At 52.1% G+C, this 57,671-nt stretch carries 54 protein-coding genes, 1 pseudogene and 1 riboswitch (1 of these 56 running past the window's edge); of the genes and pseudogenes, 35 read left to right on the top strand and 20 right to left on the bottom strand.

Annotation, left to right across the window (positions count from 1 at the left end):
• From BG55_RS05155 to BG55_RS05140, 4 genes are all read left to right on the top strand, one after another.
• Positions 1-794, top strand: the 3' portion of a protein-coding gene (locus BG55_RS05155; RefSeq protein ID WP_034935059.1) for an ABC transporter permease. The gene continues 46 nt to the left of window position 1, outside the view; 794 of the gene's 840 nt are visible here — the last part of the coding sequence; its start codon lies off the left edge, out of view; it ends in the stop codon at positions 792-794.
• 12 nt (positions 795-806) lie between these two features.
• Positions 807-1,592, top strand: coding sequence for an ABC transporter permease (locus BG55_RS05150; protein ID WP_034935056.1), 786 nt, complete (start codon positions 807-809; stop codon positions 1,590-1,592).
• A gap of 2 nt (positions 1,593-1,594) precedes the next feature.
• The gene (locus tag BG55_RS05145; RefSeq protein WP_034935054.1) at positions 1,595-2,590 is read left to right on the top strand and encodes an ABC transporter ATP-binding protein; all 996 of its coding nucleotides are present in this window, start codon (positions 1,595-1,597) and stop codon (positions 2,588-2,590) included.
• A 124-nt stretch (positions 2,591-2,714) separates the two neighbouring features.
• Positions 2,715-4,340 (top strand): Na/Pi cotransporter family protein, encoded by a 1,626-nt coding sequence (locus tag BG55_RS05140; protein ID WP_034935051.1) that lies wholly within the window; start codon positions 2,715-2,717, stop codon positions 4,338-4,340.
• Positions 4,341-4,371: 31 nt separating this feature from the next.
• Here BG55_RS05140 and panS read toward each other — a convergent pair whose 3' ends face one another.
• The 4 genes from panS to BG55_RS05120 form a co-directional block, all read right to left on the bottom strand.
• The gene (gene panS / locus BG55_RS05135; RefSeq protein ID WP_034935048.1) at positions 4,372-5,289 is read right to left on the bottom strand and encodes a ketopantoate/pantoate/pantothenate transporter PanS; all 918 of its coding nucleotides are present in this window, start codon (positions 5,287-5,289) and stop codon (positions 4,372-4,374) included.
• 139 nt (positions 5,290-5,428) lie between these two features.
• Positions 5,429-6,121, bottom strand: a complete 693-nt coding sequence (aqpZ, locus tag BG55_RS05130; RefSeq protein ID WP_034935046.1) for an aquaporin Z — start codon at positions 6,119-6,121, stop codon at positions 5,429-5,431.
• A gap of 249 nt (positions 6,122-6,370) precedes the next feature.
• Positions 6,371-7,726 (bottom strand): lysine-sensitive aspartokinase 3, encoded by a 1,356-nt coding sequence (gene lysC / locus BG55_RS05125; protein WP_034935045.1) that lies wholly within the window; start codon positions 7,724-7,726, stop codon positions 6,371-6,373.
• Between the two features lie 95 nt (positions 7,727-7,821).
• A riboswitch (Lysine riboswitch) is annotated at positions 7,822-8,070 on the bottom strand.
• A 54-nt stretch (positions 8,071-8,124) separates the two neighbouring features.
• Entirely contained in the window at positions 8,125-9,927 is a 1,803-nt protein-coding gene (locus BG55_RS05120; protein ID WP_034935043.1) for a cation:proton antiporter, read from the bottom strand.
• 217 nt (positions 9,928-10,144) lie between these two features.
• On the opposite strand from BG55_RS05120, the gene pgi reads away from it, so the two are divergent.
• The 9 genes from pgi (at position 10,145) to ubiA (ending at position 19,145) form a co-directional block, all read left to right on the top strand.
• Complete coding sequence (gene pgi, locus BG55_RS05115; RefSeq protein WP_034935040.1) at positions 10,145-11,794, top strand: glucose-6-phosphate isomerase; 1,650 nt, start codon at positions 10,145-10,147, stop codon at positions 11,792-11,794.
• Between the two features lie 541 nt (positions 11,795-12,335).
• A complete protein-coding gene (gene yjbE / locus BG55_RS05105; RefSeq protein WP_034935035.1) occupies positions 12,336-12,584 on the top strand; it encodes an exopolysaccharide production protein YjbE in 249 nt (82 codons plus the stop codon).
• Between the two features lie 79 nt (positions 12,585-12,663).
• Positions 12,664-13,311 carry a YjbF family lipoprotein gene (locus BG55_RS05100; protein WP_034935033.1) on the top strand — a complete coding sequence of 216 codons (648 nt, stop codon included), beginning with the start codon at positions 12,664-12,666 and terminating at the stop codon, positions 13,309-13,311.
• A complete protein-coding gene (locus tag BG55_RS05095) occupies positions 13,308-14,063 on the top strand; it encodes a capsule biosynthesis GfcC D2 domain-containing protein (RefSeq protein WP_034935031.1) in 756 nt (251 codons plus the stop codon). Before BG55_RS05100 ends, BG55_RS05095 begins: the two co-directional genes overlap by 4 nt.
• Positions 14,063-16,159, top strand: a complete 2,097-nt coding sequence (locus BG55_RS05090; protein ID WP_034935030.1) for a YjbH domain-containing protein — start codon at positions 14,063-14,065, stop codon at positions 16,157-16,159. The genes BG55_RS05095 and BG55_RS05090 overlap by 1 nt, the downstream gene beginning before the upstream one ends.
• A gap of 241 nt (positions 16,160-16,400) precedes the next feature.
• On the top strand, positions 16,401-16,799 hold the full coding sequence (psiE, locus tag BG55_RS05085) for a phosphate-starvation-inducible protein PsiE (protein WP_034935027.1): 399 nt from the start codon (positions 16,401-16,403) through the stop codon (positions 16,797-16,799).
• Positions 16,800-16,954: 155 nt separating this feature from the next.
• A complete protein-coding gene (locus BG55_RS05080; RefSeq protein ID WP_084276204.1) occupies positions 16,955-17,542 on the top strand; it encodes a nucleoside deaminase in 588 nt (195 codons plus the stop codon).
• 189 nt (positions 17,543-17,731) lie between these two features.
• Positions 17,732-18,259, top strand: a complete 528-nt coding sequence (ubiC, locus tag BG55_RS05075) for a chorismate lyase (protein ID WP_034935024.1) — start codon at positions 17,732-17,734, stop codon at positions 18,257-18,259.
• Position 18,260: 1 nt separating this feature from the next.
• A complete protein-coding gene (gene ubiA / locus BG55_RS05070; RefSeq protein WP_034935021.1) occupies positions 18,261-19,145 on the top strand; it encodes a 4-hydroxybenzoate octaprenyltransferase in 885 nt (294 codons plus the stop codon).
• Positions 19,146-19,267: 122 nt separating this feature from the next.
• On the opposite strand, the gene plsB is transcribed toward ubiA, so the two are convergent.
• Entirely contained in the window at positions 19,268-21,691 is a 2,424-nt protein-coding gene (plsB, locus tag BG55_RS05065) for a glycerol-3-phosphate 1-O-acyltransferase PlsB (RefSeq protein ID WP_034935019.1), read from the bottom strand.
• A 128-nt stretch (positions 21,692-21,819) separates the two neighbouring features.
• Here plsB and BG55_RS05060 point away from each other — a divergent pair, with 128 nt between their 5' ends.
• The 4 genes from BG55_RS05060 (at position 21,820) to BG55_RS05045 (ending at position 24,759) form a co-directional block, all read left to right on the top strand.
• Positions 21,820-22,188: a diacylglycerol kinase gene (locus BG55_RS05060; RefSeq protein WP_034935017.1), complete on the top strand. Its 369-nt coding sequence runs from the start codon at positions 21,820-21,822 to the stop codon at positions 22,186-22,188.
• Between the two features lie 108 nt (positions 22,189-22,296).
• Positions 22,297-22,905, top strand: coding sequence for a transcriptional repressor LexA (lexA, locus tag BG55_RS05055; protein WP_034935016.1), 609 nt, complete (start codon positions 22,297-22,299; stop codon positions 22,903-22,905).
• Between the two features lie 92 nt (positions 22,906-22,997).
• On the top strand, positions 22,998-24,317 hold the full coding sequence (gene dinF / locus BG55_RS05050; RefSeq protein ID WP_034935079.1) for an MATE family efflux transporter DinF: 1,320 nt from the start codon (positions 22,998-23,000) through the stop codon (positions 24,315-24,317).
• Positions 24,318-24,549: 232 nt separating this feature from the next.
• The gene (locus BG55_RS05045) at positions 24,550-24,759 is read left to right on the top strand and encodes a CsbD family protein (protein WP_034935013.1); all 210 of its coding nucleotides are present in this window, start codon (positions 24,550-24,552) and stop codon (positions 24,757-24,759) included.
• A 102-nt stretch (positions 24,760-24,861) separates the two neighbouring features.
• Here BG55_RS05045 and zur read toward each other — a convergent pair whose 3' ends face one another.
• Positions 24,862-25,380 carry a zinc uptake transcriptional repressor Zur gene (gene zur / locus BG55_RS05040; RefSeq protein WP_034935011.1) on the bottom strand — a complete coding sequence of 173 codons (519 nt, stop codon included), beginning with the start codon at positions 25,378-25,380 and terminating at the stop codon, positions 24,862-24,864.
• Between the two features lie 475 nt (positions 25,381-25,855).
• Here zur and BG55_RS05035 point away from each other — a divergent pair, with 475 nt between their 5' ends.
• A complete protein-coding gene (locus BG55_RS05035; protein ID WP_034935009.1) occupies positions 25,856-27,130 on the top strand; it encodes a conjugal transfer protein TraF in 1,275 nt (424 codons plus the stop codon).
• Between the two features lie 138 nt (positions 27,131-27,268).
• Here BG55_RS05035 and BG55_RS22425 read toward each other — a convergent pair whose 3' ends face one another.
• The gene (locus BG55_RS22425; RefSeq protein ID WP_034935008.1) at positions 27,269-27,847 is read right to left on the bottom strand and encodes a hypothetical protein; all 579 of its coding nucleotides are present in this window, start codon (positions 27,845-27,847) and stop codon (positions 27,269-27,271) included.
• Between the two features lie 107 nt (positions 27,848-27,954).
• Positions 27,955-28,290: a hypothetical protein gene (locus BG55_RS05025; protein ID WP_235192719.1), complete on the bottom strand. Its 336-nt coding sequence runs from the start codon at positions 28,288-28,290 to the stop codon at positions 27,955-27,957.
• A gap of 356 nt (positions 28,291-28,646) precedes the next feature.
• On the opposite strand from BG55_RS05025, the gene dusA reads away from it, so the two are divergent.
• The gene (gene dusA, locus BG55_RS05020; protein ID WP_420889606.1) at positions 28,647-29,684 is read left to right on the top strand and encodes a tRNA dihydrouridine(20/20a) synthase DusA; all 1,038 of its coding nucleotides are present in this window, start codon (positions 28,647-28,649) and stop codon (positions 29,682-29,684) included.
• A gap of 172 nt (positions 29,685-29,856) precedes the next feature.
• Positions 29,857-30,087: an envelope stress response protein PspG gene (pspG, locus tag BG55_RS05015; protein ID WP_034935005.1), complete on the top strand. Its 231-nt coding sequence runs from the start codon at positions 29,857-29,859 to the stop codon at positions 30,085-30,087.
• 224 nt (positions 30,088-30,311) lie between these two features.
• On the opposite strand, the gene BG55_RS05010 is transcribed toward pspG, so the two are convergent.
• Positions 30,312-31,292 (bottom strand): quinone oxidoreductase, encoded by a 981-nt coding sequence (locus BG55_RS05010; protein WP_034935003.1) that lies wholly within the window; start codon positions 31,290-31,292, stop codon positions 30,312-30,314.
• A 101-nt stretch (positions 31,293-31,393) separates the two neighbouring features.
• Here BG55_RS05010 and dnaB point away from each other — a divergent pair, with 101 nt between their 5' ends.
• From dnaB to BG55_RS04965, 9 genes are all read left to right on the top strand, one after another.
• Entirely contained in the window at positions 31,394-32,809 is a 1,416-nt protein-coding gene (gene dnaB, locus BG55_RS05005) for a replicative DNA helicase (protein ID WP_034935001.1), read from the top strand.
• Positions 32,810-33,269: 460 nt separating this feature from the next.
• On the top strand, positions 33,270-33,782 hold the full coding sequence (locus BG55_RS05000; protein WP_160170833.1) for a carbohydrate-binding protein: 513 nt from the start codon (positions 33,270-33,272) through the stop codon (positions 33,780-33,782).
• 172 nt (positions 33,783-33,954) lie between these two features.
• Positions 33,955-36,117, top strand: a complete 2,163-nt coding sequence (locus BG55_RS04995) for a S8 family peptidase (protein ID WP_052018699.1) — start codon at positions 33,955-33,957, stop codon at positions 36,115-36,117.
• 196 nt (positions 36,118-36,313) lie between these two features.
• Positions 36,314-36,787 carry an Lrp/AsnC family transcriptional regulator gene (locus tag BG55_RS04990; RefSeq protein ID WP_034934998.1) on the top strand — a complete coding sequence of 158 codons (474 nt, stop codon included), beginning with the start codon at positions 36,314-36,316 and terminating at the stop codon, positions 36,785-36,787.
• Positions 36,788-37,036: 249 nt separating this feature from the next.
• Positions 37,037-37,648, top strand: a complete 612-nt coding sequence (locus tag BG55_RS04985) for a YitT family protein (RefSeq protein WP_034934996.1) — start codon at positions 37,037-37,039, stop codon at positions 37,646-37,648.
• A 76-nt stretch (positions 37,649-37,724) separates the two neighbouring features.
• Positions 37,725-38,918, top strand: a complete 1,194-nt coding sequence (locus tag BG55_RS04980; protein ID WP_152542634.1) for an amino acid aminotransferase — start codon at positions 37,725-37,727, stop codon at positions 38,916-38,918.
• A 397-nt stretch (positions 38,919-39,315) separates the two neighbouring features.
• A complete protein-coding gene (locus tag BG55_RS04975; RefSeq protein ID WP_034934992.1) occupies positions 39,316-39,636 on the top strand; it encodes a hypothetical protein in 321 nt (106 codons plus the stop codon).
• A gap of 96 nt (positions 39,637-39,732) precedes the next feature.
• Positions 39,733-39,873: a type VI secretion system tube protein Hcp gene (locus BG55_RS23440; RefSeq protein WP_084276200.1), complete on the top strand. Its 141-nt coding sequence runs from the start codon at positions 39,733-39,735 to the stop codon at positions 39,871-39,873.
• A 222-nt stretch (positions 39,874-40,095) separates the two neighbouring features.
• Positions 40,096-40,410, top strand: coding sequence for a hypothetical protein (locus tag BG55_RS04965; protein WP_034934988.1), 315 nt, complete (start codon positions 40,096-40,098; stop codon positions 40,408-40,410).
• Here the strand turns inward: BG55_RS04965 and BG55_RS23390 are convergent.
• Both BG55_RS23390 and BG55_RS23385 read right to left on the bottom strand, forming a co-directional pair.
• A complete protein-coding gene (locus tag BG55_RS23390; protein WP_052018698.1) occupies positions 40,407-40,673 on the bottom strand; it encodes a DUF4225 domain-containing protein in 267 nt (88 codons plus the stop codon). The two genes, BG55_RS04965 and BG55_RS23390, sit on opposite strands and share 4 nt — an antisense overlap.
• Before the next feature lie 29 nt (positions 40,674-40,702).
• Positions 40,703-41,155: a DUF4225 domain-containing protein gene (locus tag BG55_RS23385; RefSeq protein WP_268745051.1), complete on the bottom strand. Its 453-nt coding sequence runs from the start codon at positions 41,153-41,155 to the stop codon at positions 40,703-40,705.
• A gap of 122 nt (positions 41,156-41,277) precedes the next feature.
• Here BG55_RS23385 and BG55_RS04955 point away from each other — a divergent pair, with 122 nt between their 5' ends.
• The 3 genes from BG55_RS04955 (at position 41,278) to BG55_RS04945 (ending at position 42,825) form a co-directional block, all read left to right on the top strand.
• Positions 41,278-41,760 carry an Hcp family type VI secretion system effector gene (locus BG55_RS04955; RefSeq protein ID WP_034934985.1) on the top strand — a complete coding sequence of 161 codons (483 nt, stop codon included), beginning with the start codon at positions 41,278-41,280 and terminating at the stop codon, positions 41,758-41,760.
• A 316-nt stretch (positions 41,761-42,076) separates the two neighbouring features.
• Complete coding sequence (locus BG55_RS04950) at positions 42,077-42,493, top strand: secondary thiamine-phosphate synthase enzyme YjbQ (RefSeq protein WP_034934983.1); 417 nt, start codon at positions 42,077-42,079, stop codon at positions 42,491-42,493.
• 5 nt (positions 42,494-42,498) lie between these two features.
• Positions 42,499-42,825 (top strand): MmcQ/YjbR family DNA-binding protein, encoded by a 327-nt coding sequence (locus BG55_RS04945; RefSeq protein WP_034934979.1) that lies wholly within the window; start codon positions 42,499-42,501, stop codon positions 42,823-42,825.
• A gap of 39 nt (positions 42,826-42,864) precedes the next feature.
• Here the strand turns inward: BG55_RS04945 and BG55_RS04940 are convergent, their stop codons facing one another.
• The 6 genes from BG55_RS04940 to BG55_RS04915 form a co-directional block, all read right to left on the bottom strand.
• The gene (locus tag BG55_RS04940; RefSeq protein WP_034934978.1) at positions 42,865-43,983 is read right to left on the bottom strand and encodes a M20 family metallopeptidase; all 1,119 of its coding nucleotides are present in this window, start codon (positions 43,981-43,983) and stop codon (positions 42,865-42,867) included.
• 39 nt (positions 43,984-44,022) lie between these two features.
• Complete coding sequence (locus tag BG55_RS04935; RefSeq protein ID WP_034934976.1) at positions 44,023-44,778, bottom strand: glutamine amidotransferase; 756 nt, start codon at positions 44,776-44,778, stop codon at positions 44,023-44,025.
• 12 nt (positions 44,779-44,790) lie between these two features.
• Positions 44,791-45,870: a phosphotriesterase family protein gene (locus BG55_RS04930; protein WP_034934974.1), complete on the bottom strand. Its 1,080-nt coding sequence runs from the start codon at positions 45,868-45,870 to the stop codon at positions 44,791-44,793.
• A 3-nt stretch (positions 45,871-45,873) separates the two neighbouring features.
• On the bottom strand, positions 45,874-46,875 hold the full coding sequence (locus tag BG55_RS04925; protein ID WP_200871594.1) for an ABC transporter permease: 1,002 nt from the start codon (positions 46,873-46,875) through the stop codon (positions 45,874-45,876).
• A 19-nt stretch (positions 46,876-46,894) separates the two neighbouring features.
• Positions 46,895-47,641 (bottom strand): ATP-binding cassette domain-containing protein, encoded by a 747-nt coding sequence (locus BG55_RS04920; protein WP_200871593.1) that lies wholly within the window; start codon positions 47,639-47,641, stop codon positions 46,895-46,897.
• Positions 47,642-48,006: 365 nt separating this feature from the next.
• Positions 48,007-49,023 (bottom strand): LacI family DNA-binding transcriptional regulator, encoded by a 1,017-nt coding sequence (locus tag BG55_RS04915; protein WP_034934967.1) that lies wholly within the window; start codon positions 49,021-49,023, stop codon positions 48,007-48,009.
• A gap of 485 nt (positions 49,024-49,508) precedes the next feature.
• On the opposite strand from BG55_RS04915, the gene BG55_RS04910 reads away from it, so the two are divergent.
• Positions 49,509-50,480, top strand: a complete 972-nt coding sequence (locus BG55_RS04910; protein ID WP_034935073.1) for an ABC transporter substrate-binding protein — start codon at positions 49,509-49,511, stop codon at positions 50,478-50,480.
• Between the two features lie 109 nt (positions 50,481-50,589).
• On the opposite strand, the gene BG55_RS04905 is transcribed toward BG55_RS04910, so the two are convergent.
• From BG55_RS04905 to uvrA, 3 genes are all read right to left on the bottom strand, one after another.
• Positions 50,590-51,642: an NAD(P)-dependent alcohol dehydrogenase gene (locus BG55_RS04905; RefSeq protein WP_034934965.1), complete on the bottom strand. Its 1,053-nt coding sequence runs from the start codon at positions 51,640-51,642 to the stop codon at positions 50,590-50,592.
• A gap of 334 nt (positions 51,643-51,976) precedes the next feature.
• Complete coding sequence (locus BG55_RS04900; protein ID WP_034934963.1) at positions 51,977-52,930, bottom strand: hypothetical protein; 954 nt, start codon at positions 52,928-52,930, stop codon at positions 51,977-51,979.
• 211 nt (positions 52,931-53,141) lie between these two features.
• The gene (gene uvrA / locus BG55_RS04895) at positions 53,142-55,964 is read right to left on the bottom strand and encodes an excinuclease ABC subunit UvrA (RefSeq protein WP_034934961.1); all 2,823 of its coding nucleotides are present in this window, start codon (positions 55,962-55,964) and stop codon (positions 53,142-53,144) included.
• A gap of 304 nt (positions 55,965-56,268) precedes the next feature.
• On the opposite strand from uvrA, the gene ssb1 reads away from it, so the two are divergent.
• Both ssb1 and BG55_RS04880 read left to right on the top strand, forming a co-directional pair.
• Positions 56,269-56,799, top strand: a complete 531-nt coding sequence (ssb1, locus tag BG55_RS04885) for a single-stranded DNA-binding protein SSB1 (RefSeq protein ID WP_034934957.1) — start codon at positions 56,269-56,271, stop codon at positions 56,797-56,799.
• A 163-nt stretch (positions 56,800-56,962) separates the two neighbouring features.
• Positions 56,963-57,671: pseudogene (locus tag BG55_RS04880) on the top strand (tyrosine-type recombinase/integrase); the annotation flags it as partial.

The following is a 57,671-nucleotide window of genomic DNA, read 5'->3' as shown; positions in this document are numbered from 1 at the left end:
TGTTTTATCTTGCTTTTCAGGTCGCTCCGCTGGTGTGGATTGCCATCAACAGTTTCTACAGCGAAATGAACGAAGCCTGGGGTTGGGGAAATTACATTGATATTCTCACCTCCGGTTTCTATCAGCAGGCCATCCGTTTCTCGCTGGAGATCTCTTTCTGGTCGAGCCTCTACGGACTGATTATTGCGTTGCTGGGGGGATACTCACTGCATCAGCTGGGGGGAGGTAAATTGCACCGTTTTTTCATCTCCTTCACCAACATGACCAGTAACTTCGCGGGTGTACCGCTGGCATTTGCCTTTGTGATCCTGCTGGGACTGAATGGCTGCCTGACGTTGCTGATGCGCAGCCACGGGCTGATGGAAAGTTTTAAGCTTTACTCTGGCAGTGGATTGATTGTGGTTTACACCTGGTTCCAGATTCCCCTGGGTCTTCTCCTTCTCTATCCCGCCTTCGACGGGCTGAAAAAAGACTGGCAGGAGTCAGCGGCACTCCTTGGTGCCAGCCGCTGGCGCTACTGGTGGCACATCGGGCTGCCAATCCTCACGCCAGCGCTACTCGGTACTTTCGTTATTTTGCTGGCTAACGCCCTGGGCGCTTACGCCACCATTTATGCCCTGACCACCGGAAACTTCAATGTGGTGCCGGTACGAATTGCGGCGCTGGTTTCGGGAGATATTTCCCTCGACCCCAATATGGGCAGCGCGTTGGCGATGTTGCTGGTGGTGCTGATGTCGGCAATCACCGTGGTTCATCAGTGGCTGGTTCGTCGCAGCTACCAGAATGCACGCTGACAGGAGAGGACAATGTCGAGAAGTGAATATATTTATCATCGGGTGATTATCTGGCTGGTCTTGCTGATTCTGGCGCTGCCGCTGGTGGCGACTCTGCTCTACGCGCTGGCAACGGAATGGGGGGCCACCATCCTGCCGGATGGTTTCACCCTCAAATGGATGGCGCAACTGTGGCAGGATCCGCGCTTTTTGCTGGCCCTGTGGCACTCACTGCTGATTTGCTTTGGTGCGTTGCTGTTTTCCCTGGTGCTGGTGCTACCCGTAATGTTTGTGATCGCTTACTACTTTCCTAAACTCGATGTGGTAATGAATGTATTGATCCTGCTGCCCTTTGCTATCCCGCCTGTGGTGTCATCGGTCGGGTTGTTACAGCTCTATTCAGCCCCTCCGCTGATGCTGACCGGTTCACCGTGGATCCTGATTGGCTGCTATTTCACTATCGCACTGCCGTTTATCTGGCGTGCCATCAGCAACAATATGCAGGCGATTAATATAAGAGAGTTGATCGATGCGGCTCATCTGCTGGGTGCCACCACCTGGCAGGCGGCGTTGATGGTGGTGCTGCCCAATCTGCGCAAAGGGGCATTGATTGCGGTGTTGCTTTCTTTCTCTTTCCTGATTGGTGAGTTTGTATTCGCTAACCTGCTGGTTGGCACCAACTATGAAACCTTACAGGTTTATCTCTATAACGTGCGCAATGCCAGTGGGCATTTCAGTAGCGCACTGGTTATCTCCTATTTCTTTGTTGTGTTGCTGGTCACCTGGCTGGCAAATGCCCTGAACCGCGAGAGAGGCTGAAGATGAATTCATGGCTGAATGTGACCCAACTGAATAAAAGCTACGGCCCGACCGCGATATTTGAAGATATTAATTTCAGTGCGGGTGAAGGGGAATTTGTCACCCTGCTGGGGCCGAGCGGCTGCGGAAAATCGACCCTGTTACGCTGTCTTGCCGGACTGACCCCGGTCGACAGCGGGCAAATTCTGTTGCAGGGACAGGATATCGTGCCGCTGACGCCGCAGAAACGTGCAATCGGCATGGTGTTTCAAAGCTACGCACTGTTTCCAAACATGACCGTAGAGCGCAACGTGGCATTTGGCCTGAAAATGCAGAAGCTGAAGCCAGCCGATATCCAGCGGCGGGTGGCAGAAGCACTGGAGCTGGTGGAGCTGAACGATTATGCCAGACGTTACCCACATCAGCTTTCCGGCGGCCAGTGTCAGCGGGTGGCACTGGCGCGTTCGCTGGTCACCCGGCCCCGCCTGCTGCTGCTGGATGAACCGCTCTCGGCGCTGGATGCGCGTATCCGTCGCCACCTGCGCGATCAGATCCGTCGTATTCAGAAAGAGCTGAATCTGACCACGCTGTTTGTCACCCACGATCAGGAAGAGGCGCTGTCACTTTCAGACCGTATTGTACTGATGAACAAAGGAAAAATTGTACAGAACGGTAACGCGGAATCACTCTACACTCAGCCTGCGAATCTGTTCGCGGCCGGATTTATCGGCAATTACAACCTGCTGACGGCCGAGCAGGCCCACCGCCTGACCGGAGACACCTTTACACAACAGGTGGCGCTGCGTCCTGAATCGGTGGCGTTCTGTGCATTGTCGCAGGGGATCCCCGCAGAAATTCTCAGTCACAGCCTGTTGGGTAACGTCATTCGCTATCGTGTACGGGCGCGGGAAGTTGAGCTGTGGGTTGATGTTCTGAACCGTTCTCCGGACGATTTGCACCCGGCGGGATATCAGGTGGGGCTGCTGTTGGATAAGCTTACTTTGCGTGAGGTTGCCTGATAGCTACGAACTATCACGCTGATTAAAAACATTTTTTCAGCGGATCGGCTAAACTTAACCGGGTCAGCAGGCAAATTGCCTGCCCTGAATCTGTTATGTTTGCCTGGCTGTGAGGTCGATACCAGTGTTAACCCTGCTAAACCTTCTTTCCGCCGTAGCGCTGCTGGTCTGGGGAACGCACATTGTGCGAACCGGGATTATGCGCGTCTACGGCGCTGACTTGCGCCGCGTGCTGAGTCGCAGCGTGTCTAAAAAACCTATGGCCTTTGTCGCCGGAATTGGCGTGACGGCGCTGGTGCAAAGCAGCAATGCCACTACGCTGCTGGTCACCTCGTTTGTCGCTCAGGAACTGGTGGGACTGACGCCTGCGCTGGTGATTATTCTGGGGGCGGATGTGGGTACGGCGCTGATGGCGCGTCTGCTGACATTTGATCTCTCCTGGCTGTCACCGTTATTTATTTTCTTCGGCGTGGTGTTCTTTCTTGGCCGTAAGCAGACCCGCGCCGGGCAACTGGGCAGAACCAGCATCGGACTGGGGCTGATCCTGCTGGCGTTGCAGCTGATTGTCGCCGCCGCCACGCCCATCACCCAGGCTGCCGGGGTGAAAGTGCTGTTCTCTTCACTTACCGGCGATGTAATGCTGGATGCGCTGTTGGGTGCTGTATTCGCCATCATCAGTTACTCCAGCCTGGCGGCGGTGCTGCTGACCGCCACCCTCACCGCCACCGGGGTTATCTCTTTTAAAGTGGCGCTGTGTCTGGTGATTGGCGCAAATCTTGGCAGCGGCTTGCTGGCAATGCTTAACAACAGCACCTCGAACGCGGCCGGTAAGAGGGTGGCGCTGGGCAGCCTGCTGTTTAAGTTTATTGGTTCACTGATCGTACTGCCTTTTATCGATCCCCTGTCCGAGCTGCTGCATAAACTGCCGGTCAATGACGAAGAGTTGGTGATTTTCTTTCACGTCTTCTACAACCTGATCCGCTGTCTGATTATGGTGCCTTTCACCGGCGCGATGGCCACGCTGTGCTGTAAGTTAATTCGTGAGGAGCCTGAAACCGACCAGCGACTAAAACCCCGGCACCTTGATCCCAGTGCGCTGGATACGCCGGCGCTGGCGCTGGTTAATGCCTCGCGCGAGACGTTGCGTATTGGTGACGTTGTGGAACAGATGCTGGCGGCTTTTGGCAAAGTGGTCCACGGTGAACTGCGCGAAGAGCGCGAGATCCGCAAGCTGGATGATGATGTGGATGTGCTGTATACCGCTATCAAACTCTACCTGGCGCAGATGCCCAAGGAAGATCTGCCGGAAGAGGACTCCCGCCGCTGGGCGGAGATTATTGAAATGGCGCTGAACCTTGAGATGGCGGGGGATATCCTGGAAAGAATGAGTGGCGACGTGGCCGACAAATCGCTGGCGGCTCGCCGTGCGTTCTCCATCGAAGGAAGAGAAGAGTTGGACGGCCTGCTGGAACAGCTTTCTGCCAACCTGCGTCTCAGCCTGTCGGTCTTTTTATCCCGAGATATCACCACGGCCAAACGGTTACGCCGTTCCAAGCATCGCTTTCGTATTCTGAACCGGCGCTACTCCCATAAACATGTTGATCGCCTGCATCAGCATAATGTGCAAAGTATTGAAACCAGCTCATTACACCTGGGTCTGCTTGGCGACATGAAACGACTTAACTCGTTGTTTTGTGCGGTAGCCTACAGCGTGCTTGAACAGCCGGATGATGACCGTGGTGAAGAGTGAATGGCCCCTGGCAGGCAGGGGCGTTGATCAATTACTTTTTATCAACCGCTTTGCCTGACCAGTAACCCGCCAGCAGAGAGCCGGAAAGGTTGTGCCAGACAGAGAACAGCGCGCCCGGCAGAGCCGCCAGCGGGGAGAAGTAAAGCTTACCCAGCGTGGCGGCCAGACCGGAGTTCTGCATCCCCACCTCCAACGCCAGCGTCCGGCAGGTTGACTCGTCAAAGCCAAACAACCTGCCACCCCAGTAGCCGCCAAGCAGCCCGATGGCGTTATGCAGCATCACCGCCACAATCACCATCAGGCCCACCGAGCCAATAAAGCTTTGGCTGCCTGCCACTACCGCACTGATAATCAGCAAAATACAGACCATCGAAAAGGCGGGCAGATAAGGCTCCACGCGCTTTACCAGCCCAGGCAGTGAGTGATGAATGATCAGTCCAATAGTGATGGGCACCACCACGATTTTTACAATGCTCAGCAACATGCCCACTACATCAACCTGGATATGCGTATCGACATAAAGTTTGGTCAACAGTGGCGTGGCAAACACCCCGACCAGTGCGGAAACAGAAGAGATGGTGACGGAGAGCGCCACATCGCCCTTCGCCAGATAGATCATCACATTTGATGCGGTTCCACTGGCCACGCTGCCTACCAGAATCATGCCTGCGGCGAGATCGGGCGGCATATTAAACAGCTTTGCCAGGCCCCAGGCGGCCAGCGGCATCACCAGATAGTGCAGAAAGGTCCCCGCCAGCACCGGAGCAGGGCGGGTCAGTACCCGTCTGAAATCGTTGATGTTCAACGTGACACCCATGCCGAACATAATCAGCATCAGCAAATATGTCACCCACGGGCCAATGCTGAGAAACGGCGTCGGCGCGTAGTAAGCGATGGCAGAAAGTAGTAGCGCCCATAGTGGAAACAGGCGGGTAAAAGTGGCGAGCATAGCCAGATTTCCTCTGTACGAGTGGTTGCCAGCAAAGGTTGCGGCTGAAGTGGACGCAGAATCATAGCATTAAAACGGGAAGGAAAAAGAAGGGATAAGCAACGCAGGCGGGTGCAGTGTGACCCCGCCTTATGGACTGTTACTCTTTGGTTTCCAGCAGCGTGCGATAGATCAGACCACCTGCGACACCGCCGACGATGGGCATCAACCAGAACATCCACAGCTGGCTAAGCGCCCAGCTTCCCTGGAAGATGGCTACGGCGGTGCTACGCGCCGGATTGACCGAGGTGTTGGTGACCGGAATGCTGATCAGATGGATTAACGTCAGCGCGAGGCCAATGGCGATGGGTGCAAAACCTGCTGCCGCACGTTTATCGGTTGCGCCATGAATGACAATCAGGAATACGGCGGTCAATATCCCTTCGGTCACCATGCCGGAGAGCAGTGAGAAACCGCCTGGTGAGTACTCACCATAGCCGTTTGCCGCAAAACCACTGGCGCTGGCATCAAATCCTGTCTGGCCACTGGCAATCACATAAAGCACACCCGCAGCCGCCAGACCACCCAGCACCTGCGCGGCCACATAGCCAATAATCTGCGACGTCGGGAAGCGACCACCGGCCCAAAGTCCCAGGGTGACGGCTGGATTAAAATGACCGCCTGAAATATGGCCGACGGCATAAGCCATCGTTAATACGGTCAGTCCGAATGCCAGCGCCACGCCAACAAAACCAATTCCCAGCTGAGGGAAAGCAGCAGCCAGCACCGCACTGCCACATCCGCCAAATACCAGAACAAAGGTCCCTGTAAATTCCGCAAAAAGTTTTTTCATCCTTAACCTCACAGTTTTATTCTTAAGCGCGTAATTATTACCGTAATAAGCTGTATTTCAATGCAATGGATCAAGTGTAATACGGTAAAAAAAGGACTTGTGTGAATTAAGGATTATTCGATGTGAAGATAAGATTATTTATTGCAACAACTGGTCTTGTTATTAACAAAATAATAAAGAAGCGGCGGCGGGAATATTACAAAATTAATAAAAAAACCGGGCCAGGCCCGGTCAGAATATTTTTTGACGCTATTCAAATAAATTATGATGCAGCGTCTGCACCACCTGTTCAGCATCATTACCTGGAACAAGAAAACACAAATTATAACTGCTGGCACCGTAACAAATCAGCCGCAAATTAAAAGGTTCCAGTACGCCAAACACTTCTTTTCCGACACCGCAGGCTTTGGAGAGGTTATTGCCGATAATAGCAATCAACGCCAGGTTCTCTTCCACCTCGACCCGGCAAAGCGACGAGAGTTCGGTCAGCAGTGCCTGAGTCAGCAGGCTCTCACCGGTTGAGGTAGAGCCAGTGGTATCCAGCGTTAAGGCGACGCTGACCTCTGAGGTGGTAATCAGGTCCACAGAAATATTGTGGCGCGCCAGGATATCGAACACTTCAACCAGGAAGCCACGCGCGTGAAGCATATTCAGGCTGTGCAGCGTCAACAGCGTCTGCTTGCGGCGCAGGGCCAGCGCCCGGAACAGCGGTGGATTCTGCATCTGATTACAGACGCGGGTGCCGCCTGCGGCAGGATCTTTGCTGGAACCGACAAAAACCGGAATATTGCAGCGCACCGCAGGCAGCAGCGTCGCCGGGTGCAGTACTTTTGCCCCAAAGGTGGCCATCTCCGCCGCTTCTTCAAAGGTGATTTCGTCAATGCGCTTGGCGGCGGGGACCACCCGGGGATCGGTGGTGTAAATGCCCGCCACATCGGTCCAGATATCGATACGGCTGGCATGCAGTGCTTCACCCAGCAGTGCCGCCGTATAGTCGCTGCCGCCACGGCCCAGGGTGGTGGTGCGGCCTTTCGCTTCGCTGCCGATAAAACCCTGCGTCACAATCAGTTCTTCAGAAAGGCGTGGCGCCAACTGGGTGCGCGCCAGCTCTGCCAGCTGTGACACATCGGGTTCAGCACGACCAAAGCGGTCGCTGGTGCGCATCACTTTACGCACATCGAACCATCCGGAAGCGACCTTGCGCTGCCGCAATACCTCGACGAACAGCAGGCTGGACATCAGCTCACCGTGGCTGACCAGTTCGTCAGTCAGCGCGGTGGATGTCGCCAGCGCAGCGGCTTCGGAGAGCATGGTGATGTTTTCCAGCAGGCGATCGATTTCTTCGCGGATGACATCCGGCTGCGTCAGCTGGTCAATGATTGCGTACTGGATACGGCGAATTTCGTCCAGCAGATAAGCACGTTGCTCCTGCTCCTGTCCATCCGCCAGCGATACCAGCAAATTGGTGACCCCGGCGGAAGCTGAAAGCACCACCAGGCGTACATTCGGGTCCATCAGCACCACATCGGCGCTGCGATTCATCGCGGCAAAATCGGCAACGCTGGTACCGCCAAATTTCGCCACGATTAATGAAGATTGGGACATGTGTTGACATACCTCGTGTCAGGTTAGATTCCATCAGCCTTGGCACAAGGAAAGAGCAGAAACGGGGTAGACGTAGAAAAGGGTTTTACTACGAGTCACCCAGAAGCGCCCCACCTTGTTGACCCGAACACCCGGGGCGGCAACGTTGTGCTGCGACCCAGGTGAATCAGGTAGGGATCGTCCAACTATTGAACCGATCCTGGTGACAACCCAAGGGATTCAGCCCCTGTAGCCGATACTTACCACCCGCGTGGTTTGTACCTCGGCGTCGCACCCCTTGATGTGTTATCTGCGGATTCGGTTCCTCCAACACACTGCCTGGGCGACGCGCCTCTTCTGGCATGCGCATCCTGGATGCGCAACAAGCCGACTACAAATAGCCGTTTATGCTGCCGCTGTCAATTACTGTCGTCTGTATAGGGTTCATTTTGCACCAGAGCGACCAGCGTACAGGGAAGCGTTGGCGTACTTTCACCGCGTACCATTTTCAGCACACCCTTCTCCTCTACAAACAGCGGAATGACACCCTGATTTTTTTCCAGATACGCCAGCCAGCCGAAATTTTCGTTCAACTGAGTGGCTTTGATCACCGCGCCTTTCGCCAGCAGGCTGCTGAGTTGGGCATAACTTTGCTCCTGGCCAAACAGCACCTCATGACGATGAAAGCGCGGGCTTTCAGTATCGCGGCGTCCCTTTAATGGTGCGCCGGAACGGATAGCAGCCACGTTTTCATCACCAAAGATATGGCTGAAATGGTACACCGCCAGGGCATTCTGATGACGATCAGGTGAAAGGGCAATCACCTGTGACGTTTCGCTCAGGTCGAGAAAATTCTCCGCATGATCTGACCAGGCATTGCCATAATAAGCGGGAATCCCCTCCATTCTCGCCAGCCGGTACTGTTCCCAGCTACTGTCAGTCAGCAGCACCGGGATATCCAGCTTTTGCAGCGCGGCTGCCAACGCCCGCGCAACGCTGTTAGCGCCGGTAATCAGGATGCCGCGAGGCTGACGCTGTTGTACCCGCAACAGGCGGGCCAGCACAGAACTGGTCAGGCTTTGCAGCACCACGGTGCCGATAATCACCGCAAACACCACCGTAACCAGCCTGTCTGCCCCGGCATAGCCGGTTTTCTCCAGCGTCAGAGCAAACAGAGAGCTGACTGCGGCTGCCACAATGCCACGCGGCGCGATCCAACTGAGCAGCAAGCGTTCGCGCCAGTGTAGCGACGACCGAAAGGTTGAAACGGCAATACACAACGGGCGGGCAACAAACTGCACCACCAGTAGCAGGCCTGCCAGCGGCCAGCCCATCGCCACCAGTGCGTTCAAATCCAGGCGGGCTGCCAGAATAATAAACAGGGCCGAGATCAGCAGTGCAGAGAGTTCTTCTTTGAAGGCGATGATTTCGCTGAGATCGACACCACGCATATTTGCCAGCCAGATCCCCATCACCGTTACCGTCAGCAGGCCGGACTCGTCCGCCAGCGCGTTCGACAGGCCAAAAGCGGTGAGCATCACCGCCAGCACCGCGAAGTTTCGCAGATAGCCGGGCAGCCAGACCCTTTTCAACGCCAGGCCCATCAGCCAGCCGAACAGCGCGCCTGCGATAAGGCCTGTTGCAGTGGTCAGACTTAAGGTCCACAGTAAATGCGTTAACGATTCAGCTTTTTGCTGAAGCACAATGAATTCGAATACCAAAAGCGTAAAAATGGCCCCTACCGGATCGATGACGATGCCTTCCCAACGTAACACCTGATTGATCGCTTTCTTTGGTCGAACCACACGCATCAGGGGCGCGATAACGGTAGGGCCGGTCACCACGGTGACGGCACCCACCAGGGCTGCGAGTTCCGCAGGAAAATCCAGCAATATCCGGCAAGCCAGACCAATGATCAGAAAGGTTATCAGCATCCCGATGGAAACCAGATTACGCACGACCTTTCCCAGACCGCGTATTTCTTTGAAGCGTAAAGTCAGCGCGCCTTCAAACAGAATGATCGCCACCGACAAGGAGACCAGCGGAAACAGCAGCGAGCCAAACAGGGCATCGGGTTGCAGAATATGTCCGACTGGTCCCAGGACAATGCCGAAAACCAGCAGAGGTAAAATAGCCGGAAGACGCAGCAGCCACGCCAGCCACTGGGCTACCAGCGAACTTAATCCAATGATTACCAACAGCAGTGGGGCAGACATCGCCATAAAATTTTTCCTTTCGACAGTAAGTGTGGTCATACTGAAACGCTGAGCGGATCGTCTCCACGCCGACTGAATTATAAATAGCCCCGGACAAAACGAGAGAAATTCTCTCGTCTGATAGCTGTAACCTGTTGCAGGAAAAGGGGAGCTGATGGCTCGCAACAGGTAACATGGCGTCCGGTTTGACTTACGGTTCTCAATTGAAAAAGAGTGTGTTGCTATGAAAAGTATTAATCCGACACAAACCGCTGCCTGGCAGGCCCTGGAGCAGCATTTTGAGCAGATGAAAGATGTGCAGATAGCCGATCTCTTCGCCAGCGACAGCGATCGATTCAGCACCTTCTCTGCCACCTTCGACGACCAGATGCTGGTGGACTACTCGAAAAACCGTATCACCCGCGAAACGCTCAGTAAGTTACAGGATCTGGCGAAAGAAACTGATTTACAGGGTGCCATCAGGTCAATGTTTTCCGGCGAAAAAATTAACCGTACTGAAGACCGGGCCGTGCTGCATGTTGCTCTGCGCAATCGCAGCAACACGCCGATTAAGGTGGATGGCAAAGATGTGATGCCAGAGGTGAATGCGGTTCTGGAGAAAATGAAGTCGTTCTCTCAGCGCATCATCAGCGGTGAGTGGAAAGGCTACACCGGCAAAGCAATCACCGACGTGGTGAATATTGGTATTGGGGGTTCCGATCTGGGACCCTTTATGGTCACCGAAGCATTGCGGCCCTATAAAAATCACCTGAACATGCATTTTGTCTCTAACGTGGACGGCACGCACATTGCTGAAACGGTTAAGGATCTCAGCCCGGAAACCACGTTGTTCCTGGTTGCGTCGAAAACCTTTACCACGCAGGAGACCATGACCAATGCGCACAGTGCCCGCGACTGGTTCCTGCAAACGGCCGGTGATGAAAAGCATGTGGCAAAGCATTTTGCGGCACTCTCCACCAATGGCAAAGCTGTCGGTGAGTTTGGTATCGACACCGCAAATATGTTCGAATTCTGGGACTGGGTGGGTGGACGTTATTCCTTGTGGTCCGCTATTGGCCTGTCGATCATTCTGTCAATTGGCTTTGACAATTTCGAGCAGTTGCTCGGCGGCGCACATGCGATGGACAAGCACTTCTCCAGCACGCCAGTGGAGCAGAATCTGCCGGTAACCCTCGCGCTGATTGGCATCTGGTATAACAATTTCTTTGGTGCTGAAACCGAAGCCATTCTGCCCTACGACCAGTATATGCACCGCTTCGCGGCTTATTTCCAGCAGGGAAATATGGAGTCCAACGGTAAATACGTTGACCGCAATGGCTCTCCGGTAACCTGGCAGACCGGCCCGATTATCTGGGGAGAACCCGGTACCAACGGACAGCATGCGTTTTACCAGCTTATCCACCAGGGCACCAAGCTGGTTCCCTGTGACTTTATTGCCCCGGCGATTAGCCATAATCAGTTGGGCGATCATCATGACAAGCTGCTGTCAAACTTCTTTGCGCAAACCGAAGCGCTGGCCTTTGGTAAATCACGCGAAGTGGTGGAGAAAGAGTTTGCCGATGCTGGTAAAGATGCGAAATCGGTTGAACACGTGGTGCCATTTAAGGTCTTTGAAGGCAACCGTCCAACTAACTCGATCCTGCTGCGTGATATCACGCCATACAGCCTGGGCGCGTTAATCGCCCTGTATGAGCATAAAATCTTCACCCAGGGGGCCATCCTTAACATCTTTACTTTTGATCAGTGGGGTGTCGAGTTAGGTAAACAGCTGGCTAACCGCATTCTGCCAGAGCTTTCTGGTGGTGAGCAGGTGACCAGCCACGACAGCTCGACTAATGGTCTGATCAATCGTTACAAAAACTGGCGCGCATAATCTTTTGCCAGAGATGAATTAATTATTTTCAGGGCCGGATGCGACAGCAACGGCCCTTTTTGATGCGCAGAAAAAAATCGCCAATATATCTGAATGCTGCTAAATTCATCTGACCCATTATTCCTGAGAAAAATCTTAAAATTTATTGCAATAGCTGGATTTATAACAAGATAATTCTGAAACATTACCCTTTTCGGACCGATCTTATTACGATATTAAGATGGGTTAATGTTTTGATATATATGATTTTTTTGTTATTTTTGTGCGGATTTCCTCCATAACTAATATATTTTGCACACTCAGTAAGGTTATTAGTCGGTGTGACTGGTATACCAGCTCATTACAGTAATTCATGCTATTACATTGCCGTAATTATTATAAATACGCTTAAAAATGCCAAAAAAACTTTATTTTAATCAGAATTAATCCGCCTCCAACCTTCATTGTTCTGCCATGAATTCTGGTAATTTATTGCCTTATACTGAACGCGCCTGAAACCCTTCAGGTTGAGTATCCATTCATTTAATGAAGGGAAAATGTTATGAAAAAAGTCATATGTGCTGTTGCAGCCATAGTGTACTTAGCGGGAGCTTCTGCTGCGTTCGCCGCGCCTGAAGAGGCAGGTAGTGCAGCAGGCGCAACGGCGGGAACGCTTTCCGCCGGCACCTCAACCGCGGTGGGTGTGGGTGCGCTTGGCGCACTGGTCGGTGTAGCGCTGGCAGCAAGCAGCGGCGGTAACGGTTCTAATACCGGAACCACTACCACAACCACCACGGGCACGACTCGTTAAGTTCGGTAAATTAATCATAACCACACAATTGTGTGGTTATTTTTTGACATTGTCAGACTTTGCTCAGGGATCCACTCCGGTGCGCTATATACCACTGTTGCTTTTATGCCTGTGTTTGCAGGCCTGTACTCAGACGCAAAAAGGACTTACCGATACTGTCGAACTCGCGCTGCTCGGGCCAGATGATGTTGAAGTGAGCAGCGAACAGATAGATAACCTTCCTTATGCCAGCATGTATCTGCGCCTGAATGACGGGCAGCGTATCTTTGTGGTGCTGGGCTTCGATGAAAATGGTCAGCAAAAATGGATCACCCGTGACCAGTCAGTGCTGGTCACCCAGCATGGCCGCGTAGTGAAAACGCTGGGACTCAGTGACAATCTGGTCAGCATAACTAACGCCGGTCAGGACCCGCTGTCTGCTCCATTGCAGCTACGTGAGGGAGCCAGCTGGACCAGCACACTGAGCTGGACCGAGGCCGGACACTTCCGCTCTGCCACCGCCGTATCACATTTCACCCGCAAGGATGATCAGGTGCTGGATCTGGCCGGTAAAAAAGTCGCCTGCCGCGTCTGGCAGGAGCAGGTCACACTACCGGAGAGTGGCAAGTCCTGGAGCAATACCTTCTGGTTCGATACCACTACAGGACAGGTTCGTCAGTCGCAGCAGATGCTGGGTGGGGCTGACTTCTCCGTTGAAACCATCATCTTGAAGCCCGCGAAATCATGAAAAAAATAACCTATCTTCTCGCAGGAATGGTGCTTGGTGCGTCGTCGCAGGTGTCTGCCGAAAGCCAGGTGACCGTCTTTTATCCGGGCCAAACCCAAACCGCCGTGGTCAGCCATGCACAGAATCTTGCACAACTGGTGACCAGCCCGGCGCTGATGGGCAGAACCTGGTGGCCAGGAACGGTGATCGCAGAAAAACTGGCAACGGCGGTGGCGGTGCAGCAGCAGCAGCAACTGTTGGCCCGGCTGCAAGGCTGGAGCGCTGAATTACGGGCAGATGATGATGCCGATAAAGCCGCGATTGTCGATAACGTCCGGCAGCAGGTAGCTGGCGTGAAAGTCACCGGGCGGCAGATTGCTAATCTCGACCCTGACTGGGTGCGGGTGCGTGCGGCGGACAATCGCCGTCTGGAAGGAGAATACAGCGTCTACACCCTGCAAAAACCGACCACCCTGATGGTCGCCGGACTGGTCAGCGGCAGTGGCAAAACGCCGTGGTTACCGGGGCGTACGGTGGTTGACTATCTTGATGAGCATCAGCGGCTTAACGGTGCGGAGCGTAATGTCGCCACGGTCATTGCGCCTTCAGGTGAAGTGTCGCAGGTGCCGGTCGCTTACTGGAACCATCGCCACACAGAGCCAGAAGCTGGCAGCATCATTTACCTTGGTTTCTCTTCCTGGTCGCTGCCCAGCCAGTATGAAGATCTTAACCAGCAGATTATTTCTGTTCTGACGCACCGGATCCCTGACTGATGAAAAAAACCTATCTTTTCAGCCTGCTGGCGATTTCCGTGGCTTGCGCGTGCCAGGCTCATGCCGACACCTTTGCCGATCCTGTTGGTCCTTCGCAGTCTGATTTTGGCGGCGTGGGGCTGCTACAGGTGCCCACTGCGAGAATGGCGAAGGATGGTGAATTCAGCCTGAACTACCGCTACAACGATCAGTACCGTTTTTACTCCTCATCGGTGCAGCTGTTTCCGTGGCTTGAAGCCACCATCCGCTATACCGATGTCAAAACCCGTAGCTACAGTGCGGTAGAAAGCTTCAGCGGTAGTCAGACCTATAAAGATAAGGCTTTCGACCTGAAAGTCCGTCTGTGGCAGGAAGGGTACTGGCTGCCGGAGGTGTCGGTAGGGGCGCGTGACCTGGGCGGTACTGGCCTGTTTGACAGCGAATATTTTGTGGCAACCAAAGCCTGGGGACCGTTTGATTTCACCCTCGGACTGGGATTTGGCTACCTTGGCAACAGCGGCACGGTGAAAAACCCATTCTGCCAGGCTGACAGCAGCTACTGTTACCGTTCAGACAGCAGTGGCACGGCAGGATCGGTCAACGGCAAAGATATGTTCAAAGGCCCTGCAGCGTTATTTGGCGGGATTGAGTATCAGACGCCGTGGCAGCCGCTGCGTCTGAAAGTGGAATATGAAGGCAATAACTACCAGGATGACTTTGCCGGTCGTCTTGAGCAAAAAAGCAAAGTTAACGTTGGCGCAATTTATCGTCTGACTGACTGGGCGGACGTGAATGTCAGCTACGAGCGCGGGAACACCTTTATGGCTGGCTTCACGCTGCGTTCAAACTTTAACGATTTGCGCTCTGCATCGGCCGATTTAGCTAAACCTGCTTACAAGCCGCAGCCACAGGATACTTTCCTTCAGCCCACGGTGGCCGCAGAGCAACTGACCGATTTGAAGTACAACGCCGGTCTTAACGCGCCAAATATGCAGGTGAAAGGCAACACCCTGTATGTCACCGGGCAGCAATCGAAGTATCGTAATACTCAGGAAGGCATCGATCGTGCGAATGTGATCCTGATGAATCATCTGCCGCAGAACATCGATACGCTGAACGTGACCGAAACCCGAAACCGTATGCCGCAGGTGACCACCGTCACCCGCGTTGACAGCCTGCGTCAGCAGCTGGAAGGTTATCCGCTCGGCAAAGAGAAAACGTTGGATCAGCAGCGGGTGGAGCCGGTCGACCCGGGCCGCACCGAGCAGGGATATCATATTGATCCTGACGATTTTAACTACAGCCTCTCTCCGGTGCTCAACCAGTCTGTGGGTGGTCCGGAAAGTTTCTACCTGTATCAGCTGGGTGTGATGGGGAATGCCAACTACTGGGTAACTAACCATCTGCTGCTGGACGGCAGCGTATTCGCCAACCTGGCGAACAACTACGATAAGTTCAGCTATAACGGTACGCCAACCGATTCAACGCTGCCGCGTGTGCGAACCCATATCCGCGACTACGTCGAGAACAATGTCTACGTCAATAACCTCCAGGCCAATTACATGCACGAGCTGGGTAACGGCTTCTATGGTCAGGTTTATGGCGGCTATCTGGAAACGATGTACGGTGGTGTGGGTGGCGAGGTGCTGTATCGTCCGCTTGATTCTGACTGGGCGTTGGGTGTTGATGCCAACTACGTCAAGCAGCGTGACTGGGACAATATGATGCAGTTCACCGACTACACGGCCAAAGTCGGTAACCTGACCGCTTACTGGCGGCCGTCGTTCTTCAACCATCAGGTATTGGTGAAGGCCAGCGTCGGCCAGTATCTGGCGGAAGATAAAGGGGTAACGATTGATGTCTCACGCCAGTTTGACAGCGGTATCATGGTCGGTGCTTATGCGACTAAAACCAATGTTTCCGCGCAGGAGTACGGCGAGGGCGATTTCACCAAAGGCTTCTACATCTCGATTCCAATGGATCTGTTTACCACCACGCCAACCCGTGGACGTGCGCAGGTCAACTGGACGCCGCTGACGCGTGACGGTGGTCAGATGTTGGGTCGCAAATACCAGCTGTATGATATGACCAGCGATCGGGATAAGAACTTCCGTTAAGGCGCGCTGCCAGCGCATTGCCTGCTGGAATAATGAAGGCAGGCTTTTGCCGCCGTGACCAACCCCATGTTTTTACGTGGGGTTTTTCTTTATTTGTCAGCCTTTTTTATGGGCTGAGGGTGCCGTCAGTGGCAACACCACCGGACATCTCGCAAAAACTTGTGAACTTCATCACGCTAAAGCATAGTGTACGGGTCGGGAGAATCCTGACGATTACCGTGACTTCTGAGGATTGTTTTGCATGATTACCGCCACGCGAATTGCCTGGGTTTTACAGATGGTGTTGAATATCGGCCTGATTATTCTGGCCTGTATTCTGGCTGTTTTTCTGGGCAAAGAAACTTACCATCTGGCTAATGTATTACTGAATACCGGTGAGCAGACCTCGTCTTATCTGCTGATTGAAGGAATCGTCATCTATTTTCTCTATTTCGAATTTATTGCCCTGATTGTTAAGTATTTTCAGTCGGGTTATCACTTCCCGCTGCGCTATTTTGTCTACATTGGCATTACCGCCATTATCCGGTTGATTATCGTCGATCATAAGAATCCCTTCGATACGCTGGCCTACTCCATCGCCATCCTCATCCTGGTCTTTACGCTCTGGCTGGCGAACAGCAACCGACTGAAGCGCGAATAATTCTCTCTTTCCTTCGGGCTGAGCTGTTAAACAGTGTCAGCACGGCTTTGCGGCTCAGTAAGCCGGTTAACGGCGTGCTGAGCAATCAGGCTGTTCACTTCAGTGCTATATTTATCTTCCGCAGACAGCCCTGCCTGACATCAACGGAGCACCCGATGCGTGATTTCTCCCGCCGAAATTTTGTGACGCTGTTTAGTGGATTATGTTGCTCATTACCTTTGCTGGCTCAGGCTAAAAGCCTCACCGTGTCTTCAGTGCGTAAAGCGGAAGAGCTGTCGGCGAAAGAGCGGCAACAGCATGAGTTTTTTATGCAAAAGGCGATCGCTCAGGCGGCTAAAAATCCTGCTTATCCCTTTGGCGCAATCATTGCCGATCTTCAGTCAGGAAAAATCTTCAGCGAAGGGGTAAATACCGGTGCTGAGAATCCGACATTTCACGGCGAAATGGTGGCAATTAACGAGTATGTCCACAAACACGGTAACCAGGGATGGCAGCAGATGACGCTTTACACTACGGGAGAACCCTGTTCTATGTGCATGTCTGCCATTGCATGGGCAGGGATAACGCGGGTTGTCTGGGCCAGTTCAGTGCAAAAAATTCGCGCATCAGGCATTGGACAGATTGATATCCCGGCAGCTGAAATTGCTTTCAGGGCGCGAGAGTTTTATCAACCCGTGGCGCTGATTAGTGGTGTACTGGCGACACAGACAGACAATCTGTTTGATCAACGGACGCGGTCCTGATAATGCTCCCGGTTATCGCGGCGAAATAACGCCTGCCTGGCGGCGTTATACCTGCCAGCACGGATGTAATGGGGGAAGCAACGAGCCGTTGGCAGAAAAATCCACGCCTTAAATTCTGTTTAACGCCAGGTGTTCTCGGCTGCGCACTACGCTACACTGTGACCCCCTGTCTATTTTCCGGAGAAGCCAATGAACGATAACGCGCTGTCGCAACTGCGCGCCCTCGCATGGCTACCCGTTTCCTCCCCCCTGTTGACCACGGCGCTACTTGACTGGCTGCTGGAGGAGGATTCCATGACCCGTCGCTTCGAAAACCATTGCCAGCAGGTTTCGGTAAAGGTAGAGCATGAGGGATTTATCAGTGCCGTCCAGCTGGGGGAAGAAGGGGCGCTGCTGCCGCAGGAGCCGCGTTACTGGCTGCGGGAAATCCTTCTGTGTGGCGACGATGTGCCGTGGCTGGCTGGTCGCACCGTCGTGCCAGAATCAACGCTCAATGGCCCGGAGCAGATGCTGCAACAACTGGGAACACGTCCTCTGGGCCGCTATCTGTTTGCTTCATCAACGCTGACGCGCGATTTTATTGAGCCGGGTCAGGTGGAGGGGTTGTGGGGGCGTCGTTCGCGTTTACGTCTTTCCGGCAAGCCATTATTACTGACTGAACTGTTTTTACCGCCTGCGCCGCTGTACTGGCCGGAGCTGGCGGAAGGGAGCCTGTAGCGTGGAAAGAAGTCTGCCAATAAATAAACTTCAGGCATACAGCCGTCTGATGCGTATCGATAAGCCTATCGGCTCGCTGCTGCTACTGTGGCCGACACTGTGGGCGCTGTGGCTGGCAGGGGGGAAAATCCCGCCGCTAAACATACTGCTGGTCTTTGTGCTGGGCGTTTTTTTTATGCGTGCCGCTGGTTGCGTGGTGAATGATTTTGCCGACCGTAAAATTGATGGTCATGTTAAACGCACCCGCTCACGCCCGCTGCCCAGCGGTGCCGTAACCTCCAGAGAGGCCCGCTGGTTATTTGCCGGGCTGGTACTGATTTCATTCTGTCTGGTGTTGACCATGAATGCGATGACCATCTGGTTATCGTTTGGTGCTCTGGCTCTGGCCTGGACGTATCCTTTTATGAAGCGTTACACCCATCTGCCACAGGTGGTGCTGGGCGCGGCGTTCGGCTGGGCTATTCCAATGGGCTGGGCGGCGGTGAGTGAGTCTGTGCCACTGGCCTGCTGGCTGTTATTCTTCGCCAATATCTGCTGGACGGTGGCGTATGACACTCAGTATGCGATGGTGGACCGCGATGATGATTTACGTATTGGCGTAAAATCCACCGCTATTTTATTTGGTCGTTTTGACAAGCTGATTATTGGCTTACTGCAATTTGCCACACTCATGCTGATGGCGCTGACGGGCTGGATGATGCAGCTGGGTGGGGCGTTTTACTGGTCAGTTTTGCTGGCTGGCACCTTGTTTATTCACCAACAAAGGCTGATCGTCGGTCGGGATCGGGATGCCTGTTTCCAGGCTTTTCTCAATAATAATTACGTCGGACTGGTGCTGTTTGTTGGCATTGCACTGAGCACAGGGCCTGTTGCAGGCTGGCTGTGAGTAGCCACGGTTCAGGGAGGGTTAACGTCGGATGAAAAAAATTGTCCGTCGATGGTACCGTCCCTGGCGCGCGTGCCTCAGCTTAATGTACTGGCCGGGCTGAGGCATTGCGCGCTCAACACCTATTCGTGTGCCACCGCACTCTCAATGGTCATTCTCACTTCCTGAGTAATCAAATCTGCCAGCATCTGGTAAACCTTTTGCGTCTGTTCAACCAACGCATCACCGGTATCGCTGATATAACCCTCATCACGTAGCGTCAGTACCAGCGTGGAAAACACCGCTTTGTCGAAGAATTCAGGCGCATTAATCCCGTGCAACACCGATAAACGCTGAGCCATAGTGCGGCTCTCTTTTTCCAGCGTGCCACGATTAATGGATGGATTAGCGCTGAGGATTGAAAAGGTAATAGCGTAGCGTTGTAGCGTCTCCCGCACTCCGGCGGCGAGGAGTTGCAACGTATGGAAACGCAAGGTGCTCAGACGCAGGGTATGTTCATCGGCATTCAGCAGATTCTGTCGGGCCATCTCACTGACCAGCGCATCCAGCAAGGATGGCAGCGCTTCTTTTTCCCAACGCAGGAACAGCTCAGTTTTCAGCATCGGATAAATGACGCTGACCTGACGGAGCAGTTCGGCACGGGTTATCTCGCGATGCTGCATCAGGATCACGGCGATGACCGAAGGCATCACCAGCATATGGTGAATATTGTTACGGTAGTAGGTCATCAGTACCGCCTGCTCGCGTGGCAATACAATGATTTCACCAATGTTATCCTGCTCAATTTCGAACTTATTCATCCCCAGAGCATGATCCAGCAGCTTCTCTGACGTCATCTCAGGCACTGTTGCATCTGGCGAATAAGGCACATTGCGCATCAGCTGGGTATAGCAGCTTAATTGATCGATCATCTGCTCGCGGGTCAGTGAGCGCTGACGTGAAGAGAGCAGTGCCGTAACACACAGGTTCATGGCGTTGGCTGCCCCGGCATTGTTGATCCGCACCATCACCCGCTGAGCGATATCGTTTACCGCTGGCGTCAGCCACGCCGGACGTTGTGACTCCAGCGGATCAATGGCCTCACGCCATTCCGGAACATGCTTGTTCAGATAACTTACCAGCGGAAGAGGTTCACCGAAGTTGACATAGCCCTGGCCGAGATTGCGTAACTTACGCAAGCCGCGCACCATCTGCACAAAGCCCTCTTTCTCCTTGGTCGCGCCACGCAGTTCTTTGGCGTAGGTTCCCACCTCCATCACATGCTCATAACCAATATAAATCGGCACCAGAGTAATAGGACGATTCCCCCCACGAAGCATGGCCTGGATAGTCATCGACAGCGTGCCGGTTTTTGGATCCAGCAGGCGGCCAGTGCGGGAGCGCCCGCCTTCAACGAAGTATTCAACGGAATAGCCACGGGTAAACAGTTCGCCGAGATATTCGCGAAATACGGTGGAATAGAGCTTGTTACCCTTGAAGGTGCGGCGAATAAAGAAGGCACCAAGACGACGGAAAATGGGCCCGGCGGGCCAGAAGTTAAGGTTGATCCCGGCGGCAATGTGCGGCGGCACCAGCCCCTGATGATAGAGCACATAGGAGAGCAGCAGATAATCCATGTGGCTGCGGTGGCAGGGGACGTAGACGATTTCATGGCCGTCCTGCGCCAGCTGACGCACGCGTTCGCCGCCGTTGACGTTAATGCCCTGATAGAGCTTGCTCCACAGCCAACCCATTACACGGTCGGTCAGGCGGATAGCTTCATAAGAAAAATCGGCCGCGATCTCTTCCATCAGTTCGACGGCATTTTGCTGTGCTTTCTCGCGGGAGATTTTTTTACTGCGCGCTTCATCTTCTATTGCTTTAGCAATCGCTTTGGACTGCAACAGCTTGTTGAATAAATCCTGACGTACGGGCAGACGAGGCCCGATGGCGGCCAGTCGCTGGCGGGCGAAGTGCATTCTCGCGACTCTTGCCAGCTTCTGGGCAATAGTTTTGTCGGTGCCGTGCTCCGTGGCCATACGGCGCAGAGAGACAATGGGAGAAAAACGCACAAAGCTGTCCCGGCCCAGCCAGAGTACGGCAAAGAATTTCTGAATGCCGTTCAGCACCCGCAAATGGGGCTGTTCTTCACCCTGGACTTCACGGCCCGGCGCCCGGCCAAACATCACCGAAACTGGCACCATTTGCACGTCAAGGCGCGGGTTACTGCGGTGTAAATCCAGATAGTCGTGAAACAGCTTCACCGATTGAAGATTTGGCACAAAGTAGGGGAATACGCGGGGACCATCATGAATAAATACGTGGCGTGGCAGCACCGTACCATCGATTTCCAGAGGTTCCAGCGGGTCGGGGAGTTCCTGCTTGCGGCACTGCTCGCGCAGGGCCAGTAGATCGGCCTTTGAATCGTATGGCAGCACATACATAATAGGACGTGAGGTGTCCAGCCCCAGTTCAGCAATCGGCTCAGCAGGGATTGCTTTACTCTTTACCAGAAATTTAACCGGTAAATTCAGTATGTTATAATAAAACTTACGCCAACCTGACATAGACAATATGAAGCCTCTTGTTAGCAAAACGCCGCAAGCATACCAGAAAGCGCCATTGAGATCTTTGGTGTTACAAAATGTGCTATCTCCAGTTAATGACGTCATTATCACATAAAGGTTTTACCCCTATGGCAAACCGTGTCAGCGGATTGACCCGCATCATAAAAGCAGCAGGCTACTCATGGAAAGGCCTTCGCGCCGCGTGGCAGAACGAGGCTGCTTTTCGTCAGGAGGCCGTAGTGGCTGTCGTGGCGATTATCGTTGCCTGCTGGCTGAACGTCGACGCCGTCACGCGTGTTTTACTGATAGGCTCTGTCGTGCTGGTGATGATCGTTGAGATGATCAACAGCGCAATTGAAGCCGTGGTGGATCGGACGGGCAGCAACTTCCATCTGCTATCTGGCCGGGCCAAGGATATGGGCTCCGCCGCAGTGTTGCTGGCTATCATGCTGGCGATTTTCGTCTGGGTCACCTTGTTAGTCAGCTATTTTCGTTAGCGCTCGCATAATCTGACAAATGACTGTTTTTTTGCCTGAATTCTGGTTTTCAACGCGCAAATACCTGTATATACTCACAGTCGACTGTATAAACAACCAGGGGGCGGGATGAAAGCATTAACGGCAAGGCAGCAACAGGTTTATGACCTGATACGTGATCACATTAACCAGACCGGCATGCCGCCCACGCGGGCAGAAATTGCCACCCGGCTTGGTTTCCGCTCCCCCAATGCGGCGGAAGAACACCTCAAGGCTCTGGCGCGTAAAGGCGTGATTGAAATTGTCTCCGGAGCCTCACGGGGAATCCGTTTGATGATGGAAGAAGAAGAAGGTCTGCCACTGATAGGCCGTGTGGCCGCCGGTGAGCCGCTGTTAGCCGAACAGCATATTGAAGGGCACTATCAGGTTGATCCTGGCCTGTTTAAACCGGGGGCGGATTTTCTCCTGCGTGTCAGCGGTATGTCGATGAAAGATATTGGTATTATGGATGGCGATCTGCTGGCGGTACATAAAACACAGGATGTGCGTAACGGCCAGGTTGTGGTGGCACGGATTGACGATGAAGTTACCGTCAAGCGTCTGAAAAAACAGGGCAACGTGGTCCATCTTTTGCCGGAAAATAACGAATTCCAACCGATTGTTGTCGATCTTAATAAGCAAAGCCTCTCCATCGAAGGTCTGGCAGTGGGCGTCATCCGTAACGGCAACTGGTTGTAATGCCTCGCGCAACAATAATCATGCAGCTTGACTGGTCACCGTTCCGTCTGGAGTGAGGGCTGAATGGTGAATCCGTTACGCAGTGGGCGATGATGCGATTATTCAGCTCCTCTGATAAGCACCTCTGGCGGCTGGCATTGCCGATGATCCTTTCCAATGTCAGCGTGCCGCTGCTGGGTCTGGTTGATACCGCTGTAACAGGCCACCTTGATAATTCCAGCTATCTTGGCGGTGTGGCCGTCGGCACCACGATTACCAGCTTTCTGTTTATGTTGTTTCTTTTTCTGCGGATGAGTACCACCGGACTGACAGCTCAGGCGTTTGGCGCGAGAGATAAAACTGCGCTGGCTCGTGCGCTGATTCAGCCGCTACTTATCGCGCTGATGGCCGGAACCATCCTGATCCTGTTCAAATCACCGCTTAATCATCTTGCCCTGACGGTTATCGGTGGCGACCCTGCGGTATTGCATCAGGCCGCGCAGTTCCTCAATATTCGCTGGCTGAGCGCCCCTGCCACCCTCGCCAACCTGGTGCTGTTGGGCTGGCTGCTGGGCGTACAGTATGCCCGAGCCCCGGTTATCCTGCTGGTGGTGGGTAACCTGGTCAATATCGTACTGGATGTGTGGCTGGTTATCGGCCTGAAGTGGGGGGTGCAGGGGGCTGCTATGGCAACCGTGATTGCTGAATACTGCTCACTGATAATCGGGTTATACATGGCAGGGCGGGTGATCCGGTTACGTGGCATCACGCTGGCTATGTTACTCACAGCATGGCAGGGCGATCTGTCGCGGCTACTGCGGCTGAATCGTGACATTATGCTGCGCTCGCTGATGCTTCAACTCTGTTTTCTGTCAATGACCATTCTTGGGGCACGCCTCGGTAGTGAGGTGGTGGCGGTTAACGCCGTACTGCTGATGTTCCTGACCTTTACCGCCTATGCACTGGACGGATTTGCTTACGCCGTCGAGGCCTGTTCGGGTGAGGCATATGGTGCCCGCGACGGCAAGGATCTGCTGCGTGTATGGCATGCAGCCTGCCGTCAGGCAGGACTGTTGGCGCTGTTTTTTTCGCTGATATATGCCATTGCCGGCCCGCATATTGTGGCTTTACTGACTTCAATTGCTGAATTGCGGCAGCAGGCGGATGCTTACCTGTTCTGGCAAATATTAATGCCTGTATGCGGTGTCTGGTGCTATCTGCTTGATGGCATGTTTATTGGGGCAACACGAGCCAGAGAGATGCGTAACGGTATGGTGGTGGCGGCGGCTGGCTTCGGTCTGACGCTGTTTAGTGTACCGCTGCTGGGAAATCATGGTCTGTGGCTGGCGGTAACGGTTTTCCTGCTTTTACGTGGCCTGACGTTATGGCTAATCTGGCGACGACACTGGCAGAACAACAGCTGGTTTGCCTGATGACATATCTTGTTACCCTATGCGGCATTGATGTAAGTCTTTTATTTTCATGATTTTTTCCCCGCTTTATTTTTCAGGTTACTTCTCCGGAAGTTTTGCGCAGGAAGTTTGCCAGATCCCAGCTAGAATTAACCGTAAGTTCAGCATTTTTGTAGCGTTTCATTTTGTTGTTAAGCGTTTTGCTGGGACGATATCACTAAATCCGTTAAGATCTGATTGAAGGAATAATGCCATGAATAAAGATGAAGCCAGCGGTAACTGGAAACAGATTAAAGGTAAAGTGAAAGAGAAATGGGGCAAGCTGACTGACGACGATATGACGGTTGTGGAAGGTAAACGCGATCAGCTTGTGGGAAAAATTCAGGAACGCTATGGCTATGCGAAAGACCAGGCGGAGAAAGAGGTTAGCGACTGGGAAAGCCATAATAACCACCGCTTTTGAAATAGTCTGACTGTCTCACCAACGGCACAGGGAAGGTGCCGCCCTCATCGTTCCGCTCCTGTCCCCACCCACTCCAGCTGCTTATTATCACCAGTATGAAAACTACTGACGTCCACGCTTGCGGCTGGTTACCGTATGATCATGCTGACACACATCCTGATGGGTGCAGGTTTCCACCTCCACGCATTCCCGACACAACCCATGCGCCTCGATAACACTGTTGGTCAGAATAAATCCTGAAGGCAGGGCCAGCGATTTGAGGATTTTTTCGACACCATCGGCATGTTGCTCCGCCACGGCACCACAGCGATCGCAAATCAACATGGCAGAGGTGTGGGATGGCTGCTCAAAATGATGGCAAACCACATAGCTGTTAGTGGATTCAACCCGATGCACAAATCCCTGCTCCAGAAGAAAATCCAACGCACGATAGACGGTGGGCGGTTTTGCCTGCGGTTCACTGGCGCGGAGCAAATCGAGCAGGTCATAAGCGCTAATCGCCCCCTGATGCTGGCACATCAGACGCAGTACCTCCAGGCGTTGAGGAGTGAGCCTGACATTGCGTTGCTGGCAGAGTGTCTCTGCCTGCGCCAGGATTTTTTCTGCACTACTGATGTTCATGGTTTTTCCCCAGGCCAGATCGGAATGTTATGTTATCACGCCCACTGTGAAACACCGAATGCCCGCCATCGGGCCATCTTAAGCCACCTGATTAAAACTAACCCTCCGATTAAACAACAGAAATGCAGGGTATTTGCGTTATGGGTTGATGGTGAAATTTTGTTAATGTGTCGGCGCGGGTAATTCAGTGCCATATGATTTCTGTAAAACGTTGCTAATCTAATTTGCAGCCTGAGACCATCCTGACTACCTTTTGTTAATTATCTGAGGCGATTAGCTACGTGGCAGGCTTTGCTGTTATGGCTGACTCGTCTCTCTGTTAACAGATAAATAAAACAACAATAAGCAGATAAACCACTGCATTCTTACTTAATTCACAGCAATGAATTACTGCCTTTGTGTTCAAAATACAGGCAGTCTCCTGTGCAGGCCTCCGCTGAGCACTTATTCCTTCTCTGGACGGGTTTAAAGTAAAATGGCAAAAAAATACAGTACGTTAAGCAGGTCTGTTCGTCCTGTTGTCTGGCCGGTTCTCTTTTTTGCTCCCCTCAGTGCGCTGGCTGCGGGCAATTATTACGATGCGCGTAATGATGCCATGGGCGGCACGGGTGTGGCCTCTTCAACATATGGTACTGCGGTGCTGGCGAACCCGGCGCTGATGACCAAAGCGAAACCTGAAGATGATGTCAGCATTATTTTTCCTGCGGTAGGTGCTCAGTTAACGGATAAAAATAATCTGATTGATAAAGTCGATAATCTGACGGACAGCGTTAATCACTACGAGGACGTTTATGATAACCTGGCGTCCACGCCGTTTACTTTAGCTGGTTTAAACGCATTGTCTGCAAATCTGGCCACTGTCCGCGCAGCAGCGGGCGATCTGGCCAGCCAGTTGCGGGCTATCAAGGGATCTAAGGCAAGCGCCACGGCGGGTGCCGCATTTGCTGTCACCATCCCCAATGATACGCTGTCAGCGGCTTTTGTTGCCAAAGCCTACGGCACGGCAAATGTCGCGACTGATGTGACGCAGAGCGATATTGACTATTTGCAGGCCGTGGCTGACGGGGGCGCAATACCTACCTCCAACCCGAAGGATACGTTAACTTCTTCTGCCACCGGGCTTGGCGCGATTGTTTATGATTATGGTATCGCTCTGGCTCATGAGTTTGAGATTGCCGGACATCCGGTCTCCTTCGGTGTCACACCTAAATTACAAAAGGTTTATCTGTATAACTACAATGCCTCGGTTTACGACTACGACAAATCAGACTTCACCAATGGCAACTATAAAAACAGTGACTCCGGTTTTAACCTTGATGCCGGAATGGCGACCGACCTGGGAGATTACTGGACGCTGGGTGTCAGCGCACAAAATCTGATCTCGCGTGATATCGATACCAAAGAGGTCAATGGCTTCAAGGACACTTACCAGATTAGTCCAGTGGTTACGCCGGGTATCTCTTTCCATACCGAGCGTTTCACCGCAGCGTTAGATGTGGATGCCACGCCAACAAAAGGCTTTAAAACTGTCGGTGACAGTCAGTATGCCGGAATTGGTGCGGAATACCGTCTGCTCAGCTGGCTGCAATTGCGTGCCGGTTATCGGGCAGATATGAAATCTAATCAGACGAATGTGGCTACGGCTGGCTTTGGTATATCACCCTTTAACAAGGTGCATCTGGATCTTGCTGGTATGAAGGGTGATGACAGGACATGGGGCGCGGTTGCCCAGATGACATTTACCTTCTGAACAATGGGGGCGCGTTTTCGCCCCCACTATTAAAGAGATCCTGACGCTCAACGAGCTGGCAGCATATTTCCATCAGTTGAAACTACGTAAGAATTTTTTTGAGCAGGGTAATAAATTTATCGCTGCCGAAAAAATACCTTAAGGGAAAAACTCGTAGAGCATTTTTTCCTTGCCTGAGGTAAATACCAGAAAGTCACTTTCTTTAAATTTATTTTCTTTAATTAATTTTAATTTCAGAGGCTCAAACCGTTGATCATCTGAGAAAAAAAGTGCACTTATATAATCTGAGTCGACTATGTTATCTTTCTCGGAAAGGAAAATAACCTCCTTATAGCAGTTTTCATCTTTAATTCCCAATCTTTCTCTCAACATGCATTCAGTAAGTAAATTAGTGCGTGTTAAATTATTTTTGTTGATGGTATTGAGATTATCCAATCCTTCCTGGTAATGTTTTGCAGCAATAAGATTATTTATATACATATTCTTAATAATACTGCTGTCGGGATTTTTAATGGTTAGCATTCTGAACTCTTCGAGAATTTTGTCTTTGTCTTGTTTCTCTGCCATCACCAGAATCATTGTAAGCCTGGAGGCCTTCCGAATAATTTCTGTTTCGTGTAAATTCTTATCTGCAATCAGCTCAGGGTAAGGAAAAGCGGATGTTCTTATACAGAAAAAAAGAGCGATAACAGTTAATAAGTTTGCTGTCTTTTTCATAATGGTTTAATTAAATTTGTGTAATAAAATGGTTTGAGTTAATGCTGATGGGAGCGGCACTATTGTTCCGGTGTATCCCGTATCGAAAATGTATCCCGCCTGAACTTTTACAGAGGGAATGACATTTTTTTACGAGGTATGATAAAAACAGCACTCCCAATGAGTGTTTCATTATGACTAAGGAGAAATGATTTTCCTGTTGCATCAAATATGTATTCTTTATTGTCAATGTTATTTCTTACTTTACACCAGGGTACAACTTTTCCTGAACCGTATGCTTTAGCCGCATTACATATCAGCGATGCCGACAGATTTAATTTTTTTCCTTCTTTTACATCATCCTCTTTTATATTGAGAAGCAAGGTAAAAGAGGCATGTACAGAGCCGACGCCTTCCAGACGTAAATCTGCGAGCCGGGTAAAGCGAAATGATTGAATTGGCATTGTGTATCCCTTACACCCTGTTTTTCCATTAAGAGGCTATCGTGAGCAGTATTTATTCAGATGTCAAACTGAGCGCTACTGCCCAGGGCATCCCCTGCCATACCCGATCACGCTCTTTTAACCTCTGTCAGCCATAGCTTGCTTACTGAAGGTCCGGCAGTGAACAGGTTTGCCGCTGAATTTAACACTGATGATGCAGCACTGGCGCATCGTCCCATCCGCGTTTGCAGGCTTTGTTGTGTTATAGTCAGCCGTAATTCAGACCGTTCCGGCATTCCGGGACACCCTGTTGCAGCTGTTTTCTGTCGTGTCATAGAAAGCAGGAACAGACGATTATCAAAAACATGCACGATACTATGACCAATACTGAATGCCAGAAAACCCACGCTACAGCTCTTAAAACAGATAATGAGTGTCCTGGACGCTTCAGCGTCGCCCCGATGTTGGACTGGACCGATCGCCACTGCCGCTATTTCCATCGTCAACTGACGCGCCAGACGCTGCTCTATACCGAGATGGTCACCACCGGCGCAATTATTCATGGCAAAGGGGATTATCTGGCCTGGAATCCGGAGGAACAGCCTGTTGCCCTGCAACTGGGCGGATTTGATCCCGCCGCGCTGGCGCAGTGTGCCGTGCAGGCAGAGGCGCGTGGTTACAACGAAATTAATCTCAACGTTGGATGCCCGTCCGATCGTGTGCAGAACGGACGCTTTGGTGCCTGTCTGATGGGCGAAGCGGCGCTGGTCGCTGACGGTATTAAAGCAATGCGCGATAAGGTCGCTATTCCGGTAACGGTTAAAACCCGCATCGGCATCGACGAGCAGGACAGCTATGAGTTCCTGTGTGATTTTATCCGCCAGGTTTCCGAAAAAGGCGGCTGTGAGATGTTTATTATTCACGCGCGTAAAGCCTGGCTGTCCGGACTCAGCCCGAAAGAAAACCGGGAAATCCCGCCGCTGGATTATCAGCGTGTCTGGCAGCTTAAGCGGGATTTTCCCCACCTGACAATTTCAATCAATGGCGGTGTGAAGTCGCTGGCAGAGGCAAAAGTGCATCTGCAACATGTTGATGGCGTGATGATGGGGCGCGAGGCTTATCAGAATCCCGGCCTGCTGGCGAGAGTGGATGCTGAACTGTTTGGCTGCGATCGACCGGTGGTTGATCCGGTGGCGGTGGTTCGTTCAATGTATCCGTACATTGAACAAGAACTGGCACAGGGAACTTATCTGGGTCACATCACTCGCCATATGCTGGGTTTATTTCAGGGGATCCCCGGCGCACGGCAGTGGCGACGCCATCTGAGCGAAAATGCCCACAAACCCGGCGCGGGCATCACAACGCTGGAACAGGCGCTGGCCCTGGTGGCAGATAAGATGCCAACAACGGTCTGACCGCGGCCCTGGAAACAGAATGCGTGTTAAACCCTCACCATATAGTGGTGAATTTCACCACTATCATTTTCAGTTCGTAATCAATATTAAATAAAATCAGCACGTTATTCCTGACACGAAGCTGGCACGTATCTTGTAACAGAGGTGTTGTACCTTATTGCGGAGCGTCCAGATGGAAATCTTATTTGTGGTTGGTTTTTTTGTGATGTTGCTGGTGATTGGCATTACGGTGCCTGCCATTATTGCCGCGCTGATTGTCGCCACCATTTTAATGGTTGTCGGCGGTATGCTTACGTTTGTTATCAAAATGCTACCGTGGTTGCTGCTGGCGGTGGTAGCGGTGTGGATTTATCGTGCTTTTCAGAAACCTCAGTCGAAATCCCGGGACAGATTAATCCGGTGATTTCAATCTGTTGGCGATATTATTAACGCCCCCGGGTGCGGTCTGGATCACAACCTGAGATATTGTTCAGTGATTTTTCCAGTTAAACATATTTTTTACTTATGAATTCTGCCAGGATAATTCCCGCTGAATTTAAATGAATTCATTGCCGCTGACCCTACAAACAGCGCGAACTAAAAAAAGAAAAAAGGGCTTCCTGCGGGAAGCCCTGTTCGTTTCTGGCGTCAGGGAATAAGCAGGCAGGAGCCCTGGGTGGCACGGCTTTCCAGCATTTTATGCGCCTGCTGTGCGTCACTCAGTGTAAACATCTGATGTTCGGGGACATCCACCTGGATCGCGCCGCTGGCAATCAGTGAAAACAGCTCGTTGCTGGCCGTATGCAGTGCTTCCCGCGTGGTGATGTAACCGTTAAGTGACGGGCGGGTGACATACAGCGAGCCTTTCTGATTGAGAATGCCCAGATTCACGCCGGTGACCGGCCCGGAAGCGTTACCAAAGCTGACCATCAGCCCGCGACGTTGCAGGGAATCCAGTGAGGCCTCCCAGGTCTCTTTGCCCACCGAATCATACACCACCCGCACCTTTTTCCCCTGTGTCAGTTCGCTGACGCGCTGCGCGACATTTTCTTCCCGATAGTTAATGGTCGCCCACGCCCCGGCTTGCATTGCCCTCGCGGCTTTTTCCGCTGAGCCAACCGTTCCGATCAGATGAGCACCCAGCGCTTTCGCCCACTGACAGGCAATCAGCCCCACGCCGCCTGCCGCTGCCTGAAACAGGAAAATTTCCTCCGGCTGGACGACATACGTCTGGCGCAGCAGGTAATGCACCGTCAGCCCTTTCAGAAACGATGCGGCTGCCTGTTGATAAGAGATGGCATCAGGCAACAGCGCCAGCTTGTCGCTGTGTACCGCATGATATTCGCTGTAGGCACCCAGGGCTGATTGTGCATAGACGACGCGGTCGCCCTCTTTAAATGTAGTGACGCCTGCGCCAACGCTTTTCACCACGCCTGCCGCTTCGGTGCCTAATCCGGCAGGCAGTGGCGTCGGATATAATCCGCTACGTACATAGGTATCGATGTAATTGATGCCAATCGCCTTATTCTCCACGATCACTTCACCCGCTGCCGGCTCGGGGATCGCCACATCAATCATCTGCATGACTTCCGGGCCGCCATGCTGGCTGATTTGTATACGTTTTGCCATGATCACTCCTGTTGATTGTGCATCATTGAGAGAGGACGAAAGGGGGGCGAACGGGTATACTTGCGCACTTCTCCCCCTCAGATTTTTGGTATCTCATCACTATGGCAGGAAATAAACCCTCCAACAAATCCGCTGAAAACCGTGAGCCGCGTGACCGGCAAATGGAAGGGCTGAAATTGCCGCCCCATTCTCTGGAAGCGGAGCAATCCGTGTTGGGCGGGTTGATGCTGGACAATGAACGTTGGGATAACGTCTCCGAACGGGTGGTGGCACAGGACTTTTTCAGTCGGCCGCACCGGATGATTTTCAGTGAAATGCAGCGCCTGCTGGAGCAGGGTAAGCCCATCGATCTGATCACCCTTTCGGAATCAATGGAAACCAAAGGTGAGCTGAGCATGGTGGGTGGCTTCGCCTATCTGGCGGAGTTAGCTAAAAATACGCCAAGTGCGGCAAATATCGGCGCTTATGCGGACATTGTGCGTGAACGTGCGGTGGTGCGTGAGATGATCGCCGTTGCCAATGAGATCGCCGATGCGGGATATGATCCACAGGGGCGTACCAGCGAAGATCTGCTCGATCTCGCCGAATCCCGTGTTTTTCAGATCGCGGAAAACCGGGCGAATAAAGATGAGGGGCCAAAGAGTGTTGATCAGATCCTTGAGGCGACCATTTCCAGGATCGAATCGCTTTATCAGACGCCGCACGACGGTGTGACGGGCGTGGATACCGGCTATCAGGATCTGAATAAAAAAACGGCGGGCCTGCAACGCTCCGATCTGATCATCGTCGCCGCCCGTCCGTCGATGGGTAAAACCACCTTTGCGATGAATCTCTGCGAAAATGCGGCGATGTTGCAGGACAAGCCGGTGTTGATCTTCAGTCTCGAAATGCCCGGCGAGCAGATTATGATGCGTATGCTGGCCTCGTTGTCGCGGGTGGATCAAACCCGTATTCGTACCGGTCAGTTAGATGATGAAGACTGGGCGCGCATCTCCAGCACCATGGGTATTCTGCTGGAGAAAAAGAACATGTTTATTGATGACTCCTCCGGCCTGACGCCGACAGAAGTTCGTTCGCGAGCACGGCGTATCTTTCGTGAACATGGTGGCCTGAGCCTGATTATGATCGACTACCTGCAACTGATGCGGGTGCCGTCGTTGTCAGATAACCGTACGCTGGAAATTGCCGAAATCTCCCGTTCCCTGAAGGCGCTGGCGAAAGAGCTACAGGTGCCGGTAGTGGCGCTGTCGCAGCTCAACCGTTCGCTTGAGCAGCGTGCCGATAAACGCCCGGTCAACTCCGACCTGCGTGAGTCCGGCTCCATTGAACAGGATGCTGACCTGATCATGTTTATCTATCGTGATGAGGTTTATCACGAAAACAGCGATTTGAAAGGCATTGCGGAAATCATTCTGGGTAAACAGCGTAACGGCCCGATCGGCACCGTAAGGCTGACGTTTAACGGTCAGTGGTCCCGTTTTGATAATTATGCCGGACCGCAGTACGACGAAGAGTAAGTCGTCTGCGCCGCAGGCGTTTCCCGTCAGATGGCTCTGAGCACCGATTTTCAGAGCCTTGTTCTCACATAATTAAGCGTAATGTTTATTATCTCTCTCCTGCCAGACTACCAGGGATGATTTCGCTGATCATTTATGTTTTCTCCTCCGGCAGTTTGCATCGATAATCCTGTATAAGAAAATTTATTATTAACCTCTCATCTCCACGCTCCGATGATTATTTTATCTGTGCATAAAATCATATTCTACAAATTAGTTATTTAAATCTGGTGATAATTAATGTCTGCCTTTTTTTGATTTGCACCTGGCGTTTTTAATTATTTTTCATTAGCCAGACGATCTCTTTTTGGTAAAGCTTTGCGGGTTGCTGAACAACATTCTTTTTTGCACTGAACCGTGCGGTAAATTCCGCCATATGCAAAAAACATTTTCCAACTACCGAAAAGGTCTTCGTGTGAGTATGAAAAAGAATAGCCAGTCATTAATATCGTCCGGGGTACGGACGGCCGCTATTGCGCTGGAAGTAGCGGGAGGAAGCCGTGTGGCCTTGAGTGCCGTACAGCCACATTCTGATGCGGACAGAGCCTCGCTGCATTACCACTGGCAGGCGGACGCTAAGGCTGTTGTTACCTCTGCCAGGAGCGTTGATACCGAAATCCTGATGCCGGAAGTGGCAACCACCACCAAAGTGAATATCACGCTGACGGTTACCAATCGGGTTGGCGACGTGGCACAGCGCAGTTGGCCGGTGCTGGTCATGCCATCACAGGGCGGAGCGGACAGCGACAGTGACGACAGTACCCCACAATATCCACTATGGAATGCCTCCTCGACTTATCAGGGGCAAAGTCGTGTAAGTCATAAAGGCGCTAATTATCAGGCGAAATGGTGGATAGCAGCGGGAGTTGAGCCTGGATTGCCAACCACCACCGGGCCGGCATCCGGTAATTCCCTGCCGTGGATGAAAATCTGATTATTTTTAATTAATCGCCACAAGAGTATTAAAAATTTTTATCAAAAATACACGCTATTCCCGGCACAGAAATTAATTATTTTCACAACGGGAAAGAGCAATAAGTTTTTATTCGCTCTCCCGGAGCTATTGCTGAAGAAGCAAAAATAATATTTATCTCAAGGTGACTGTAATGAAAGAGTTTCTTGAAGTTTATCGCAGCCTGAAATTTGATGGTTGTATTTATGCCCGGCTCCATTCTGAACTGCCGGTCAGCTGCATTACCCTGTCGCTTTATTGCAATCAGATGTTGGTCGCGCAACAAAGTAGCCAGAGTGCGGGTATCACCGTTAAATTCAGCGGACAGACCGCAGGTGAATTTGAATTAAGAGCTGATATTCTGGATGGTGACAATCAACCGCGCGTTCTGAGCCGTAAGCTGCACATCCATGCTCAACCACGACTGCTAAAAAGTATTCAGACGCTGGCCGAAACCAGCACGATTAAAGATGCTTCCCGGAGCTGTGACAACATCAGTCACTATTTTCTGGAGATTCAGTTTTTGCCGGGCGGCGTTGAACATTTTTATAACCAGGACGATGCCGCCACGCCGCTGTTTGCGGCATTCAAAAAACAACATCTGGCCGATGTTGCCAGAACTAACCGCCATGCGATTGCTGCTGTATTTCCTGGCGACGAGAATCCCCACCTTGCCGATTTGTACCAGGTGGTGGCCAGCGGCGATTTTGGCGAGTTAAAACTGATAGCCAGTGAGCTGGAAACGTTGGCGTATATTGACGCCTGCTCACTCAATCCGGATACCACAGATCTGCTGCCTCCGAAATTGCTGGAAGAAACCTCCGCGCCGCTTCTGGCAGAGGGCGCGGCAACGACGCTGGGGCGAAGCAGCGTCGGCACTCCCGATTTCTCTCATCTCCAGACCTATCTGAACAGTGGCCGTAGTCTCAATGTCCGGGCGGCGTGGCAGGCAGGTGAAACCGGGCGCTTTGCCACCATCCATTTTCTGGATTTTGGTGTGTACCGTAATCATGAAGACTTGCAGGGCAATATCAATGTGATAAACAGCCGCGCTGAAACGCAGGATTGTAATCATGGTACGGCGGCAACGGGTTGTATTGCGGCGACAGATAACGCCTTTGGTGTCACCGGCATTGCGCATGGCAGCCAGTTTAACTTTTATGATACCGGCGATCTTGACCTGATCGTTCAGAACGCGCAGCCCGGCGATATTGTAGGGCTGAATATCCAGATGTCGGCCAATGGACGCTATCTGCCGTGGATACATTCGAGAAGCGTCTGGGACAGGCTTAACCAGCTGTCCCGGCGTGGGGTGGTGGTGGTACTGGCTGCCGGGAACGGGGGCACCGATCTCAGCCCGCAGGCCGGTTTTTTAACCGATTATGGCGACAGCGGTATTTTCCTCGCAGGAGCGGTAGCCAGCAACACGGGTCGTCGTCTGGCCTTTTCTAATTACAACAATGTCAGTTCGCTGATTTGCTCCTGGGGGCATCAGGTGACCACCACCGGTTACAGTGGCTTACAGACATTACCCGGCAACAACCATAACTACACCTCAGGTTTTAATGGCACGTCCAGTGCCACACCGCTGGTAACCGGGGCGCTGGCTTTGATTCAGTCTTACGCTAAACGCAAATTTGGTGTTTATCTCGACGGCCTGGAAATGCGTGATCTGATAGCTAAAACCGGCAGCAACGCTGGCGTCAGCGATGGCGTGGGCTATCAGCCTGATGTAACGAAAGCGCTGGCGTGGCTGGACGCTAATCTGGATGATGCCAGCGATGACCACGGTGATGATGATGCGCAGGATGCAGGTGATCACGCCATCGAAGTCGCTCCGATTGCGCAGATGCGCATTAAGGCCGTTGCCGGAAGCGAACTGACTTTTTCAGTTGTGATGCCGTCAGGCGTGGATACAGAAAACGTCAATTTTCACTGGCTGACGACGGCAAGAGAAACCCTGTCAACGCCCCGACAGCAGCGTACCCTGGTGCGATTCCCCGAGGTGGCTCAGGAGACGCTCAGCCAGATTTCGGTCAGCCTGACCGGCTCTTATCAGACAAGAGATACGGTTGGTCTGATGATTGTACCCGCTACAGAAGACGGAACCGATAGCGAGCAGGGGAGTGATGAGGCGGACACCACGCCGCTCTATCCACAGTGGGTGGCGAACAGAAGCTACTCCGGGGGCGAGCGGGTCAGCCATAAAGGCGGCAATTATCTGGCCAAATGGTGGATTTCTGCCGGCGTCGAGCCTGGGCTGGAGAGCACTACCGGCGCGGCCAGTGGCGATGCCAAACCCTGGACCCGCATCTGATGTTATGAGCTGAACACTTACCCGGCATGGGCTCTCCCTGCCGGGTTTTTGCATTTATCGCGCAGCGCTTCAGCGTGCTGCTGGCCTTTCCCTGGTCATCCCGCCTGCCGATAGTCGGGAAAATAGTGTTGGACAACAGGGCAAAATTTGCGGTTATCTGTCCGGCCCGAGAATCTGATTAGCTGACGGATGGATAATGACCCAGATCGATGAGTATGACCTTAAGATGCTGACGCTGCTGGAGAGCAATGGTCGTCTGACCAATCAGGAACTGAGCGACCTGGTGGGGCTTTCCGCTTCGCAATGTTCACGACGCCGTATCGGTCTTGAACAGGCGGGCCTGATCCTCGGTTATCATGCCCGGCTATCGCCTGATGCGCTGGGGCTGAGTATGATTGGCCTGATTGAAGTGCGCCTGATTAATCACACCGCCGACTATGTTGACAGCTTTCACCGCATGGTGGCAGAGCAGCCTGCTATCGTGGATGCGTGGAAGACTACCGGCGATGCCGATTACCTGCTGAAGGTAGCGGTGGCCGATCTGGCCGGGCTCAGTGCGTTAATCAGTCAGTTAGTCGCCGGTCATCAAAGCGTTTCACATGTGAAAACGTCGGTGGTACTCACCCGTCTGAAAGAAAACGGCATGATGATCCCGACTCAGCCTGCCTGACGCGCACCAGTTTAGTGCGCCATGCAATAAATCAGTGCGTTTTATGGCTATAATGTGCGGGATTTGTGCATATTGTCGGTCTGGTATGCGTGATTTGATTGATTTTTCCGTTTTTCTTGCGCGAATTATTAAAAATAAAGCATTTTGCATTCAGTATCTTAGGCTGGAAGCCGTTGAGGTCGCTGTTTTTCCTGTCAGCCTGGTGTGAATTTTGCTGATTCTGTGATTATTTCCCTGAGAATCAGCACTATGGATAATGCCATCCCCGTTAAAATTCCCCATTCCCTGCTTGAAGATGCGCTGGCGATCCTTTTCGGCACGCTGCTGGTGTCCTTTGGCGTCACGCTGTTAAAAAGCGCAGGCGGATTAACCGGCAGCACGGCGGGCATTGCCTTCCTGCTGAGTTATCTGACCCATGCTTCCTTTGGTGTGGTGTTTTTTGCGATCAATTTACCCTTTTACTGGCTGGCGGTGCGCAGAATGGGCTGGGCTTTCACGCTGAAAACCTTCTGCGCGGTGGGGCTGGTTTCCCTGTTTACCCATCTGCATCCGCTTTTTATTCATTTCTCTGCGCTGAATCCGTTTTACGCCACGCTGTTTGGTAACGTTGTCATGGGGGTTGGGTTTATTGTGTTGTTCCGGCACAAGGCCAGCCTGGGCGGCATGAATATTCTGGCGTTGTGGCTCCAGGACAGGTACGGTATCCGCGCGGGTAAATTGCAAATGGCTCTCGACAGTGGCGTGGTGCTGGCTTCGTTGTTTGTGGTGTCGTTGCCAATGCTGGCAGCGTCCGTTGCCGGTGCGGTGGTCCTGAACCTGATTATCGCCATGAATCACCGTCCGGGCCGCTATTTCGTCTGAGTCGTTCAGCTAACCAGAGTACAGCGTTGCAGCAGGCTGCGCCCGCCTCACCCAATCAATTATGGAGATATGTACCGTGTTTCAAAACGTTGATGCCTACGCCGGCGATCCTATTCTCTCGCTGATGGAAACCTTTAAGCAGGATACGCGACCGCACAAGGTGAATCTGAGCATCGGGTTGTATTACGACGAACAGGGGCAAATCCCACAGCTGAACGCGGTAGCCAGCGCGGAAGCCCGCCTGAATGCGCAGGCGCACAACGCGTCGCTGTATCTGCCAATGGACGGCTTGCCGCCTTATCGCAGCGCCGTTGCACCGCTGCTGTTTGGCGAGCAACATCCCGCGCTTCAGGCAGGACGCATTGCCACCATCCAGACGGTGGGCGGCTCCGGGGCACTGAAAATTGGCGCAGACTTTCTCAAAGCGTATTTTCCCGATTCGCAGGTCTGGGTCAGCGATCCGACCTGGGAAAACCATGTAGCTATCTTTTCTGGCGCGGGTTTCCAGGTAAATACCTATCCGTGGTATGACGAAGAGAGTAACGGGGTCAGGTTTGAGCAGTTGCTGGCGAAGCTGGAGACGCTGCCTGCACGGAGCATTGTGCTGCTGCATCCGTGCTGTCACAACCCGACCGGGGCGGACCTGACCAATGCGCAGTGGGACATCGTCACCGGGGTGCTGAAACAGCGTGAACTGATCCCGTTTCTTGATATTGCCTATCAGGGATTTGGTGCAGGCATGGACGAAGATGCTTATGCCATTCGGGCGGTAGCTTCAGCTGGCCTGCCTGCATTAGTCAGCAACTCCTTCTCCAAAATTTTCTCGCTGTATGGTGAGCGTGTGGGCGGTCTGTCGGTGGTGTGTGACAGCGCTGAAGAAGCCTCGCGCGTGCTGGGGCAACTGAAGGCGACCGTACGTCGTAACTACTCAAGCCCGCCTAATTTTGGTGCTCAGGTGGTCTCCTGTGTGCTGAACGATCCGGCACTGAAAGCCAGCTGGCTGGCGGAAGTGGAGGCGATGCGTCTGCGTATTCTGGCGATGCGCCAGCAGCTGGTGGATGTACTGCGTACCGCGATGCCGGACAGAAATTTCGATTATCTGCTTCGGCAGCGCGGTATGTTCAGCTATACCGGGTTGAGCGCGTCACAGGTGGATCGCCTGCGTGATGAATTCGGCGTTTACCTGATAGCCAGCGGCCGGATGTGCGTCGCCGGGCTGAACAGCAAAAATGTTCATCAGGTGGCGGAGGCCTTTGCGGCGGTTATGTAGCCGACCGGCGGCTCCTGCGGGATCAGTGCCGATCGGCTAAGGAGCGGGTGACCGATCCTCTGGCGGTGTAATAATCCGGAAACGCCCACCCGTTTTCGGATTTTTTATGCACACTGGCGTGGCTCCCGACGCATGAAGAAATTAGCAATATTATTAAGCGACACCCCAATAACGCTGACTCACTAAACCAGCAACGTATATCTGAACGCAAAAAGCAAAAAAGCTGTCAGAGACGAGGTTTATAATTTTCAGTATCGCACTCCTGGGATGCCGACTATCTGCCTGGAATACGCCAGCTTTCTGCCAAAGCAACGCCTTTGCAGAAATCTATAAGTTTTGTGCTTAATTTATTTGAGGTAAGGTAAAGCAATGGAATACGGAGGTTGTTGGATAGAAAATGAACAATATGAGTTATGAACAAAAGCTGGCTGAGAGCGGCTTCAATACCAGGGAAATCTCAGCTCTGCGGAAGACATCTGAAATTGACGGGCACCCCTACGAGTGGATGTTAACCCAGTTGAAACGGCGTTTTATTGGTTCTTGCGGGCTGTTGATTATGTTTGCTGCAATATGGGTATACACAGCAATCACAGGTAATCGGGACGAGGTGATCGCCTGTACGATCACGCTGGTTATTGTTTCGGGTATCATTTACATCTTCACACCAATGAAAACTGCATATAAAGCCTTCAGGTTTCTGCGCAGAAATCATTTCTGATTTGAGTCATATATTGATTTTATTGATATGGTATCGTTATAAACTTCAATAAAAAGCTCTTTCCTGCTCATTTCATGGAAAAGGTGAATTACCCGCATGTCCAATGACTTATTCCTCAGAATTGAAGGGATCACAGGTGAATCACAGGATGCCAGTCACAAAGGCTGGAGCAGTGTGGGCTCTTTTAGCTGGGGTGCAACACAGCCCGAAAATAAAGCGACACACCAACACCAATAACGCTGACTTGTTAAACCAGCAACGTTTATCTGAACGCAAAAAGCAAAAAACCGTCAGAGACGAGATTTATAATTTTCAGTATCGCAGACATACGATGCCGACTATCTGCCTGGAATACGCCAGCATTATCCACAAGCAACTTATTTCAGAAAATTTATCATTTTTTGCCTGAAATGATTTGATGTAAGGTAAAGCTAATGAAATCGACGATTACGGGTAAAAATGAACAATATAGATTACGAACAGAAACTCGCTGAGAACGGTTTCACCGCAAAGGATATCGCAGCAATGCGTCAGTACCTGGGGCAGGATGGTGCAACTTATCCATCCCTGCTTGGGGAGTTAAGAGTCAGATTTATAACTTCATGTATCATCATCGCAATAATTATTGCTGGATTGATTTATACCTTAATTTATGAAAATAGCGATTATCTTTTCGGATATATACTAGCCATGATTATTACTGGCCCCATTTTCTATTTTATGACCCCAATGAAACTGGGGTGTAAGGCATTTCTTTATAAGATGAAAAATTAGTTATCTTTCATATTGTCATAAATTGATTTTAAAGATAGTGAGTCATTGTATATTTCGACGCCCAGGTCAAAGCGGCTCATGTCTTTTATCCCTCTGACATAATCTGTACTCAGATAGTGAAAAAGGCGGTATGTCTGCGGTTTCATAACCAACCGGACCATACCATAAACTGACAGGGAAAGATCCATTGATGTATAAGCCAGCTCACCAACTTTTTCGTCAAATCCGAGGAATTGTGCACTGCCAATGTAGGCCTTTTTCAAAGGGCCGATAGCATCATCATTTCCTGTTTTTAAATTAACACATCCTCAACCACACCATTAAATCCATGAAGGGAAAGTAACGCACCAAAACCAATTCCGATAACGTTTCCTGTAGCTGCGGATGCAATAATTACACCGACACCAGCAACCACCTGCATTGTACTCAACACAATACCTACACCGTTAATAAGCCAGTGCCATACCTTATCGCTCTTGATGAACTGCACAGAGGCATGGAGAGCGGCCTGCCCGGAACGCAGCATCTGATCCTGTATGGAGAGGTTTTTGTGTTCCTCTTGCAGGTGAATAAGGCACTGCTGACATTCAGACTCTGAACTGGATGAGCGGAGAGTACTCAACTGCGCATCAATGAATCGTTTCACGTCATCCTGAAACGCCATCTGCGTGAATCCATCCCTCAGATGGATGAGAGAAACTTCGTTGGCTTTACTGTAAAGCTGCTGCGCTTCCAGATTTGCCATAGTCAGAAAATAGCTGGAAAATCTGTTTTTATCCCGGTAGTTATCCATAACATGCCTCAATATGGGAGTGGTAAGCGGACAGGATTTAATCAGATTATGTGGAAAACGCAAAGGAAGGCTCAATGAGTACTGATATTTTTTTACGGATAGAAGGGATCACAGGTGAATCACAGGATGCCAGTCACAAAGGCTGGAGCAGTGTGGACTCCTTTAGCTGGGGTGCAACACAGCCCGGAAATATGGCATACGGTGGTGGTGGCGGTGCAGGAAAAGTGCAATACCGTGATTTATCCGTACAGACAAAAATTGATAAGGCCACCCCGGCTGTGATGCGTTATACGTCGAACGGTAAGCATGTCAGCAAGGTTGAATTATCATCCTGTAAGGCAGGGGGAACACAGCTTGAGTATTGTCTTATCACCCTGGAAGACGTACTGATCACAGGCGTTTTATTTAACGGAGCCACCCAGCGAGAGCTGACAGGAATCACTTACCAGTTCCAGGCCGCAAAGGTAAAAATACAGTATTGGGAACAGTCAGCCGCCGGAAGCAGAGGCGCGGAAACGCAGTCAGCATGGAATATCAAAGAAAACAGGGAAGGTTAACATTTGGACAGGCTACTGCCTTGTCAGGACAGTAGCAGTCATATATCCGTGGGCGTGTCACAGATTCTGTGTCATTCCCACGGCCACCATCAGCATCGTTACGGATAACCTTATTCCTGAATTAAAACCGTGGCGGCAGCGCCCGATGGAGAAGGTTAATCTCTTCGTCTGGCTGTCTTTATTAAGCGATCTGCAACATGGCGGTGTGGAAGATGGCATTACGCTGAAGTGAGCCGTTTATGTCATCAGTTCAGGGTTTACCTTTTCGTCTTTTGCTCCACACTTAACAGGAAGCTTTCGCTTAAGGAGCATAAACATGTGGTATCAGCAAACGCTGACTTTAGCCCCCAAATCCCGTGGATTTCATCTGGTGACCGATGAAATCACCGACGCACTGCGTCGCCTCAGTGATGTGCAGGTGGGGCTGCTGCACTTACTGCTGCAACACACCTCTGCCTCCTTAACACTGAATGAAAATTGTGACCCCAGTGTGCGCCGCGATATGGAGCAACACTTTTTACGGCAGGTGCCGGAAAGCGCTCTCTGGGAACATGATTACGAAGGTGCCGATGATATGCCTGCCCATGTTAAATCCTCGTCGATTGGCGTTTCCCTGACGTTGCCGGTCAATCGTGGTCGTCTGGTGCTGGGAACATGGCAGGGCATCTGGCTGGGTGAACACCGTCAGCACGCTGGCGCAAGGCGCATTGTCGCCACACTGCAAGGGGAATAAACAGGATGAACGTATCGGATCTTCTCTCTTATTGCATGGATAAACCGGGTGCGGAGCAAAGCGTGCACAGCGACTGGAAAGCCACGCAAATCAAAGTCAATGACGTGCTGTTTGCGCAGGTGTATGAGATTGACGGGCGTCCAGCGGTGGCGCTGAAAACCACGCCCGCGCTGGCGGATTTACTGCGTGAAGAACATGACGATGTGCAGCCCAGTGAACATCTCAACAAGTCGCACTGGAGCACCGTCTGGCTTGATGGTTCGCTGAAGGATTCGCAAATCTACTATCTGGTGGATGCCTCCTGGCAGCAGGCGATAAAAAACGCCCATTAAACCCAGCCAGATGGCAGGTGCTGACCTGAATACCGGTGCTTATTCTGCCTGCCAGTCGCAAATCAGCTCGCCATACAGCGTTTCCGCTGCTGACAGGCGCTCCAGCAGGCAGTATTCGTCGGTCTGATGCGCCATCGCGGGCTCCCCCGGCCCCAGAATAATACAGGGGGGATGGTTCAGCGCCGGAAGCAGCAGTGAAGCATCGGTAAAATAAGGCACAATCTTTGCCGTCAGCGGCGTCGGATGCAGCGGCTGGCAGCGCTGAAATACGTGGTTAATCCAGTCGTTATCTTCTGCGCTCAGCACCGCAGGCAGATCCACCAGCGTCGTTATGGTGACCGTGGTGCCCAGTGTGGTGGTCAGATTCTGTTGGATAGTGGCGTGTTGCAGATTCGGGGCGGTACGGATATCCACATCAAACTGCGCGTGGTCGGGGACAGAATTGATGTTTAACCCGCCCCGGATGCGACCAACATTCAGCGTCGGCTGTTTCATCAGCGGGTGGGCTGCGCCGGGAACGAAATGCTGGATTTTGCCCAGAGCCTCCGCCGCCAGATAGATGGCGTTGATCCCCAGTTCCGGCATCGCTCCGTGAGCGGTTTTCCCGCGCGTCTCGCAGCGCAACCACAGCGCCCCTTTATGACCAATTACCGGGTAATTTGCCGTGGGCTCACCGACGATCAACGCGCCCACATCCGGTAATTTCCCGGCATCAATCAGGGCTTTCGCGCCATCACAGCCGGTTTCTTCGCCGCCAGTAATCAGCAGCACCACGCCTCTCCCGGCGCGGATCGCCGCCTGGTGAGTAACACAGGCGACGGCAAACGCGGCGATGGCAGCTTTCATATCACTGCTGCCGCGACCGTACAGGCGTCCATCAGTACAGTCACTGCCAAAGGGATCGTACTGCCAGCGCTGATTGCCCAGCGGCACCGTGTCCAGATGGCCGGTAAAGGCCAGCGGGCTGCCCGGTTGTGAACCGGGCAGGGTGGCGATGAGATTGCTGCGGCCTTCGCCAAAGGCGCTGAGCGTGACCTCAAAACCCCGTTCCCTCAGCCATCCGGCAAAAAACGCCATGCAGTCGGACTCGAAGCCAGGCGGGTTAACGGTGTTAAAACCCAGCAGATGCCGGGCCAGTTGCAGGGTGTCCTGAGTCATGTCGGCTTCTCCTGAATGGCTGAGAAATGAGGGTCGCCGTCAGGCTTTCGCTGTCAGCCAGTTCAGGCAGTTAATCCACAGCTGGCGATAGCCGGGCCAGGCAGCAAATTCGGCGGGCAGCCAGTGGGCGGACATATCGCTGGTCCATACCAGAGAGCGGCCCTGCTGATATTCCCGCACGGCCACCAGCGGGTGGCTTGTTCCGGCTACCGTGGCCAGCAACCTGCCTTCCGGATGCATCTCCACCTCGTTGTAGCCCAGCAGCCAGGGCCAGCTGTCAGGAATATCATCAAAAACCGCATGGTTTTCTTCAATCTGCGGATAAATGCCTTCCGGCGCTTCAATGCGGTCATCCCAGGCCAGGCAGCGAACCGGCAGCACTTTTTCAACCGGGGTCTGGCGATAGCGTGCGCCGCCGTTGATTCCCTGAAAGCTGTAATAGCCGCCAATCATCATCAGGCTGCCACCCGCTGCAACATAATCGTGAATCAGTGCCAGACGATTTGGGGTGCGCTGACTTTTCAGCCAGGTATCGGGATGCAGCAGCAGCGTATTGGCACCGATATCAGAGAGGATAATCGCGTCCCACTGTTGTAATTCCGCCAGCGTCAGCGGAAAACTGACCGGTGCTTCATGCGCGGTGAGATGGGTAATAGCGTATTCACTGTCGGCCAGCGCGGCGAGGAAATCCGTGGCACCATTGTGCCAGGTGGCGGTGGCGAACTGGTCAAACCCTTTTACGTGTGTTGAGGTGCTGGTCCAGGATTCACCCACCAGCAGAATTTTCTTTTGCATTATCTTCTCCCTTTATCCGCCAAATACACGCTGCGGATTAGCAATCATTAAGGTTTCAAGCTGTTCACCGCTGACGCCGTGGCGACGCAGGCGGGGAACAAAATGTTTGAGGATATAGCCGTAGCCGTGGCCGCCGTAGCGGGTCAGCATGGTTTTCAGAAACACGTCCTGCGACAGCAGAATCTGATGGATAAAGCCGTCGTCGATCAGCTCCCGGATGGCGCGGGCATTTTCCTCATCAGAAGGCGACTGGGCTGACTCATCGGCGTAGTAATAGCTCATGCCGATCATGTCGTATTCCAGAAACGCCCCGCGCTGTGCCAGTTCGCGTTGATAAACTTTGTCGGCAAAACTGGGATTCATATGGCACAACACCGTGTGACGGAGATCGGCGCCTTCCTGTTGCAGAATGTCCAGCACCCGATGACCGAGCCGTTCCCAGCCCGGCAGGTGAACTTCAATAGGTACGCCGGTTGCCGCACTGGCCCGACCCGCGGCCCGCAGTGATTTTTCTTCATCGGCGGTAAAGCGGCTGGAAACCCCAATCTCACCGATTACGCCAGCAATGACCTCAGGTTTTTCCTCCGCACCGCCCAGGTCGTAAATCAGCTTCTGTGCCAGCTGTTCAACGCTGATGGTCTTCACCCAGTCCGGATGGGATGGCTCCAGATACAGCCCGGTGCCCATCACAATATTCAGGCCGCTCAGGCGCGAGATGCGTTGCAATGCTTTTGGATCGCGACCGATGCCGATATTGGTCGGATCAACCACCGTTTCACCGCCCAGCGCCCGGAATTTGATCAGCTCCTCAATCGCCAGATCCGCGTCGAACAGCTGGCAGTTATCACGACTCATTAACGGGTTTAGCGACAGCTCACCGAGGTTTTCGATCCGCACCGGCATCTCCGCCAGATGGCGATCGCTACAGCAGCAGGGCGGCACCCATTTGCCTGACGCATCCAGCAAAATATGTTCATGCATCAGCGTCACGCCCATCTGGCTTAGCGGTATTGGCCCCAGCACCGTCATCACATGGCCGCTGTTGACCCCAACCGGTAGCGGATCGGCATGGCGAAAAATCGATCCTTTCATCGGCTATCCTTTTGACGGCGTTCGGGCCGGGTTGAGAATGCGGGTATTCAGCCAGATAGCCAGCAGGATGATGGTGCCGGTGGCAATCTGGGTATAAAAAGGCGAGATATGTGAAAGGATCAGGCCGTTCTGGATTATGGCGATCGACATGGCTCCCAGCAGAGTGCCAATGATGGTGCCGAAGCCGCCAAACAGGCTGGTGCTGCCCAACACCACGGCGGCTATCACCTGTAACTCGAACCCTTCGCCCTGATTGGACGAGCCGCTGCCAAGCCTGGCGGTAATGATCATCCCCGCCAGTGCTGCCGCCATGCCGCTGATGATGTAAACACGCATCGTCATCGCTTTGGTATTGATGCCGCTGCGGCGCGCCCCTTCAGCATTGGCACCAATTGCCGTGACATAACGGCCAAAACGCATATGATTCAGCACGATATGACCAGCGATCAGCACCACTATGGCGATCAGCGCTGGCGCAGGGATACCCAGCAGCCAGGCGCGGCCCATCAGCACGAACGCACTGTCGGCGGGGATGGGGATGGAATAGCCCTGAGTAATCAGCAGCGCCGCGCCACGCACCACGGCCAGCGTGGCAAGGGTGACGATAAAGGCCGGAATGCCCTCATAAGCAATAAAAAAACCGTTGATCGCGCCAACCAGTCCTCCCAGCAGCAGGCCGCCTGCCAGCACCACCGGCCACGGCATTCCCCAGTTGTTAAGCGCAATAGCTGACAGCGCACCGACCAGCGCGAGGGTTGAGCCCACCGACAGATCGATGCCGCCGGTGGTGATCACCAGCGTCATGGCGGTGGCGACGATCAGCAGCGGCGCACTCTGACGAATAATGTTCAGCCAGTTAGTGGTGCTGAGAAAATGGCTGGTGATTAGCGAAAAGACCACGCAGCAGAAGATAAAAAACAGCGCGATGCTCACCACGCCCGAGTGGTTATGCAGTATGCGACGCGGCAGCGAGTGCGGGATAACACGGGAACTGCTTAAATTGATCATACTCATCCTGTTCACCTTAATGCGCGGCAGCCGACTGCGCGGTGAACTTCTCACCGACAATCAGGTTAACGATGTCGCTCAGGCTGGTTTCCGCTACCTGACGATCGGCCACGTTGCTCCCCTCGTACATCACCATGATGCGATCGCACACCAGGAACAGATCTTGCAACCGATGAGTAATCAGGATCACGCTGACGCCCCGTGCACTGACGCGTTTGATCAGTGCCAGCACGGCTTCCACTTCAGCGACCGCCAGTGCGGCGGTGGGTTCATCCATGATCAGCACCTTCGGTTCGAAAGCGGCGGCGCGGGCGATGGCAATCGCCTGACGCTGGCCACCAGAAAGATTGCGTACCAGCAGATGGGTATCAGGAATGGAGATCCCCAGTCCTTTCAGCATTTCACGGGCATCGTCATGCATTTTTGCCTGGTCGAGAAAGGGAATGCCAAAGCGATGCCTCAGCGGCTCGCGGCCCATAAACAGATTGCCCGCCACGTCTACGCTGTCGCAGAGCGACAGATCCTGGTAGACCATTTCGATATGGCAACGACGGGCATCGGCAGGGTTGCTGAAGTGCTGTTCTGTGCCATCAATGCGAATCGCGCCGCTGGTGGGCACCACTGCGCCGGACAGCACTTTGGTCAGGGTCGATTTTCCTGCGCCGTTGTCGCCGACCAGCCCCAGCACTTCGCCAGGGGCCAGCCGCAGATTAACGCCACGCAACGAGCGAATCGAGCCGTAAGTCTTGGTAATATTGACCATTTCTACCCGTGCCGGGACGGGTTTGGGCTGTTGCATTATCTTCTCCCATTACCTGAGGCCGTATTAAACGGTGATGGTGGGAAAGGCTTCGTTCTCCGCGATCCACATCTTGTAAACCGGTTTACCTGAATAACGAAACTTCTCCCTGCTCATCGTGACAAAACCCTGAATATTTGTTCGCCGAAAATTATCTAGCAGCTTCTGTGCCAGACTGCCCCGGGGGAGAGGGGGATGAGAGATAAGATGCTGTAACCATGAGGTAAAATTTTAATCCGTCAGGTAAACCGGTTTACCTGACCTGACGTGCTGATACAGCACCGCGCATTTTTTGCGCCATTATCGTGCGTAAGTTGCGCCATTTTTGCTCAGTAAGCGGGCGACTGAATGGAATCGCGGCCAATCCAGGTGACTGGCAGACGGATTTCAGCAGGAAGATTTTCTTCACCGTTCAACAGCCGCAGCATCAGGTCGACTGCGTTCTTACCCAGTTCCCGTGCGGGTTGACGGATGGTGGAGATACGAGGTTGGGTGAAGTCGGCATAGTTGGCGTCATCGAAGCCAACCAGCGAAAGCGCCTGTGGGGCGGTTAATCCCAGATCGCGCAGGCCATCCAGCAGCCCCAGCACCAGAAAATCACTGGCGGCAAACACGGCAGTGGGACGGCGATCGCGTCTGAACAGCTGGTGCAGTGCCTGCTGACCATATTCACGCTGATAGTCGCCGTACATTACCCATTCCGGCGAAACCGATAAGCCGGCCTGCTCCAGCGCGGTGCAAAATCCCTGATAGCGTTCACGCACGCTCATCAGTTCATCCGGGCCACCCACAAAAGCGATATCGCGGTGTCCGGCAGCAATCAGCTTCTGCGTGGCGATCAGACCGCCCTGAACGTTGTCGGCAAACACTTTGGGGACCAGGCTGCCGGGAATATCCTCATCAAGCAGAACGATCCGCTGGTGACGGTGAATTTCCTGGCGTAGCAGCCCGTTATCAGGCCGGTTGGTGATAAACAGCAGGCCGTCAACCTGGCAGGTATCCAGCCAGCGGACGAACTGGCACTCCTTCTCCAGATTGTTGCGGGTAATGCACAGCACCAGGCTGTAACCCCAGGCGGAAGCGGTTTCCTCTGCCGCGTCGGCCAGTTCGGCAAAGAAGGGATTAGTGATATCCGGTAACACCAGTCCCAGCGTTTCGCTGCCTCCTTTGCTGAGACGGCGCGCCAGGCTGTTGCCGCGATAATTAAGCTGACGGATGGCGGACTCAATGCGGGCAATGGTTTCCTGCGGCAGAACAATGCTGTTGTTCATGTAGCGCGAAACCGTCGTTTTTGACAGCCCCGCCAGCGTTGCCACATCGGATAACAGAACGCGTTTTTTAATCATCAGTCACGCCATGCAGGAAATAAGCGCTATCTGTAACACAGACAAGCGTTGGGGTTACAGTACTTTCTGGTCAGCCGTTTCAGGCAACGGAATTAAAATAGCGCTTGACAAAAAATGAGCGACGAAGAATTGTAATAGCCAGTTTACCTGCACTACCGGGAAGCGATTCCCAGCCGACAGTGAACATTTTATCCAGGCAGCAGCATGGACCGGCTGTCAAAATGTTTACTCAAGGTTTTGCTGACGGCCTTGCTTTATTAACGGGCAATCGCCGTTTTTCAATCTGATATTTGTCCTGCCAACACAGATGCAACCCGAAATATAACGGGTGCAAATTCCCATAACCGTTGATGCCGTAGCCAGGCGTATCAGTAAATATCTTTCTGGTTGCAGAATATCTCCGATCGGACAGCAATACTTTACGCCAGAAATATGACTATGGCCTCAGGTTGAAGGGTAAAATTTCATCCCAACAGAGGACAGAGATAATGTTATTCAACACCGGAAAACTGCGTGTCATTGCCCTGGCAACGGCGTTAATGGCATCAGCAGGCTGTATCTCGACAGCGATGGCCGCAGCACCTGACTATGCATTAGTGCAGATTAATCAGCAGGCGATTTTCTTCAATCTGATGAATAAGGGGGCACAGGAAGCCGCCAAAGCCAGCGGTAAAAATCTGGTGATCTTCAATGCGACAGACAATCCTGTGGCGCAGAACGATGCTATCGAAAATTATATTCAGCAGGGCGTGAAGGGGATTCTGGTTGACGCTATTGATGTCAACGGCATTATGCCAGCCATTAAAGAAGCGGCGGCTGCGCATATTCCGGTCGTGGCGATTGATGCCGTATTGCCATCCGGCCCGCAGGCTGCCCAGGTGGGCGTCGATAATATTGAGGGAGGAAAGATCCTCGGTAAATTCTTCCTGGATTATGCGCAGAAAAATATGGGCGGCAAAGTGCGACTGGGGATTGTCGGCGCGCTCAACTCGGCTATTCAGAACGATCGCCAGAAAGGATTCACCGATACCATCAGCAGCAACAAAAATATCAGCGTGGCTGATGTCGTGGATGGTCGTAATATTCAGGACAGCGCGATGACGGCGGCAGAAAATCTGATTACCGGTAACCCGGACTTAACGGCAATTTACGCCACCGGGGAGCCTGCATTATTAGGGGCAATAGCCGCTGTGGAAAACCAGGGCCGCCAGGGTGATATTAAGGTCTTTGGCTGGGATTTGACCGCAAAAGCGATTAACGGCATTGATGGTGGCTATGTGGCAGCGGTATTACAGCAGGACCCGGAGAAAATGGGAGCGGAAGCGTTGAAGGCGCTGAATGCCATTACCTCGGGTAAAACCGTGGAAAAAAGAATTCTGGTTCCGGCGACAGTAGTGACAAAAAAGAACGTGGATGCTTACCGTCCATTGTTTAAAGCCGCTGCGGGAAACAGCTGATATGCCGCAAGAGTAAGAATTGAACGTCTGAATGTTAAGTGCGGGCCTGGCCGGATGCCGAAAAATTGTCTGATCGAATGCAGGGGGCGATAACACCGCCCCCTCGTTTTTAGCCGCGCAGGGAATCAATGTCGATAACAAAGCGATATTTCACATCACTTTTCAACATGCGCTCATAGGCTTCGTTGATCTCATCCATTTTGATCATCTCAATATCGGAAACAATATTGTGCTTACCACAGAAATCCAGCATCTCCTGGGTCTCTTTAATACCACCAATCAGCGAACCTGCCACGCTGCGGCGTTTAAAGATCAGGTTGAAAACCTGTGGTGACGGATGATCGTGTTCAGGTGCGCCAACCAGCGTTAAGGTTCCGTCGCGACGTAGCAGATTAATAAACGGATTCAGGTCGTGCTGAGCCGCGACGGTATTCAGAATGAAGTCAAAACTGTTAGCGTGCGCCGCCATCTGATCGGCATCTTTCGAGATAACAACTTCATCGGCACCCAGACGTTTACCGTCTTCAATTTTTGACGGGGAGGTGGTGAACAGCACCACATGGGCACCCATCGCATGGGCAATTTTAACGCCCATATGGCCCAGGCCACCCAGACCGACGATACCCACTTTTTTACCCGGACCGGCACCCCAGTGGTGCAGCGGAGAGTATGTGGTGATGCCAGCACACAGCAACGGTGCTGCACCTGCGGGATCGAGGTTTTCCGGAACGCGCAGCACAAAATCTTCGGTCACCACGACCTGAGTGGAATAGCCGCCGTAGGTGGTTTCTCCGGTGATGCGGTCCTGACCGTTGTAGGTGCCGGTGAAGCCGTTTTCACAATATTGCTCCAGGTCCTCTTTACAGCTGTCGCAGGTGCGACAGGAGTCAACCAGACAGCCCACGCCGACCAAATCCCCGACTTTATATTTATGCGCATGGCTGCCCACGGCGGTCACCCGACCAACAATTTCATGACCAGGTACGACCGGAAAAATAGTGTTTTTCCACTCGTTGCGGGCCTGATGGAGGTCGGAGTGGCAGACGCCGCAGTACATCACTTCAATCTGCACGTCATGTTCACGCAGTTCGCGTGGCTGATATTCAAACGGGGCCAGCTTCGATTTTGCGTCCTGGGCTGCATAAGCATGAGTAATATTCATGGTATCTCCAGTGATTAAAAGTGCTTTGTTGGTCACGCAGAAAAGAGAACTGTAAGGATAGTCAGCGATTGGCAAAGCTGACATGCCGGAATCTGTTTAAATCTTGCCTGATCCTGCTGAAGTGTAAACATATAGTGTAGCGCTAAGCTGATGCGCTTGTACTCTGGTGCCGGAACCTGAGTAATATGTTCATTTTCCGGCGTTTCGTTCTCCCATCACCAGACTCCCGGCACCAGAGCGTTGTCCGGCTGTATATTGCGTGTCTGTAGTCTGGCTCCAGTTTAATCAATAACGGTTGTTTAAAGCCTTCACTCTTTTTCCCGGTGGCAGTTTTTTATTTTTTTCCTAAAGCCAGCTTATATTGATGGATGATTTGATCTCTTCTGAATTCGAGATCTTTGATATTTATGAATTGATGAATATCAGCATATTCTCCGTATTTTTTCAAAACAGGATTAAATGATGTAAGAATGGATTTCTTCAGATCTATACTCTTTAATAAATTATATTTTTTTCTGTCGGGTAAAAATGCCCGCAATTGTTCAGGCGTAAATGATGGGGTGCTTTTTCCTGACATAAACGTATCAGCATGGTCTATTGAAAAAAGTTCCCCATCCCCCCTGACAATGATGTTCTTGTACACTCCGTCATCTGATGTGATATCTGGGTGATTGATAAGATAATGGAATGCAGGCAGCTTTGATGCACTGTATAATTCTTCGAATGACTTCCCATCGACTATAATGTCGTTCTTATGGTGTACCGTGCTGGTTTTTAATGGTGTTGAGTCGATGAAAGAAGAGGCAACAGAGGTATCTCCTTTTCCTGGTTCTGAAATCAGCCAGCGATTGGGGACATTTATATCCAGTATCTTTGCCAGCTCCGAAACAAAGACTTCTTGCGCGGCATTAATCTCCTGATAGAGTCTTTCTTCTGAATCAATCACTTCATCATTGCCAAATTTTTTTACTATTATTTCGCCTTGTCCTGGTATGTCATATAAATATACCGCGTCCGTTGCACTTATGTTTTTTTTCAGTTTTGCAAATTGATCGATTTCAACAGCTGTTGGCAATGAAATGATGTTTTTTTTACTTCTTTTTAAGAAGCTGGGCCATTCGGACAATTTCTCAGAAAAAAATCTTCTTGTTTTTTCTTTGTCAAAAGAGGTCGGGCTGTTAGCTACTGTTATAATATTTTTTACAAGTTGGTTACTGTCGCTCTGGCGATTTTCGCCAGCCGGTATGGCTGATGTTGATGCGAGCGGAAATGAAGATACAGGATACATAATAAATGGGCCCAGGCTAATGATGGAAAATTAAAAGAAATAATGCGTGTTGAATAAAGCCGTATTCCGCCTGAATGTATCATGATTTTCAATGGTTAACTGTTAAGAACCGATTCTCCGGGTTTTAATTTAATAACGGTCAGGCCTGCCAAATCTTAAGGATTATATATTTAAGCCGGTCAGGGTAAATGACCGGCTTAAATCACTTTTATTACAGCAGCGGCTTAAGGAAGCGCGCGGTGTGTGACGCTTTACATTTTGCCACCGTCTCGGGCGTGCCGGATACGAGGATCTCTCCACCCCCGCTGCCGCCTTCCGGCCCCAGATCAACAATCCAGTCAGCGGTTTTAATCACGTCCAGATTGTGCTCTATCACCACGATGGTGTTGCCCTGGTCGCGCAACTGATGCAGTACTTCCAGCAGTTGCTGAATATCAGCAAAATGCAGGCCGGTGGTCGGCTCATCAAGGATATACAACGTCTGGCCTGTGCCGCGTTTGGACAATTCCCGTGCCAGCTTAACGCGCTGTGCCTCACCTCCCGACAGGGTGGTGGCCGACTGACCCAGGCGGATATAGGAAAGCCCGACATCCATCAGCGTTTGCAGCTTGCGTGCCAGCGCCGGAACGGCCTCAAAGAATTCACGCGCTTCCTCAATGGTCATCTCCAGCACTTCATGAATGCTTTTGCCTTTGTATTTTATCTCCAGCGTTTCGCGGTTGTAGCGTTTGCCTTTGCACTGGTCGCAAGGCACGTAAATATCGGGCAGAAAGTGCATCTCTACCTTGATTACGCCATCACCCTGGCAGGCTTCGCAGCGACCACCACGAACGTTAAAACTAAAACGTCCCGGCGTATAGCCACGGCTGCGCGATTCCGGAACACCTGCAAACAGCTCGCGGACCGGAGTAAAAATGCCGGTATATGTTGCCGGGTTGGAGCGCGGCGTACGGCCAATCGGGCTTTGATCAATATCGATAACCTTATCGAAATGTTCCATACCGCTGATTTTACGATAAGGTGCGGGTTCGGCAAGCGTGGCACCGTTTAACAGCCGCTGCGCAATCGGGAACAGCGTGTCGTTAATTAACGTTGATTTGCCGGATCCCGATACGCCGGTGATACAGCTGAACAGACCGACCGGCAGCGTCAGAGTCACGTCTTTCAGGTTGTTGCCTTTCGCGCCGGTCAGCTTCAGGACCTTGTTAGGATCGGCTTTAACACGCTCTTTCGGTACGGCAATGCCCCGCTTGCCGCTGAGGAACTGACCGGTCAGTGAGGCCTCCACCGCCATGATATCCTCTACGGTTCCTTCCGCGACCACCTGACCGCCATGCACGCCCGCGCCAGGGCCGATATCAATCACATGGTCTGCGGCCCGGATCGCATCTTCATCGTGCTCCACCACGATCACCGTGTTGCCAAGATTACGCAGATGCACCAGCGTTTCCAGCAGCCGTTCATTGTCGCGCTGGTGCAGGCCGATTGATGGCTCATCCAGCACGTACATTACTCCGACCAGACCGGCACCGATCTGACTGGCCAGACGGATACGCTGCGCTTCGCCGCCGGAGAGGGTTTCTGCCGAGCGGGACATCGACAGATAATTGAGGCCAACGTTAACCAGAAATTTCAGGCGATCGCCAATCTCTTTCAGCACCTTCTCGGCGATTTTTGCCCGCTGACCACTCAGCTTCATGTTATGGAAAAATTCCATTGCATGGCCGATGCTCATATCGGAAATCGTTGGCAGGCTGGTATTTTCAACAAATACATGGCGGGCTTCACGTCGCAGACGTGTGCCATCACAACTGGTGCAGGAGCGGTTGCTGATAAATTTTGCCAGGTCCTCACGCACGGCGGTGGATTCCGTCTCTTTATAACGGCGCTCCATATTGTGCAGTACGCCTTCAAACGGATGGCGGCGGACCGAGGTATCGCCCCGATCGTTGATGTACTTAAACTCAATATTTTCTTTGCCTGAACCGTACAGGATCACTTTACGCGTGGCGGCATCAAGTGAGTTGAAAGGGGCTTCGATATCAAATGACAGGTGTTCGGCCAGCGAACGCAGCATCTGGAAGTAATAAAAATTACGGCGATCCCAACCGCGAATGGCTCCACCGGCCAGCGACAGCTCCGGGTTTTGTACCACCCGATCCGGATCGAAATATTGCTGGACGCCCAGTCCGTCACAGGTTGGACAGGCTCCTGCCGGATTGTTAAAGGAGAACAGACGTGGTTCCAGCTCGCTCATGCTGTAGCCGCAGACCGGGCAGGCAAAGTTGGCAGAAAACAGCAGCTCTTCCGCACTGCTGTCGTCCATATCAGCAACGACGGCAGTGCCACCGGATAGCTCCAGCGCCGTTTCAAAGGACTCTGCGAGGCGTTGTTGCAGATCCTCGCGCACCTTGAAGCGATCCACCACCACTTCAATGGTGTGCTTCTTTTGCAGCTCCAGTTTGGGGGGATCGGAGAGATCGCACACTTCGCCATCAATACGCGCGCGGATATAGCCCTGTGAGGCGAGATTCTCCAGCGTTTTCGCATGCTCGCCCTTACGCTCTTTGACGATGGGAGCAAGCAGCATCAGGCGGCGTCCTTCAGGCTGCGACAGCACGTTATCCACCATCTGGCTGACCGTCTGAGCCGCGAGAGGCACATCGTGATCCGGACAGCGCGGCTCCCCTACGCGCGCAAACAGCAGGCGCAGGTAATCATGAATTTCCGTGATGGTGCCCACGGTGGAACGCGGGTTGTGCGAGGTTGATTTCTGCTCTATGGAAATTGCGGGGGACAAGCCCTCGATGTGATCGACATCCGGCTTCTCCATCAGGGAAAGAAACTGACGCGCATAGGCCGAGAGCGACTCCACATAGCGACGTTGTCCTTCTGCATAGAGCGTATCAAACGCCAGCGAAGACTTACCTGAACCTGACAGGCCGGTGACCACAATCAGTTTGTCGCGAGGGATGATCAGGTTGATATTTTTCAAATTATGGGTGCGTGCACCCCGAACTTCGATCTTATCCATTCACAATTCCCGGATTAACGCAGACCTCACCATGCCTGTCTGGCACGGCCAGAATGAAGCCTGTCATTATGGCACAAAAAAACCTGAATGGATATACAGTGTTCTGTGGCGTGGGGGGATGTCAGGTCGGGAAGACAGCTGGCGATGACGGGGGAAAATTTACGAGCCTGCCTGCGTCGCAAAATGTAACGCTGCAAGCGGCATCTGTCCCTGTCGATCGCGATCGGAAGATAGGATTTGCGGGTATACAATGTTAGAATTTCCGGCTTAGACTTAACGCAGAACATTTATCGGAGACGCGAACATGGCCAGCAGAGGCATAAACAAAGTGATCCTGGTGGGCAACCTGGGTCAGGATCCTGAAGTCCGTTACATGCCGAATGGCGGTGCTGTTGCCAACATTACTCTGGCTACGTCCGAAAGCTGGCGTGATAAGCAGACCGGTGAAACCAAAGAAAAAACCGAGTGGCATCGCGTGGTGCTGTTCGGCAAGCTGGCCGAAGTTGCAGGCGAATATCTGCGCAAAGGTTCTCAGGTATATATCGAAGGTTCGCTTCAGACCCGCAAGTGGACCGATCAGGCTGGCGTGGAGAAATACACCACCGAAGTTGTGGTTAACGTGGGTGGAACCATGCAGATGCTGGGTGGCCGTCAGGGCGGCGGCGCGGCGGCTGGCGGTGGTCAGGGCAACAACAATGGCTGGGGTCAGCCACAGCAGCCGCAGGGCGGAAACCAGTTCAGTGGTGGTCAGCAGTCGCGACCACAACCCCAGCAGAACAGCGCACCGGCAAACAATGAACCACCGATGGATTTTGACGACGATATTCCATTCTAACCAAGAGTAACGAGTTACCTGTAAAGTATTAAGCTAAAGCCCCTGCACTGCAGGGGCTTTGCTCATTTATGGGTAATGAAAATTGTCAAATTTTAATTGACAACTTATTAGCTAACTCATGCTATGAGTTTTTTTGTTAAATTGTAAAATTTAGGGGGTGGTCATGAGTTATGGAATATCATATTTCAGATTAAAAACGTCAGAACGATATTGTGCAATTGTAGACAACGACTCAAAACTTCCTATTTTTTATCCAAATTTATTTGTTACAACTCAAACCAGAAATAAAAATCATTCCTTTTCAACAATGATATCTACTGCTAAATGTTTGGTGGTACTATTAAAGTTTTTGAAAGAAAGGAATATTGATATAATTGAACGAATACATTCGAAAAAGTTTTTGGCGATTTTCGAGCTTGACGATTTAAGAGATTTTACACAGAAAAAATTCGATAGTAAGTATGAAGAACAAAGTAAAGTTAAAAGAATAAGTGAAATTAAATATGTGACGTCTGAAACTGAATATTTAAGGTTGACAATAATTTATAAATACATTGAATGGTTAGCTCTACATGTGACGGTAAGCAACGACGATTCATTTAGTGAAGCATTAAGCGCTTGTATTAACGGAATAAAGTCAAGAAGACCAGTTAAAAAAGGTCGGAATGATATACTCAATCCAAAATCATTAACAGACGATAAAATAGAAGATTTATTAGAAGTAGTCAGAATTAATTCGCCTAAAAATCCATTTATGAGAAGTCTCCAGAGCAGAAATAGGCTAATTATTTTAATGCTATATTTCTTAGGAGTAAGGGCTGGAGAGCTTTTAAATATAAGAATAAGTGATATAGACTTTAGCTCAAATCAAT

The organism is Erwinia mallotivora, from assembly GCF_000590885.1.
Lineage (GTDB): Bacteria > Pseudomonadota > Gammaproteobacteria > Enterobacterales > Enterobacteriaceae > Erwinia > Erwinia mallotivora.
The sequence above is the reverse complement of the archived record's forward strand: the minus strand, read 5'-3'. Positions and strand labels throughout refer to the sequence as shown.

Bases quoted from the DNA above. Each gene is read 5' to 3' on its own strand.
- BG55_RS05150 (WP_034935056.1), top strand. From the start codon at position 807: ATGTCGAGAAGTGAATATATTTATCATCGGGTGATTATCTGGCTGGTC.
- BG55_RS05145 (WP_034935054.1), top strand. From the start codon at position 1,595: ATGAATTCATGGCTGAATGTGACCCAACTGAATAAAAGCTACGGCCCG.
- panS (WP_034935048.1), bottom strand. From the start codon at position 5,289: ATGCTCGCCACTTTTACCCGCCTGTTTCCACTATGGGCGCTACTACTT.
- aqpZ (WP_034935046.1), bottom strand. From the start codon at position 6,121: ATGAAAAAACTTTTTGCGGAATTTACAGGGACCTTTGTTCTGGTATTT.
- lysC (WP_034935045.1), bottom strand. From the start codon at position 7,726: ATGTCCCAATCTTCATTAATCGTGGCGAAATTTGGCGGTACCAGCGTT.
- BG55_RS05120 (WP_034935043.1), bottom strand. From the start codon at position 9,927: ATGGCGATGTCTGCCCCACTGCTGTTGGTAATCATTGGATTAAGTTCG.
- pgi (WP_034935040.1), top strand. From the start codon at position 10,145: ATGAAAAGTATTAATCCGACACAAACCGCTGCCTGGCAGGCCCTGGAG.
- yjbE (WP_034935035.1), top strand. From the start codon at position 12,336: ATGAAAAAAGTCATATGTGCTGTTGCAGCCATAGTGTACTTAGCGGGA.
- BG55_RS05095 (WP_034935031.1), top strand. From the start codon at position 13,308: ATGAAAAAAATAACCTATCTTCTCGCAGGAATGGTGCTTGGTGCGTCG.
- BG55_RS05090 (WP_034935030.1), top strand. From the start codon at position 14,063: ATGAAAAAAACCTATCTTTTCAGCCTGCTGGCGATTTCCGTGGCTTGC.
- psiE (WP_034935027.1), top strand. From the start codon at position 16,401: ATGATTACCGCCACGCGAATTGCCTGGGTTTTACAGATGGTGTTGAAT.
- BG55_RS05080 (WP_084276204.1), top strand. From the start codon at position 16,955: ATGCGTGATTTCTCCCGCCGAAATTTTGTGACGCTGTTTAGTGGATTA.
- ubiC (WP_034935024.1), top strand. From the start codon at position 17,732: ATGAACGATAACGCGCTGTCGCAACTGCGCGCCCTCGCATGGCTACCC.
- plsB (WP_034935019.1), bottom strand. From the start codon at position 21,691: ATGTCAGGTTGGCGTAAGTTTTATTATAACATACTGAATTTACCGGTT.
- BG55_RS05060 (WP_034935017.1), top strand. From the start codon at position 21,820: ATGGCAAACCGTGTCAGCGGATTGACCCGCATCATAAAAGCAGCAGGC.
- lexA (WP_034935016.1), top strand. From the start codon at position 22,297: ATGAAAGCATTAACGGCAAGGCAGCAACAGGTTTATGACCTGATACGT.
- dinF (WP_034935079.1), top strand. From the start codon at position 22,998: ATGCGATTATTCAGCTCCTCTGATAAGCACCTCTGGCGGCTGGCATTG.
- BG55_RS05045 (WP_034935013.1), top strand. From the start codon at position 24,550: ATGAATAAAGATGAAGCCAGCGGTAACTGGAAACAGATTAAAGGTAAA.
- zur (WP_034935011.1), bottom strand. From the start codon at position 25,380: ATGAACATCAGTAGTGCAGAAAAAATCCTGGCGCAGGCAGAGACACTC.
- BG55_RS05035 (WP_034935009.1), top strand. From the start codon at position 25,856: ATGGCAAAAAAATACAGTACGTTAAGCAGGTCTGTTCGTCCTGTTGTC.
- BG55_RS22425 (WP_034935008.1), bottom strand. From the start codon at position 27,847: ATGAAAAAGACAGCAAACTTATTAACTGTTATCGCTCTTTTTTTCTGT.
- BG55_RS05025 (WP_235192719.1), bottom strand. From the start codon at position 28,290: ATGCCAATTCAATCATTTCGCTTTACCCGGCTCGCAGATTTACGTCTG.
- dusA (WP_420889606.1), top strand. From the start codon at position 28,647: ATGACCAATACTGAATGCCAGAAAACCCACGCTACAGCTCTTAAAACA.
- pspG (WP_034935005.1), top strand. From the start codon at position 29,857: ATGGAAATCTTATTTGTGGTTGGTTTTTTTGTGATGTTGCTGGTGATT.
- BG55_RS05010 (WP_034935003.1), bottom strand. From the start codon at position 31,292: ATGGCAAAACGTATACAAATCAGCCAGCATGGCGGCCCGGAAGTCATG.
- dnaB (WP_034935001.1), top strand. From the start codon at position 31,394: ATGGCAGGAAATAAACCCTCCAACAAATCCGCTGAAAACCGTGAGCCG.
- BG55_RS05000 (WP_160170833.1), top strand. From the start codon at position 33,270: ATGAAAAAGAATAGCCAGTCATTAATATCGTCCGGGGTACGGACGGCC.
- BG55_RS04995 (WP_052018699.1), top strand. From the start codon at position 33,955: ATGAAAGAGTTTCTTGAAGTTTATCGCAGCCTGAAATTTGATGGTTGT.
- BG55_RS04990 (WP_034934998.1), top strand. From the start codon at position 36,314: ATGACCCAGATCGATGAGTATGACCTTAAGATGCTGACGCTGCTGGAG.
- BG55_RS04985 (WP_034934996.1), top strand. From the start codon at position 37,037: ATGGATAATGCCATCCCCGTTAAAATTCCCCATTCCCTGCTTGAAGAT.
- BG55_RS04975 (WP_034934992.1), top strand. From the start codon at position 39,316: ATGAACAATATGAGTTATGAACAAAAGCTGGCTGAGAGCGGCTTCAAT.
- BG55_RS23440 (WP_084276200.1), top strand. From the start codon at position 39,733: ATGTCCAATGACTTATTCCTCAGAATTGAAGGGATCACAGGTGAATCA.
- BG55_RS04965 (WP_034934988.1), top strand. From the start codon at position 40,096: ATGAACAATATAGATTACGAACAGAAACTCGCTGAGAACGGTTTCACC.
- BG55_RS23385 (WP_268745051.1), bottom strand. From the start codon at position 41,155: ATGGCAAATCTGGAAGCGCAGCAGCTTTACAGTAAAGCCAACGAAGTT.
- BG55_RS04955 (WP_034934985.1), top strand. From the start codon at position 41,278: ATGAGTACTGATATTTTTTTACGGATAGAAGGGATCACAGGTGAATCA.
- BG55_RS04950 (WP_034934983.1), top strand. From the start codon at position 42,077: ATGTGGTATCAGCAAACGCTGACTTTAGCCCCCAAATCCCGTGGATTT.
- BG55_RS04945 (WP_034934979.1), top strand. From the start codon at position 42,499: ATGAACGTATCGGATCTTCTCTCTTATTGCATGGATAAACCGGGTGCG.
- BG55_RS04940 (WP_034934978.1), bottom strand. From the start codon at position 43,983: ATGACTCAGGACACCCTGCAACTGGCCCGGCATCTGCTGGGTTTTAAC.
- BG55_RS04935 (WP_034934976.1), bottom strand. From the start codon at position 44,778: ATGCAAAAGAAAATTCTGCTGGTGGGTGAATCCTGGACCAGCACCTCA.
- BG55_RS04930 (WP_034934974.1), bottom strand. From the start codon at position 45,870: ATGAAAGGATCGATTTTTCGCCATGCCGATCCGCTACCGGTTGGGGTC.
- BG55_RS04920 (WP_200871593.1), bottom strand. From the start codon at position 47,641: ATGGTCAATATTACCAAGACTTACGGCTCGATTCGCTCGTTGCGTGGC.
- BG55_RS04915 (WP_034934967.1), bottom strand. From the start codon at position 49,023: ATGATTAAAAAACGCGTTCTGTTATCCGATGTGGCAACGCTGGCGGGG.
- BG55_RS04905 (WP_034934965.1), bottom strand. From the start codon at position 51,642: ATGAATATTACTCATGCTTATGCAGCCCAGGACGCAAAATCGAAGCTG.
- BG55_RS04900 (WP_034934963.1), bottom strand. From the start codon at position 52,930: ATGTATCCTGTATCTTCATTTCCGCTCGCATCAACATCAGCCATACCG.
- uvrA (WP_034934961.1), bottom strand. From the start codon at position 55,964: ATGGATAAGATCGAAGTTCGGGGTGCACGCACCCATAATTTGAAAAAT.
- ssb1 (WP_034934957.1), top strand. From the start codon at position 56,269: ATGGCCAGCAGAGGCATAAACAAAGTGATCCTGGTGGGCAACCTGGGT.